At 30.0% G+C, this 57,671-nt stretch carries 51 protein-coding genes, 1 tRNA gene and 1 pseudogene (1 of these 53 running past the window's edge); 29 read left to right on the top strand and 24 right to left on the bottom strand.

The genetic code is table 11. From position 1 onward, the window contains the following. A protein-coding gene (gene cobI, locus MRZ80_RS01470; protein ID WP_292535502.1) for a precorrin-2 C(20)-methyltransferase crosses the window boundary here: on the bottom strand, window positions 1-87 show its 5' portion. Its footprint begins 618 nt before the window's first position; only the first 87 of its 705 coding nucleotides appear in the window; it begins with the start codon at window positions 85-87; the stop codon falls past the left edge of the window. Between the two features lie 283 nt (window positions 88-370). Here cobI and MRZ80_RS01465 point away from each other — a divergent pair, with 283 nt between their 5' ends. Continuing rightward, window positions 371-2,122 carry an ATP-dependent DNA helicase gene (locus MRZ80_RS01465; RefSeq protein ID WP_292535500.1) on the top strand — a complete coding sequence of 584 codons (1,752 nt, stop codon included), beginning with the start codon at window positions 371-373 and terminating at the stop codon, window positions 2,120-2,122. Window positions 2,123-2,330: 208 nt separating this feature from the next. Here MRZ80_RS01465 and MRZ80_RS01460 read toward each other — a convergent pair whose 3' ends face one another. From MRZ80_RS01460 to MRZ80_RS01430, 7 genes and pseudogenes are all read right to left on the bottom strand, one after another. Further along, complete coding sequence (locus MRZ80_RS01460; RefSeq protein WP_292535498.1) at window positions 2,331-2,765, bottom strand: hypothetical protein; 435 nt, start codon at window positions 2,763-2,765, stop codon at window positions 2,331-2,333. A gap of 163 nt (window positions 2,766-2,928) precedes the next feature. Continuing rightward, a pseudogene (locus MRZ80_RS01455) lies at window positions 2,929-3,327 on the bottom strand (hydrogenase iron-sulfur subunit); the annotation flags it as partial. A 13-nt stretch (window positions 3,328-3,340) separates the two neighbouring features. Next, window positions 3,341-4,480, bottom strand: a complete 1,140-nt coding sequence (locus tag MRZ80_RS01450; protein WP_292535496.1) for a Coenzyme F420 hydrogenase/dehydrogenase, beta subunit C-terminal domain — start codon at window positions 4,478-4,480, stop codon at window positions 3,341-3,343. After that, window positions 4,477-5,355 (bottom strand): molybdopterin-dependent oxidoreductase, encoded by an 879-nt coding sequence (locus tag MRZ80_RS01445; RefSeq protein ID WP_292535494.1) that lies wholly within the window; start codon window positions 5,353-5,355, stop codon window positions 4,477-4,479. Before MRZ80_RS01445 ends, MRZ80_RS01450 begins: the two co-directional genes overlap by 4 nt. Then, window positions 5,327-5,539, bottom strand: a complete 213-nt coding sequence (locus tag MRZ80_RS01440; protein ID WP_292535492.1) for a hypothetical protein — start codon at window positions 5,537-5,539, stop codon at window positions 5,327-5,329. Before MRZ80_RS01440 ends, MRZ80_RS01445 begins: the two co-directional genes overlap by 29 nt. A 602-nt stretch (window positions 5,540-6,141) precedes the next feature. After that, the gene (locus tag MRZ80_RS01435; protein ID WP_292535490.1) at window positions 6,142-6,546 is read right to left on the bottom strand and encodes a PH domain-containing protein; all 405 of its coding nucleotides are present in this window, start codon (window positions 6,544-6,546) and stop codon (window positions 6,142-6,144) included. 587 nt (window positions 6,547-7,133) lie between these two features. Further along, window positions 7,134-7,727, bottom strand: coding sequence for a hypothetical protein (locus tag MRZ80_RS01430; RefSeq protein ID WP_292535488.1), 594 nt, complete (start codon window positions 7,725-7,727; stop codon window positions 7,134-7,136). A 1,150-nt stretch (window positions 7,728-8,877) separates the two neighbouring features. Here MRZ80_RS01430 and MRZ80_RS01425 point away from each other — a divergent pair. After that, window positions 8,878-9,222, top strand: a complete 345-nt coding sequence (locus tag MRZ80_RS01425; protein ID WP_292535487.1) for a hypothetical protein — start codon at window positions 8,878-8,880, stop codon at window positions 9,220-9,222. A 123-nt stretch (window positions 9,223-9,345) separates the two neighbouring features. Here MRZ80_RS01425 and MRZ80_RS01420 read toward each other — a convergent pair whose 3' ends face one another. Beyond that, a complete protein-coding gene (locus tag MRZ80_RS01420; RefSeq protein ID WP_292535485.1) occupies window positions 9,346-10,512 on the bottom strand; it encodes an acetylornithine transaminase in 1,167 nt (388 codons plus the stop codon). 262 nt (window positions 10,513-10,774) lie between these two features. Between MRZ80_RS01420 and MRZ80_RS01415 the strand changes: the two genes are divergently transcribed. Continuing rightward, window positions 10,775-11,206, top strand: a complete 432-nt coding sequence (locus tag MRZ80_RS01415; RefSeq protein WP_292535483.1) for a peptidylprolyl isomerase — start codon at window positions 10,775-10,777, stop codon at window positions 11,204-11,206. Window positions 11,207-11,381: 175 nt separating this feature from the next. Here MRZ80_RS01415 and MRZ80_RS01410 read toward each other — a convergent pair whose 3' ends face one another. The 3 genes from MRZ80_RS01410 to hisF all read right to left on the bottom strand — a co-directional run bounded on the left by MRZ80_RS01410 (window position 11,382) and on the right by hisF (window position 14,208). Then, window positions 11,382-12,305 (bottom strand): DNA glycosylase, encoded by a 924-nt coding sequence (locus MRZ80_RS01410; RefSeq protein ID WP_292535482.1) that lies wholly within the window; start codon window positions 12,303-12,305, stop codon window positions 11,382-11,384. 100 nt (window positions 12,306-12,405) lie between these two features. Further along, entirely contained in the window at window positions 12,406-13,326 is a 921-nt protein-coding gene (locus MRZ80_RS01405) for a hypothetical protein (RefSeq protein WP_292535480.1), read from the bottom strand. Window positions 13,327-13,383: 57 nt separating this feature from the next. Continuing rightward, on the bottom strand, window positions 13,384-14,208 hold the full coding sequence (gene hisF / locus MRZ80_RS01400; protein WP_292535478.1) for an imidazole glycerol phosphate synthase subunit HisF: 825 nt from the start codon (window positions 14,206-14,208) through the stop codon (window positions 13,384-13,386). A gap of 311 nt (window positions 14,209-14,519) precedes the next feature. On the opposite strand from hisF, the gene MRZ80_RS01395 reads away from it, so the two are divergent. Beyond that, window positions 14,520-14,855 carry a hypothetical protein gene (locus MRZ80_RS01395; protein WP_292535476.1) on the top strand — a complete coding sequence of 112 codons (336 nt, stop codon included), beginning with the start codon at window positions 14,520-14,522 and terminating at the stop codon, window positions 14,853-14,855. 156 nt (window positions 14,856-15,011) lie between these two features. Here the strand turns inward: MRZ80_RS01395 and argF are convergent, their stop codons facing one another. Then, window positions 15,012-15,920 (bottom strand): ornithine carbamoyltransferase, encoded by a 909-nt coding sequence (gene argF, locus MRZ80_RS01390; protein WP_292535474.1) that lies wholly within the window; start codon window positions 15,918-15,920, stop codon window positions 15,012-15,014. 350 nt (window positions 15,921-16,270) lie between these two features. After that, window positions 16,271-17,587, bottom strand: coding sequence for a phosphoribosylamine--glycine ligase (gene purD / locus MRZ80_RS01385; RefSeq protein WP_292535472.1), 1,317 nt, complete (start codon window positions 17,585-17,587; stop codon window positions 16,271-16,273). Between the two features lie 329 nt (window positions 17,588-17,916). Here purD and ilvB point away from each other — a divergent pair, with 329 nt between their 5' ends. The 4 genes from ilvB (at window position 17,917) to ilvN (MRZ80_RS01365) (ending at window position 22,353) form a co-directional block, all read left to right on the top strand. Then, window positions 17,917-19,572, top strand: a complete 1,656-nt coding sequence (gene ilvB / locus MRZ80_RS01380) for a biosynthetic-type acetolactate synthase large subunit (RefSeq protein WP_292535471.1) — start codon at window positions 17,917-17,919, stop codon at window positions 19,570-19,572. Between the two features lie 14 nt (window positions 19,573-19,586). Then, window positions 19,587-20,084: an acetolactate synthase small subunit gene (gene ilvN, locus MRZ80_RS01375; protein ID WP_292535470.1), complete on the top strand. Its 498-nt coding sequence runs from the start codon at window positions 19,587-19,589 to the stop codon at window positions 20,082-20,084. Window positions 20,085-20,160: 76 nt separating this feature from the next. Beyond that, window positions 20,161-21,837 (top strand): acetolactate synthase large subunit, encoded by a 1,677-nt coding sequence (locus MRZ80_RS01370; RefSeq protein ID WP_292535469.1) that lies wholly within the window; start codon window positions 20,161-20,163, stop codon window positions 21,835-21,837. A gap of 18 nt (window positions 21,838-21,855) precedes the next feature. After that, window positions 21,856-22,353, top strand: a complete 498-nt coding sequence (gene ilvN, locus MRZ80_RS01365; protein ID WP_292535468.1) for an acetolactate synthase small subunit — start codon at window positions 21,856-21,858, stop codon at window positions 22,351-22,353. A gap of 75 nt (window positions 22,354-22,428) precedes the next feature. Here ilvN (MRZ80_RS01365) and MRZ80_RS01360 read toward each other — a convergent pair whose 3' ends face one another. Further along, window positions 22,429-23,121 carry a Dna2/Cas4 domain-containing protein gene (locus MRZ80_RS01360; protein WP_292535467.1) on the bottom strand — a complete coding sequence of 231 codons (693 nt, stop codon included), beginning with the start codon at window positions 23,119-23,121 and terminating at the stop codon, window positions 22,429-22,431. A 213-nt stretch (window positions 23,122-23,334) separates the two neighbouring features. On the opposite strand from MRZ80_RS01360, the gene ilvC reads away from it, so the two are divergent. Both ilvC and MRZ80_RS01350 read left to right on the top strand, forming a co-directional pair. Continuing rightward, a complete protein-coding gene (gene ilvC / locus MRZ80_RS01355) occupies window positions 23,335-24,327 on the top strand; it encodes a ketol-acid reductoisomerase (protein ID WP_292535465.1) in 993 nt (330 codons plus the stop codon). Between the two features lie 182 nt (window positions 24,328-24,509). Then, on the top strand, window positions 24,510-25,520 hold the full coding sequence (locus MRZ80_RS01350; RefSeq protein WP_292535463.1) for a methanogenesis marker 12 protein: 1,011 nt from the start codon (window positions 24,510-24,512) through the stop codon (window positions 25,518-25,520). A gap of 49 nt (window positions 25,521-25,569) precedes the next feature. Here the strand turns inward: MRZ80_RS01350 and surE are convergent, their stop codons facing one another. After that, window positions 25,570-26,340, bottom strand: a complete 771-nt coding sequence (gene surE, locus MRZ80_RS01345; RefSeq protein WP_292535461.1) for a 5'/3'-nucleotidase SurE — start codon at window positions 26,338-26,340, stop codon at window positions 25,570-25,572. Window positions 26,341-26,524: 184 nt separating this feature from the next. Between surE and MRZ80_RS01340 the strand changes: the two genes are divergently transcribed. Beyond that, window positions 26,525-27,412, top strand: coding sequence for a restriction endonuclease (locus MRZ80_RS01340; RefSeq protein WP_292535459.1), 888 nt, complete (start codon window positions 26,525-26,527; stop codon window positions 27,410-27,412). Window positions 27,413-27,668: 256 nt separating this feature from the next. Here the strand turns inward: MRZ80_RS01340 and MRZ80_RS01335 are convergent. After that, window positions 27,669-27,740 (bottom strand) — tRNA-Val (locus tag MRZ80_RS01335). 244 nt (window positions 27,741-27,984) lie between these two features. On the opposite strand from MRZ80_RS01335, the gene MRZ80_RS01330 reads away from it, so the two are divergent. Both MRZ80_RS01330 and MRZ80_RS01325 read left to right on the top strand, forming a co-directional pair. Further along, window positions 27,985-28,905 (top strand): branched-chain amino acid transaminase, encoded by a 921-nt coding sequence (locus MRZ80_RS01330; protein ID WP_292535457.1) that lies wholly within the window; start codon window positions 27,985-27,987, stop codon window positions 28,903-28,905. Window positions 28,906-29,126: 221 nt separating this feature from the next. Further along, complete coding sequence (locus MRZ80_RS01325) at window positions 29,127-29,954, top strand: undecaprenyl-diphosphate phosphatase (protein WP_292535835.1); 828 nt, start codon at window positions 29,127-29,129, stop codon at window positions 29,952-29,954. Between the two features lie 66 nt (window positions 29,955-30,020). On the opposite strand, the gene MRZ80_RS01320 is transcribed toward MRZ80_RS01325, so the two are convergent. Continuing rightward, on the bottom strand, window positions 30,021-31,637 hold the full coding sequence (locus tag MRZ80_RS01320) for a bifunctional N(6)-L-threonylcarbamoyladenine synthase/serine/threonine protein kinase (protein ID WP_292535455.1): 1,617 nt from the start codon (window positions 31,635-31,637) through the stop codon (window positions 30,021-30,023). Between the two features lie 161 nt (window positions 31,638-31,798). Here MRZ80_RS01320 and cobT point away from each other — a divergent pair, with 161 nt between their 5' ends. The 9 genes from cobT (at window position 31,799) to MRZ80_RS01275 (ending at window position 42,689) form a co-directional block, all read left to right on the top strand. Then, complete coding sequence (gene cobT / locus MRZ80_RS01315) at window positions 31,799-32,866, top strand: nicotinate mononucleotide-dependent phosphoribosyltransferase CobT (protein ID WP_292535453.1); 1,068 nt, start codon at window positions 31,799-31,801, stop codon at window positions 32,864-32,866. A gap of 163 nt (window positions 32,867-33,029) precedes the next feature. Further along, window positions 33,030-33,590, top strand: coding sequence for an XTP/dITP diphosphatase (locus tag MRZ80_RS01310; protein ID WP_292535451.1), 561 nt, complete (start codon window positions 33,030-33,032; stop codon window positions 33,588-33,590). 108 nt (window positions 33,591-33,698) lie between these two features. Further along, a complete protein-coding gene (locus tag MRZ80_RS01305) occupies window positions 33,699-34,100 on the top strand; it encodes a 30S ribosomal protein S15 (protein ID WP_292535449.1) in 402 nt (133 codons plus the stop codon). Further along, window positions 34,066-35,439, top strand: a complete 1,374-nt coding sequence (locus MRZ80_RS01300) for a DHH family phosphoesterase (RefSeq protein ID WP_292535447.1) — start codon at window positions 34,066-34,068, stop codon at window positions 35,437-35,439. The genes MRZ80_RS01305 and MRZ80_RS01300 overlap by 35 nt, the downstream gene beginning before the upstream one ends. A 70-nt stretch (window positions 35,440-35,509) precedes the next feature. Next, complete coding sequence (locus tag MRZ80_RS01295) at window positions 35,510-36,709, top strand: aconitase X catalytic domain-containing protein (RefSeq protein WP_292535446.1); 1,200 nt, start codon at window positions 35,510-35,512, stop codon at window positions 36,707-36,709. A 180-nt stretch (window positions 36,710-36,889) separates the two neighbouring features. Continuing rightward, window positions 36,890-39,151, top strand: coding sequence for a DEAD/DEAH box helicase (locus MRZ80_RS01290; RefSeq protein ID WP_292535444.1), 2,262 nt, complete (start codon window positions 36,890-36,892; stop codon window positions 39,149-39,151). A gap of 30 nt (window positions 39,152-39,181) precedes the next feature. Continuing rightward, a complete protein-coding gene (locus MRZ80_RS01285; RefSeq protein ID WP_292535443.1) occupies window positions 39,182-41,977 on the top strand; it encodes a DEAD/DEAH box helicase in 2,796 nt (931 codons plus the stop codon). A 14-nt stretch (window positions 41,978-41,991) separates the two neighbouring features. Beyond that, entirely contained in the window at window positions 41,992-42,129 is a 138-nt protein-coding gene (locus tag MRZ80_RS01280; RefSeq protein WP_292535442.1) for a hypothetical protein, read from the top strand. Between the two features lie 5 nt (window positions 42,130-42,134). Beyond that, window positions 42,135-42,689, top strand: a complete 555-nt coding sequence (locus MRZ80_RS01275) for a hypothetical protein (protein ID WP_292535441.1) — start codon at window positions 42,135-42,137, stop codon at window positions 42,687-42,689. Window positions 42,690-42,822: 133 nt separating this feature from the next. On the opposite strand, the gene MRZ80_RS01270 is transcribed toward MRZ80_RS01275, so the two are convergent. Beyond that, window positions 42,823-43,059 carry a hypothetical protein gene (locus tag MRZ80_RS01270; RefSeq protein WP_292535440.1) on the bottom strand — a complete coding sequence of 79 codons (237 nt, stop codon included), beginning with the start codon at window positions 43,057-43,059 and terminating at the stop codon, window positions 42,823-42,825. Here MRZ80_RS01270 and MRZ80_RS01265 point away from each other — a divergent pair. The 3 genes from MRZ80_RS01265 to pyrB all read left to right on the top strand — a co-directional run bounded on the left by MRZ80_RS01265 (window position 43,058) and on the right by pyrB (window position 45,794). Continuing rightward, on the top strand, window positions 43,058-43,774 hold the full coding sequence (locus MRZ80_RS01265) for a hypothetical protein (RefSeq protein WP_292535438.1): 717 nt from the start codon (window positions 43,058-43,060) through the stop codon (window positions 43,772-43,774). The two genes, MRZ80_RS01270 and MRZ80_RS01265, sit on opposite strands and share 2 nt — an antisense overlap. Window positions 43,775-44,087: 313 nt before the next feature. Beyond that, on the top strand, window positions 44,088-44,822 hold the full coding sequence (locus tag MRZ80_RS01260) for a tRNA (adenine-N1)-methyltransferase (RefSeq protein WP_292535436.1): 735 nt from the start codon (window positions 44,088-44,090) through the stop codon (window positions 44,820-44,822). Window positions 44,823-44,870: 48 nt separating this feature from the next. Then, on the top strand, window positions 44,871-45,794 hold the full coding sequence (pyrB, locus tag MRZ80_RS01255; protein WP_292535834.1) for an aspartate carbamoyltransferase: 924 nt from the start codon (window positions 44,871-44,873) through the stop codon (window positions 45,792-45,794). 141 nt (window positions 45,795-45,935) lie between these two features. On the opposite strand, the gene MRZ80_RS01250 is transcribed toward pyrB, so the two are convergent. Further along, a complete protein-coding gene (locus MRZ80_RS01250; protein WP_292535434.1) occupies window positions 45,936-46,547 on the bottom strand; it encodes a hypothetical protein in 612 nt (203 codons plus the stop codon). Between the two features lie 194 nt (window positions 46,548-46,741). Between MRZ80_RS01250 and MRZ80_RS01245 the strand changes: the two genes are divergently transcribed. Then, complete coding sequence (locus tag MRZ80_RS01245) at window positions 46,742-48,202, top strand: DNA-directed DNA polymerase II small subunit (protein ID WP_292535433.1); 1,461 nt, start codon at window positions 46,742-46,744, stop codon at window positions 48,200-48,202. Between the two features lie 54 nt (window positions 48,203-48,256). Next, the gene (locus tag MRZ80_RS01240; protein WP_292535431.1) at window positions 48,257-48,835 is read left to right on the top strand and encodes a class II aldolase/adducin family protein; all 579 of its coding nucleotides are present in this window, start codon (window positions 48,257-48,259) and stop codon (window positions 48,833-48,835) included. Here MRZ80_RS01240 and MRZ80_RS01235 read toward each other — a convergent pair. The 3 genes from MRZ80_RS01235 to MRZ80_RS01225 all read right to left on the bottom strand — a co-directional run bounded on the left by MRZ80_RS01235 (window position 48,825) and on the right by MRZ80_RS01225 (window position 51,305). Beyond that, entirely contained in the window at window positions 48,825-49,079 is a 255-nt protein-coding gene (locus MRZ80_RS01235; RefSeq protein WP_292535429.1) for a UPF0147 family protein, read from the bottom strand. The genes MRZ80_RS01240 and MRZ80_RS01235 overlap by 11 nt on opposite strands. A gap of 251 nt (window positions 49,080-49,330) precedes the next feature. Continuing rightward, window positions 49,331-50,323 carry a cobalt-precorrin 5A hydrolase gene (locus MRZ80_RS01230; RefSeq protein WP_292535427.1) on the bottom strand — a complete coding sequence of 331 codons (993 nt, stop codon included), beginning with the start codon at window positions 50,321-50,323 and terminating at the stop codon, window positions 49,331-49,333. 22 nt (window positions 50,324-50,345) lie between these two features. Beyond that, on the bottom strand, window positions 50,346-51,305 hold the full coding sequence (locus MRZ80_RS01225) for a cobalamin biosynthesis protein (protein WP_292535425.1): 960 nt from the start codon (window positions 51,303-51,305) through the stop codon (window positions 50,346-50,348). 1,653 nt (window positions 51,306-52,958) lie between these two features. On the opposite strand from MRZ80_RS01225, the gene MRZ80_RS01220 reads away from it, so the two are divergent. Further along, complete coding sequence (locus MRZ80_RS01220; protein WP_292535423.1) at window positions 52,959-54,113, top strand: orc1/cdc6 family replication initiation protein; 1,155 nt, start codon at window positions 52,959-52,961, stop codon at window positions 54,111-54,113. A gap of 290 nt (window positions 54,114-54,403) precedes the next feature. Beyond that, window positions 54,404-55,504: a precorrin-3B C(17)-methyltransferase gene (gene cobJ, locus MRZ80_RS01215; RefSeq protein WP_292535421.1), complete on the top strand. Its 1,101-nt coding sequence runs from the start codon at window positions 54,404-54,406 to the stop codon at window positions 55,502-55,504. Window positions 55,505-55,724: 220 nt separating this feature from the next. On the opposite strand, the gene MRZ80_RS01210 is transcribed toward cobJ, so the two are convergent. After that, window positions 55,725-57,671 (bottom strand): Ig-like domain-containing protein (locus MRZ80_RS01210; protein ID WP_292535419.1); only part of this gene is annotated, 1,947 nt, incomplete at its 5' end.

Genomic DNA, 57,671 nt, shown 5'->3' with positions numbered 1-57,671 from the left:
TTCCTTAATTAATCTTACTGCTTTCATTGTTACAAGTTCAGGATCACCAGGTCCTACACCAATTCCATATAATTTTCCAATTGCCATAAAAATTCCTCATAAATTTTAATATATATAATCTAATAATTTTGAAAAAAATAACTCATTTAAATCCATATTTTTTAAGTAAATTAAAGTAAAACTTACTTTTAAGTTATCAATACAATTTATACTAATACTATATACGTCTACATATATAATTTATAAACTCCAATTTAGACAAAAAAGAGCGAATTTTATTAAAAAAAAACATTTAAAAACAAATTGATTTGAAAATTATTCAAATCATAACAAAAACTAAAAAATGTAATGAAAAAGAAATATAGAAAACATGAATATGATATTTTGTCCAAAATGTGGAATGTTAAAAAATAAGTGTGTGTGCTCAGAAAGCCAAGAAGAAAAACACGCACCAGTAAATAGGCCAACAAAAGAAGAAAAAGAACTTCTGCAAAAACAACACCCAGATATTGATGATGAAATTATTGAAAACTTCCCATTTAAAGAAGCAAGATCTAACCAACTTGAACTTATTGAGGAAATTCTCAATGCATTTGAAGCAGAAGATAAAAAATATGTAATACTTGAAGCTGGAACAGGAACAGGGAAATCTGCAATAGCAGCAACAATTGGACAAATTCTACAACCAGCATATATTCTTACAATGACAAAACAACTACAACGACAATATGCTGATGAATTTGGATATTCACAAGTAAAGGGAAGAAATAACTTCTCATGTCTTGAAAGTGGAATGATAAACAACTGTGATATGGGAACATGCCAGGTATCACGACAAAGAGATGATTTTTCATGTCCATATGGTATAAAGATTGAAAAAACAACACAAAAAGATGTGACAGATGAAAATCCTAATGACTACTACAACACACCATTTACATTTAAATCATCAAATAGATGTCCATACTGGAATCAGAAATCAGCTGCAATAGAAGATCCAATAACACTTCTAAATTATGACTATGCATACCTTGAATTTAACTATGTTCAACACTTCCAGAAAAGAAATCTTATGATTCTTGATGAAGCACACAACATAGAAAATAAGATCATGCAAAAACTTGAACTTAACATCTATGACAGACAACTAAAAAAAGATATAAAACAGGGAATACCTAAAGAATTCCTAAAATATGATGATGTAACAGAATGGATCATCTTCCTTGAAGCAATATTTGAATCATATCATCAACTAAAAACAATCATGTATTCAAAACAGAAAGCAGACAGAATCGAGTCAACAAAAACAAGACTAAAAGAAATAATAAACAGTATCAAAGCAGACCCAGATGACTGGATTGTATCAGTTGAAAATGATCATGTATCATTTAAGCCACTGAAAGTTGAAAAATATGCAAAGAAAATGCTATTTGACTATGCAGATAAAGTACTCTTTATGAGTGCAACAATACTAGATAAAAGTCTATTCTGCAAATGGCTGGGAATTGATGAAGATGAAGTACACTACATACGATGTGACAGCCCATTTAAAAAAGAACGCAGACCAATACACATGAAACTAGTAGGAGCAATGTCAAAACGTGCACTATGGCATACAGCACCAAGAACAATACCAGTACTAAATGAAATACTACAAAAACACAAAAATGAAAAAGGACTAATACACACAAGCAGCTACAAATGCCAGAAATACATAACACAACACATCAAAGATCCAAGAATACTATCACATACCCCAAAAACACGTGATGCAGTACTACATGAATTTGAAAAATCAACCAAACCAAACGTACTAGTAAGTCCATCAATGAGTGAAGGAGTAGACCTTCCATATGAGAAATGTCAATTCCAAATTATCTACAAAGTACCATACCCATACCTGGGAGATAAACAAATCAATGAAAGAAAAAACATAGACCAACAATGGTATGGATATAAAACAGTAATGACACTCATGCAAGCATATGGACGTGGAATGAGAGCAGAAAATGACCACTGTGAAACCTACATACTAGATAAAAACATACAAACACTACTTAACAGCAAAGTATACAAACCACTCATACCAGAATTCTTCAAAGAAGCAATAGTATACGACTAAATTGGATATTGAACAATCAATATCTCTTAAACTCTTTTTTTAAATGATTAAATAAGTTAATTTATTATGTTTTCTTAGATTAATTATAACTTATAACTTAAAACTAATAACTTATAATTAAAAAGATACAATCACGTAGCATACCAGCTCAAATAAACAATGACAAGCAATAATAGAGGAAATAGAAAAAAAGAAAAGAGGATAAAAATTAATCATCCTTATCATTATAGATACCAATATCATCGAATGAATTATTTAAAATATCATCTATATTTACTGAACCATCTAAAATAAGATTTATTACATACATTGCTCTGTCTAAATTAACATCCCATATTTCACATTGTTCTTTAGTAAGAGCTTCTATATCATAACTTTCTTCAGAATATTCATCTAATTCTTCCTCAATATTGTAAGATAATATTCGAATTATGTATTTTATTTTAGCTTCTTCTCCTAGATTTTTAAAATCATCAGAAATACCTTTTCTACCTTTAAAAAATTTTTTAAATTTGAATAAAATTATATTTTTTAAAGGAGATTTAGACTTAATTTTATCAATTTCTAGAGTAATTTCCCTCATTTTAGCTTCTAATTCTTTTATTTCATTATTAATTAGTTCTTCTCTTTCTTGATAATACATGAGATCTCTTTCTAAGATAATTTTTTTTTATTAGATCTTCAGGTAAATTCATATCAACATCTGAAATATCATTTCCTGTTTTTTCTTCAAAATCTTTTAATTTTTGAAAGGTTTTTTCACTACATGTTCCATTTAATTCTTTTTCTCTATTTTTTTTTGAAGATAGATTGAGAGGACCTAATTCAGATAATGTTTTATGAAACTCTTTCATAGTTTTCTGGAATTTTGCACCTTCAGATGCAGAAATCCATTCAAATCTGAATCTTTCTTTTTCAATTCCAAATTCTTCAATAATATCTTGAGTTAGTTTTGCTCTACGAGACCATTTATAGTTTCCTGACTCATAGTGACAATCACCAATATGACATCCACCTACAAATACTCCATCAGCACCTTCTTCAAATGCTTTGAAAACCATTGAAGGATCAACTCTTCCAGAACACATCACACGTATAATTCTAACACTTGGTGGATATTGCAAACGTGAAGTTCCGGCAGTATCTGCTCCCCCATAACAACACCAATTACATAAGAAACCTACAATTTTTATATCATCAGACATCTCAAATCACCCTTTATAGTTCGCTTTTTTCTGAAGAGTATAAAGGAGGTTTAACAACATCGCTAACACCAGCTTTATAACCTGTTCTTTTAGCATATTTCTTTTGTACTTTATCAAAGACTAAAGATATTGGAATATCACTTGGACATACATCATCACACTGACCACAGTTTACACAACTAAGCCCAATATGAGAAATTCTACTTCCATGGTAGATAAGCGGACTAATAGGTAGTTCAACATCTTTTGCAAAGTAATCTTTCTTCATTTCACATCTATCAGAACACCAACATATTGGACAAATATCCCTACATGCAAAGCAGGCTATACACTGCTGCCATATATCACATCCACCAACTTTTTCATAGTTAGCTTTTTGGCTTTTCTTAGCCATTTTAATCATAATATTTTCAACTTTTGATCTGGCTTTAATTGCAGGTTCTGCTGTATCTTTAGTTTCAATAAAACCAGTACTTATTGCACCATCAACGATTTTTTCACCTAATTCATCGTTAATTTCAATAAAAGTCCATCCTTCTTCTGCTCCCCAGTTACCACAAGCAATATTTGCACCACGAGGTATTTTTACATCACATCTTTGACAGTTTTCACGACGACCAAAACCTTCTTTTTCTAAGTGATGTATTTTAACACCTTTTTCAGTACCGTCAGCCAATTCAACAATGAATTCTCCTTTATCTATTTCTTCACTTACAACATCATCAGGATCAATTTCATAGAATAATTCAATCATCTTTCTTCCACTTATCGGAGAAACAGTACCTCCACAGTTTAAACCGATTGTAATAATGTTGTCTGGATTAATTTTATGTCTTTTTATAAGTTCATCAATCGATCTCATATCACAAGCTTTTGCAGTTAATGCAATTTTCATATCAGAAAGATAAGCTCTTATTAAATCACCAGCTAATGTTGGTGCACAGTGGTAAGATCCTGCCGTATTAATTAAATCTTCAGGGTCTGTTACAAGTGTAGGAACTCCATCATAAACATCATCTCCAGGTTTAAGAGCTAAAACAGCATCAACAAGGTTGTTTTCTAATAAGTATTTGAAAATACTAGTTACAGCTCCACCACATTCTCCAGCTTTATGTATTTGTGAATCTTTAGATTTTGCTAATATATATTTCATTTTAACTCCTCTTGTATTTGATTAATTATTTCAATTCCTGTTAAAATATCATCAGCAGCTTCAATTACTGGATTAATATATTTAGTTGTTCCCATTGCATTTGTAAAGCTACCTTCACATTCAAGCCAGTTAGCCGTTGGAACGACTACTTCTGATGCTTCAACTGTATCATTTATGACTGGTGAAATACTTATCATGGTAGTTACATCGTTTGGAGATAAATTAAATTCAGTTAATATATCATCGTTAAAAATTAATAACAATCCACTATTTGTAATTAAATCAATCATTTCTTCTTTTGATTTAGCTTCAACAAATTCTAATGCTCCTTTAGAGTTACTTTTACTAAATACGGGCAGTATTTTAGAATTATATTTTCCAGCTATTGTTTTAATCTTTTCAAAATCATCAGGGGATTCGATTTTATTGAAAAGAATAACTGAATTTTCATCTAATTGATCTAGATTAAAATTATCTAAATACTCAGAAATTGATTCGACACAAGTATAATCAGAGAGTGTTTTTGTCACACAGTTTTCTAAGTCTCCAATTGCACAAATCTCAGTTCCTTTTCTATGTGCATGGATAACTCTCCTAGCTACTAAAGGATTGTCAAATATTTCCCCTATAATAAAAATAAAAGATGCATTATCAACATCATCATACGTTGCAACTTCACCATCATAATTAGTAAAATTATCTGTATATAGTGCTAAGTTGTAATTGTTTGCTTTAGCAAACTCTTTAATAGCTTCAATTTCTTCGTTGCTATTGTTTCCAGAACATATTACAGTTACTTTATCATTACTCATTGATTTGAGTCTGTTTGAAACTTCATTAATTGATTTATTTACTTCTACAGTTTTTTTTATCAATTTTTGCTTCACTTAGTTTATTTTCTGAATTTATAGCATTTTTTGAATTTAAACAGTTTTTTCCTTCATTTATAGGATCTCGTCTGTAGGGGTATGTTCCTACGACTTTTTCATCTTTAATGACCACACTAATACCACATCCTACACTACATGAAGGGCAAATGGTGTGTTTAATTTCTAACACATATATCACCACCTAGTATAAACTTCAAAACATAATCTTAATTTCATTCACGTTGTGAATTTTTTTTTCTAATTATTACTTTTTATTTAAGCAAAAGTAGAATATTTAACTTAAGCTTAAATAACCAATAGTATAACTTATTTTTAATTAAATAAGTCTTATGATTAACTAGTATGTACTAATAATAATATAAATATTGTTATTATCGAAAATAGACAAAATTTAGTTATTTTAACGAGTTAGGACTATTCTGGTTCTATTTTTAGTAATTAAAATTTATAATGATTAATTATGATAAATTAAATAATAATCACTATTTTTTAAAAAAATAATACTTTTTCAACATCAATAAAAACTTAATTTAAACAGCTAGAATAAACTAAATTAAGCCTAAATAATGGTATTTTTACAAATAATCATCTAAAAAAAATTCTAATTAAAAAATAATGAAAATTAAAGTAAAAACCAATAAAATAAATTAAATAATAATTTTTTAAAAAAAGTACATTTCTCAAGTATTCATACTAGATGATAACACAACTTTCTCTAAAGTAAGAGTAGTTAAAATAATGGGGAGATGAGGAGTTTATATGTGGTAAAACTCATAGTAAGTAGTGCTCTTTTACTAAATGTACTATTGTTTTTGCCTCTTCTGTCTGTTCTCTTGGAACTTTAAATGAAATTGGTACGTTCATAGAACCTCCATTAGCCAATACAATTGGATTGTTAGTTACACCAATTTTAATATCTACATCAAAATCCAGAGTACCTGCAGTTTCAAAGGAAATAGTTTGAATAGCATCTTTAGGGAAAAATTTAACTTCTACCTTTTTACCACTAACACCTTGTACATCTACTGTGTATATTCCATAATTAGTTAAGATGACACAATCTCTTAAAAAATGGAACGATTGGATAACTTCTTCACCTGGAGCAAGATATTCTTCCACAATTGAAACATCTCCACCAGTATCTGCATATCCCATCATTTTATTAAATAGTCCCATAATATCACCATAGTTATCTTTTTTAATTAAATGAAGTTGGCATAAATTAATCTTTGATTTTTAAAAATTGAAATTTATGTTGACTTACAATGTATATTATACTATTTGTAAAATTTACATATATATGTATTTAAATCAAAAAACAACACATCTTAGCACTATTTTTTTGGAATTTAGCAATTATTAACTAAAAAATAAGAAAATTAGATCATTTCTTTAAAAAAAGTGTTATTTTTTATTAAAATTAACAAAAAATATAAATAATATAAACAACAAATATTTTATATAATTAATTACTTATTTTAATGAAAACTTATTTTGAAATCTATTTTTTTTATGGAAATTTTTAACTTTAAAATTTAATTTTATTTTTTCAGAACAAAGTATAACAATTGTTAATATTTCATGACAAAAAAAATAATATAATAATAAAAATAATACAAAATATATTATTTATTATTACTATACCAGCGAATATATGTGGGGTCATTTCTAAATGAATAATTAATAAAATTGAACTTGAATAATTATTCAAGATGATTCTGTCACATATACTTTCACAAATAATGTATGAAATATTTTCATAATCATACTTTTTTAGTTAAAATTTCCTCTAAATTACTATCTTCTAATTCAATATTTTCAAATGAAGATGTTAAAACATCGTCAATATCAATAGATCCATTTAAAATATTTTCAACAATGAAATTTACTTGATTTAAATTAGAATTCCATCGAATACACTGTTCTTTAGCAAAATTTCTTAATTCAGGATCATATAAAGAGATATTATGTTCTAATTTTATTTTTAATTTATAAGATAAAATTTTAATTACATGTTTTATAGCTTCTTCCTCTTTATCAGTTAATTTATTTTTAAAATCATCAAAGTCATTACTTATTGCTTTTAATCTAGCTTCAGTTTTAAAGACTTTATTTTCCATATTTTTTACATATTTTTTAGAATCATTTAAAGCTTTTTTATAATGATAAAGATCTCTTTCTAAAATTGTTTGTTCATATATTTTATTTTCTGAATATAATCCAGGTAAATGCATACCAACTAATTCAATAATATCAGATATATTTTTTCCTGTTTTTTCTTTAAAAACTTTGAATCTTTTACAATTTAACTCACTATATGTTCCACTAAAACGTATTCCTCTATTTTTATTGTTCATTTTAATCTATCCTTGATTATGATGTGAATTTTTTATTTTTTGATTCAACATCATTTTATTAAAAACAGATCTTTTATTTTTATGTAACTTCAACACTTTTTATTAATATTGGATTCTAAGATTTTAATCAAGTTCAAAGAATTTTATTAACAGTTAGAATTTTAATTTTTTAATTTTAACTCTAACTTATTGAAATTAATTACTATAATTTTTACTAAAATGTAATAAAATTATATAGATTAGATATTAATTTGAATATTACATGACAATACCAATACATTCTAAAATCTAGATATGTTTCCTATTTATCTTTTATAAATTCCAAATTAACTCATAGAAGTAAGCAAAAAAAGTAGTTTCAACATTAACAATAATAGTATATAATAGAGATTACTAAACTATTATATGTAATGTAGAAGTTCTACTTTAATTACATTATACTATTTAAATAAGGAGTCTTAAGATCCGTTAAAAAAAGGCTCCTTATTTAAGATTCAACTCTGAAAATTTAACTCTAAATTCAGGGTTGCTACTTATAGTATGAACACTCTTTTTATTAATACTTACTATTATCAATACATAAATTTACCTAATAAACTACTCTTTTATTCTAAATTTCTCCAAAGATAAAATAATTAACATAAAATCTACATTTCTTTTATAAATTAACTAAAAATATAAATATTAAAAACAATAAACATATAATATAATTACTTACTTATTTTGAAGATATTTAATTTATATTAATTTTAACAAAAATAAACAACTTAATCGACGAAAATAGAGATAAAAACTAATTTTATCAGAAAATAAACAATTAAAGACTATATGCAATATTTTTTATGAAAACAAAGAAAAAATATAAATACAAAGAACAACAAAAATATATAATAATAACTAACTTATTTTAAAGAAATTTTATTTATTGATTTTTTATTTCTAAGCTGATTTTATGACTTTTTTTTATTTTTAATTTAGTTATAAGTTATAACTTATAAGTTAAAAGTTATAATAACTAAATTAGCTAAAACATCTCCTAATAAGCATATAAAGTCCATTTATAAGAATTATTTTTTGGTATTTCCTCTTAAATACAAAAGATAATATGCTTTGATGGTTATATTTATTGTATATACAGAGGTGATTTTTCATGGGAAAACATAGACAATTATATTCTGAAAATGCAAAAGAAGATCCACTTAGATTTAAGGTTAACTGGAAGTATTTTGAGGAAATTAAGGATAAGATTTATATCTTCCAACTTGAACATCCTGATGTGCTTGTTCCTTATGCTTTCTGGGGTTTCCATTCCCCATATAGTGATGATTCATTCAATAAGCAGATGAAAACTCTTATGAATACATCAGAACCTCATATGAAAACACATAAAGAGTATAGAGAATCTGAGAAATTTAGACTTCCACTTGATTATACTATTGAATTTGTGGAAAAATATCCAGAATTTGAAAAGATCATAATCTGGGATGATGAATAAAAAATAATTTAATAATAAAAAAAAATAGTTTTAAAAGAAATAATTGAAAAATAGAAAATTAATTATTTCAACTTCTCAACTTCTTCCTTTTTTTATAGATAAAAATCTTGTTCTTTGTTGTAGTTATGGTAGTATTTCATCAATTACATCTACAACTTTATCAAGTTGTTCTCTTGTAATGTTAAGAGGTGGTACTAATCTTATTACATTACCATTTGCAACATTGATTAAAACTCCTCTTTTTTGTGCTTCTGCTACAAATTCAGAACAGTCTGCATCTACTTCTACACCATTCATTAGACCGTGTCCACGTACATCTTTGATGCATGAATGTTTTTCTTTTAATGCATTGAGTTTTTCTCTGAAGTAAATACCATTTTCATGTGATTTTTTAACAAGTTCTTCTTCTTCAAAGATGTCAAGTACACATGATGCAACGCTACATGCTAGTGCTGTTCCACCAAATGTTGATGCATGATCTCCAGGTTTAAATGCTGATGCTACTTTATCACTTGCAAGCATTGCTCCCATTGGAATTCCACCTGCTATTGCTTTTGCTGATGTTGTAATATCAGGTACTACACCTGTAATTTCTGATGCAAAGAATTTACCTGTACGTCCAAATCCTGTTTGTACTTCATCAAATATGAGAAGTATTCCTTTTTCATCACATAATTGTCTTAGTTTTGGAAGATAATCTTCATCAGGTACACGTACACCACTTTCTCCCTGGATTGGTTCTACAAGCACTGCTGCTGTTTGATCTGTTATTGCATCTTCTACTTGTTTTATGTTGTTATATTCTACGTGTTTAAATCCTGCTGGTAATGGTTCGAATCCTTTCTGGTATTTAGGCTGTCCTGTTGCTGTGATTGTTGTAAGTGTTCTTCCGTGGAAGGAATCAATCATTGATATAATTTCACCTTTATGTGTGTATTTACGTGCAAGTTTTATTGCAGCTTCATTTGCTTCTGCTCCACTGTTTGCAAAAAATACTTTGTCATGTGGTGATTTTTCAACTAATCGTCTTGCATAGTCTGCCTGTTCTTGTGTGTAGTAGAGGTTTGAAACATGTATCATTTTTTCTGCTTGTTGTTTAATTACTTCTGCTACTTTTGGGTGTGTGTGTCCAATGTTGTTAACAGCTATACCAGCTACAGTGTCTATGTATTCATTTCCATCTTTATCATACACTACACTTCCATGTGCATGATCAATAACTAGGTCATAACGTCCATATGTGTTCATTACATAGTTATTTGTTGTGTCTTTTATTTCTTTAGAATTCAAAAAAATTACCTCCAATTTTTAAATTCTTCGCTTTTATCGATTTATTGCTAAAAACTTTTTTTTCTTTTAATATTTTATTTAATGGTCAAATCTCTTCCCATATTTATCATATTATAGTATTATTTATGTGATTTGCCATGATAATTAATATTTTATTTTCAATTAAGTATAAAATTTACTAAAAAACTGTAATAATATATAAAAATAAACTTATATAAACAAATATAATATTAATATAAATTTATACAGGAGAAATAATATAATGAAAAAAGCTGTTATTAAAACACAAAAAGGTGACATTACATTAGAATTATTCCCTAATGAAGCACCTGGAACTGTAGCAAACTTTGAAAAATTAGCAAAAGAAGGATTTTATGATGGACTTACATTCCACAGAGTTATTCCTGACTTTGTAATCCAAGGTGGATGTCCAAGAGGAGACGGTACAGGTGGACCTGGTTACACAATTAAATGTGAAACAGAAAACAACCCACACAAACACACAGCAGGAGCATTATCAATGGCACATGCTGGTAAAGATACAGGTGGAAGTCAATTCTTTATAACACACAGCCCACAACCACACCTTGACGGAGTTCACACAGTATTTGGACAAGTTATTGAAGGTATGGATGTTGTTTTCGCAATAAGAGCTGGCGATGTTATGGAAAAAGTTATCATAACAGATGAATAAATAAGTATTTAATTTTTATATTTATTTAAAAAAAAGTTGATAAAAAATCAATAAGATTAATATACTATTAATTATATAACTACATATTAGAATTTATGAACTATTCATTCTGAATTCCCTTCACCCCCTAAAATACATTTCTTTATTTTTATTTTAAATTAAAATTTAATTATGGCTATTTTTTAAGTTTATCTAGTAGTTTTGAGTTTCGTGCATAATTGAAAAGATATAATTGTACATATCCTGCATATTTTCCAAATTTCTCTTGTGCAAATTTCATAATCTTTTTATTTGATATTTTCGCATCATCAAAGTAGATGTGTGTTGTTATTCTATTAATCCATACATCTGTAGGATATGCTTGTGGTTTATCATATCCATATAGTAGTATGCAGTCTGCAACTTTAGGTCCTACACCAGGTAGTTGTAGTAGTTTTTTATATGCATCAGGATATGTCATGTTAAATATTTCATTATGAAAATTATCATCTTCTAGTATTTGTTTTGTTGTATTTATCATGTATGGACTTCTATATCCTACTCCATAACTTTTAAGATCTTCTTCTGCTATTTTTAGGAATGTTGTCTCATCTGGAAATTTATGGTATTTTCTATTTCCATATTCTATGTAGTTTCCATGATTTTGTCGTATTTGTTGCATTGATTTTGTCCATCTTTTTATTGAGTTGTTTGCTGATGATATTGATGATATTATACATTCAAATGGACTTTCTGCCTTAAATATTCTAAGTCCCTTGTTAAATTGTGATATTTGTGATATTTCAGGATTTTCATCTAGAAATCCATAGAAATCATCCATCTGGTAGTCTAAGTCAAATAAGTAGAATAGTTTCTGCCTTACTAATTCATCATCTACATCATATTCACGGCTAAAATATGATACCTCCAGTGTATTATTTACATTCTCTTGTTTTATTTTAACTAAAATGTCACATCCATCTACACATAATACCTCATAATATGCATCATCATACCTAGTCCATGGAACTTGTGATGTTTGACCTGTCATGAGTGTTAACTTTAAATTAAAATCTCCACTATATTCACATGAATCTATACTAAAATTATTTTCTATCAAAATATCATTACCATCCTTTAAAAGTTTATATTAAAAAATATGAAATTCACAAAAAAAAAGAAAAAAAGTTTAGGGAGAAGGGAAGATCAAATATTTTCTTTTATTCATCAGGGAAGTATGGTTCTTTGCGATTAATCCACTTAATTCCATCATTTTTTGTGATTACTGCAACATCAATAGGACCACCAACTGCTGGAATTTCAGTATTTTCACCAATAATTCCACAGGAGAACTTCTGCATAGTTTCTGTTGTCTTAATTAGAAATACTGCCATGTCAATTGCATCTTGAAGAGGTAGAAGATTCCATGAAACATTATATTCAACATTTCTTATCTGTCCAATAAGTTCTTCTTGGCTGTGTGTTTGTAGTATTTCCTGGAAAATTGGTGTATTAAGCATACGTCCATCATATCCTAGAACTAAACGTGCTACAACATCACCCTGTCCAATCCATGTACAACCATAATCATTAGGTCCACGTTTTAATTCAATAGAACCTGGAATTCTCATCTCATAAACTTCAGTTTCATTATTTTCATTATATCCACTAACCATGATATTTACAGGTTCTAAGTTATAATATCCTTCCTTTATATTTCCTTCATTATCTTGTGCTTTAAATTTAAGAGATTGACAGAATCTGGTAATAGATATAATTTCATCACCAGCCATAGCAGCCTGTGTTTTAAGTGTTTCTTCTGCTATTTCCATCTGTTTTTCTATAGGATAACGATCAAGAATATATTGATATAATCCCTGTGCAATCTCTTTTACTGTTGTTGTATCATCTGTTGTTTGTGCATATTCATTGATATAATCTGCTACATTATCATATCTACCAGGTGTTCTTTCAAAAAATGCAAGACCAGCAAGTGATGCTATTGTTTTATTGTTTATTTCAAATATCTTTGTTATGTTTGTTGAAGCTCGCATTAGCATTCCGTTTTGTGTTTGTACTTGTTTACTATCTGCTGCTACTACGATTCCTTCATATGTTGGTATGTTTACTATAAGTGTCATTGTCAATCACTAACTATTTTTTTTTTAATTTTTATATGATTATTTGAATTTAAGTTTTTATATTCTTACAGGTATATTTTTCTGTTTTAAGTATTCTTTAACTTCTCCAATAGAATATTCATGGAAGTGGAAGATACTTGCAGCAAGAGCAGCATCAGCTTTAGCTTCACTAAATGCTTCATAGATATGTTCTGGATTTCCAACTCCACCTGATGCAATAACAGGTATTGATACATTTTCACTTATTGCACGTGTAAGTTCAAGATCATATCCTGCTTTTGTTCCATCTCCATCCATACTTGTAAGAAGAATTTCACCAGCACCACGTTCTTCACATTCAATAGCCCAGTTGATTGCATCAATTGATGTAAATTCACGTCCACCATAAATACTACAGTCAAACCAGCAGTATCCTTCATCTGTTTCTACAATATTATGTTCATCAGATTCCTTTGGATCTTCCACATAGCGTCTTTTTGCATCAATTGCAATAACACATGCTTGACTTCCAACAACTTCTGATGCACGATTTATAAGTGTTGGATCTTTGATTGCTGATGTATTTGTTGAACATTTATCTGCCCCTGCTTTAAGCATACGTACATAATCATCAACTTCACGTATTCCTCCACCAACACAGATTGGTACAAATACATTTTCAACAGTTTTTTCTATAACATCTACCATTGTAGATCTACGTTCATGTGATGCTGTAATATCAAGAAGTACAATTTCATCAGCACCTTCATTGTAGTAACGTGTTGCAAGTTCTACAGGATTTCCCGCATACTTAATTTCCTTAAATTCAACTCCTTTAACTACACGTCCTTCTGGTACTTGTAAATCACAGTCAAGACATGGAATAATTCTTTTTGATAACATTCTAATTTTTCACCCTTAATATATTCAATTTTTTTATTCTATATATAAAAAAAGTAAAGCACTTTAAGATAAAAGTCTTCTATATTTTATTTTTTTATCTTTTATTTAGTAAATAGATTATTTATATTAAAGTATTTTAAAAAAAGTTTATAGAAAAAATTTAATAATCCTTAATTTATCAACAATTAATCCCTTATTTATAATAAAAAGTAAGTATATACTTGTAATTAGATGAAAAAAAGTTGTTACTTTTTCATATATTGAATATAAACATTTAAAAATAGTTTTTTCAATCTGAGAGGTGAAAAAATATGGTTAAATTAAATAAAATCACTACTATCATGGCTGTTATACTTTTTTCTTTGATGATGATGGGTATGACAGCAGCAGCAACTATGGATGGAAGTAATACTATATCAACAGACACAACTACACCACCAGATAGTATAATTAGTACTCTTGAAAGTCATGGTCTTAATCATGTTGCATCAGAAGTAGCATTTTCAACACAAAAAAGTGATTGTGATGAGGTAAGAATATGTCCATCATGTAAAAGTAGAAGTGTTATACGTGTTTGTGGAAAAGAATATCCATATTATTGCTATAAATGTCATTATAACTTTGGAAATGATGCTGCACATAAATAAATATTAAAAACTTCAAATATTTTTTCTTTTTTTTTGATTCTATTTTTATTTCTATAAAAAAAAATCTTATTTTACAATTTTTATCTTAAAAAAAAAGTTATTAAAAAAAAATAAGGGGTGAAGGTTAAGATAGTATCTAAAAGAAAGTAGTTTTTCTTATTCTTCTTTTAGTATGTGATATAATATTGCCTTTTGTGCATGTAGTCTGTTTTCTGCTTGATCCCATATTGCAGATTGTTGTGATGTCATTACTTCATCTGTAATTTCCTGGTCACGTATTGCAGGAAGACAATGCATTACTATTGCACCATCATTTGCCTGAGATAGTAGTTGAGCATTGATTTGGAAAGGTTTGAAAACTTCTTCACGTTCTTGTTGTTCTGCTTCATCACCCATACTTACCCATACATCAGTATAGAGTATATCTGCACCTTCAACTGCCTTGTTTATATCGTGTTCTACTTCTATTTTTGCACCTGTTTTTTCAGCTTCACTTACTGCTTCATTAAATATTTCCTCATCAGGTTCATATCCTTCTGGACATGCTACTGTCATATCCATTCCTACATATGCTGATGCAAGAAGAAGTGAGTTACATACATTGTTTCCATCACCAACAAATACAAGTTTACGATTGAAATCTCCTTTGTATTCTTTAATTGTAAGAAGATCTGCAAATGCTTGACATGGATGTTCTTTATCTGTAAGTCCACTAATTACGGGTATTGTTGCATATTTTGCAAGTTCTTCTACATTTGCATGGCTTTTTGCACGAATCATTATACAATCTAGGAATCTTGAAAGTACACGTGCTGTATCAGATATTGGTTCTCCACGGTTAAGTTGTAAGTCTTTACTTGAAAGATATAGTGGTGTTCCTCCAAGTTGATGCATACCTACTTCAAATGATACTCTTGTTCTTGTTGAAGATTTCTCAAAGATCATTCCAAGATATTTATCCTCTAGTGGTTTTTCATTGATTTTTCCTGATTTAAGATCTTCAGCTATGCTTAGTATTGTTTCTACATCGTCTTTTACATCAGACATTGATAATAAATGTTTCATATTCTATTACATCCTTAAAAGTTATTTTTTGTGTTAAATATAGTGTTTTTTTTATTTCCCCTTATTTTTGTGAAAAATTCCCCTTTTAAAGTTCAGATTTTTTCGCATGTCAAAGTATAAAATTATTAATTTGAAATTATAGTTTTATTTAATAAATAATATTTATATTTGTTAGTCTTCTTTTAATAAACATTTTATAATTCATTACTTAATTTTTATGAAAATTAAATGATAGTTGTTTTTATTTTAAAAAATACGATATGAAAATTATGATTTGCTAAATTAAAATGTTATAAAAAGAGAAAAAGAGAAGAGGTGTTGAAAATCTTAAATAAATCTTCCCCTTAATCTTATCCTCTTACATTTTTCATATGTTCCATTTTCTCATCAAGTAATGCTTTTGTTGCAACATCTGATCTGTGATATACTTCACCATCAATAAAGCCTATTGCTTCTTCACATGCTGCTTCTGCTTCATCTATTGTATCACGTATTGCAAGTACTGCCATTGCTCTTGAAGATGTAAGTTTTACATCATCATTTTCATCTGCATATACTGCTGCATAGAAAAGATCTGCATCTTTTTGTGCTATTGCATCACTATCTACTTCAACTATTGTATCTGCTGCTTTTGTTGCAGGATAGTTATCTGGTACTACATATTTACATACTGATGCTTTGTCCATAAATTTAACATCTTCAAGTGTTCCATCTACTATTTGTTGTGCTATTTTTGATAGATCATCATCAAGAAGACTTAATACATTCATTGATTCTGGATCTCCAAATCTTGCATTGTATTCTATTACTTTTGGTCCATCTTTTGTTATCATGAACTGTCCATATAAGATTCCTTTGTATGGTTCTTCTTGTTGTGCTATTGCATCAATTGTTTTTTGCATGATTTCTACTGATTGATCATATTCTTCTTGTGTTAAAAATGGAAGAAGAGCTCCTGTATCTGTGTATGATCCCATTCCACCTGTTATTGGTCCTTTATTTCCTTCAAATGCATGTGGATGATCTTGTGCTGCTGGCATTGGAACTAGATTTTTTCCATCTACAAATGCTTGGATTGTGTATTCTTCACCTATTAGTAATTCTTCTATTACTACTCCACTGAATCCTCCCATTTTCTGGTCAAAGATTTCTTTTACATATTCTTTTGCTTCTTCATTATCTTTGAGTTGATCACCAACGATTTTAACTCCTTTTCCACCTGTTAATCCAATAGGTTTTATTACAACAGGTTCATTAAAATCATCAATAAATGCATATGCATCATCTAGGTCATAGAATGTACCATATTTAATTGATCCTGGTATATCATATGTTTCAAATAATTCTCTCATGAATGCTTTGTTTGTTTCAATTTGTGCTGCACTTTTTACAGGCCCTACAGATTCAATACCTTCAGCTTTAAGAGTATCTACAATACCCATTTCAAGAGGTGCTTCAGGTCCAATAAATGCAATGTCAACTTCCATATCTTTTGCAAATTTAACAATAGCATCAAAGTCTGATTCATCATTTACCATATAATCTACTGATACATCACGTAGTCCAGGATTTTTACGTCCCATATATGTATAAACATCTGCATTTTCACTTAATTTTTTAGCAATAACATGTTCTCTTGCACCGCTACCAACAACTAATATCTTCATTTATTCACACTCCACAACTTTGGATTCCATAATTTATTTTTAAAATTAATAATTTTTTTCATTTTTCTATTTATAGAATAAAATATTATTCTTTCTATTATTAAATAAAGAAAAAATATTCAATTTCTATAATCTATTAATATATATGTTTATTTTATGTTCTATTTTTAATTTTATATCATAAACATGAAAAAATATGAAACTTCACAAAAAAAAAGTTAGAGACATAATATTATAGTTAAAATATAATTCTTATAAAAAACAGATGTAAATATATAATAAAATAAAACCTTAAAAATTTATAAATTTTTTTAAATTAGGTGTTAAAATTGAATGGTAGCCAACTATTAATTAAAAAACTTAAAGAAAATGGAGTAGATACAATCTTTGGATATCCAGGAGGAGTATTGCTTCCATTTTATGATGCACTATGTGAATCAGATATTGATCACATACTAGTAAGACACGAACAAGCAGCAGCTCATGCTGCAGATGGATATGCAAGAGCATCAGGAAAAGTCGGTGTGTGCTTGTCAACATCAGGACCTGGGGTGACAAATACAATTACAGGAATTGCAACAGCACACATGGACTCATCACCAATAGTGGCACTAACAGGACAAGTTGCAACAAACTTAATTGGAAAAGATGTATTTCAAGAAGTTGACACAATAGGAATAACAATGCCTATAAGTAAACACAACTACCAGCCAAGAGATGTAAATAAAATCAATGAAATCGTTGATAAATCATTCTATATTGCATCAACAGGAAGACCAGGAGCTGTAGTTATAGACTTCCCAGCAAATGTACTTAAAGAAGAAGTAGATGAAAGCATCAAGCCTAACACAGCCTTACCAGGATATAAGCCAACAATGAAAGGGCATAAAAAACAGTTAAGAAAAGCAATAGAAGCAATTAAGGAATCTAAAAAACCAGTAATACTAGCAGGTGGAGGAGTAATTCTATCAAATTCATATAATGAATTAAGAAAATTCTCAGAAATGACAAACATACCTGTTGCAACAACACTTATGGGAAAAGGAGCAATGGATGAAACACATCCATTAGCACTTGGAACAATAGGAATGCATGGACGAAACAGTGCAAATAAAACACTTGTTGAATGTGATTGTCTAATAACAATAGGATGCAGATTTTCAGATAGAAGTGTAAGTTCAATAGAAGATTTCACGCCAAATGCAACAAGAATACAAATTGATGTAGATCCAGCAGAAATTGGAAAAACAATAGAAATTGACATACCAATAGTAGGAGATGCAAAAGTAGTACTTACAGAGTTAATTGAGCAGATGGAAGTTAAAAAACCTACATGGAATGAACACATAACAAATGTAGACTATCCTGAAGACTTCACAAACTACACAGACATTCCACTAAAACCACAACGTGTAATTCAAGATTTAATGGATGCATTAGATGAAAATACAATCATCACAACAGATGTAGGACAAAACCAGATGTGGATGTCACACTACTTTAAAAGTAGAAAACCTAGAACATTCATATCCTCAGGTGGTCTTGGAACAATGGGATTTGGAATTCCAGCAGCAATAGGAGCACAGTTTGCAAAACCTGATGAAACTGTTGTTTCAATAGTAGGTGATGGAGGATTCCAGATGGTATCACAAGAACTTGCAACAATACGTGAAAATGACTTGCCTGTCATAATATGTGTTTTAAACAACAGATATCTTGGAATGGTATCACAACTTCAAAGACTCTTCAATGACCATGTATATGCAACAAAACTTACACAAACACCAGACTTTGTAAAGCTTGCAGAAGCATATAAAATTAGGGGTGAGGTAGTAACAAAACCTGGAGAACTTCAAGAAACATTAAAAGATGTTGTAAAATCACGTGAAGCTGCAGTAATTGAAATTGCAATAGATGAAGATGAACTTGTACCTATTGTACCACCAGGAGATAAGCTTGACAATATGCAGTACAACTTTAAATAGAGGTGAATAGAAAAATGACAGATCATAAACATACAATAAGTGTAATTGTAGAAAACAAGCCTGGAGTACTCCAAAGAGTATCAGGACTTTTTACAAGACGAAAATTTAACATTGACAGTATTACAGTTGGAAAAACTGATGATCCTGCAATATCAAGAATTACAATAACAACAACAGGTGATGATCATGTACTTGAACAGATCACAAAACAATTAAACAAACTTATAGAAGTTATTAAAGTACGTGAACTTTGTCCTGAAAATACAATAAAAAGAGAGCTTGCATTAATTAAAGTAAATACGCCAGATGAAAAAGCTAAATCTGAAGTAATCCAGTATACCAAAATCTTCCGTGGACAAGTTGTAGATGTAACACCAAAAACAGTTACAATACAAATAACAGGAGATGTACCAAAAATTAATGCCTTGACAGACTTAATTCGTCCATATGGAATAAAAGAAGTAGTTAAAACAGGAATAACTGCAATAACAAGAGGAGCAAAACCACTATAAAGGGGAAAATAATAAACAATTTTTTTAATAAATAAGAGAGATAACACAAAAAAAATACAGATGGAGATAAATTAAAATGAATGGAAGTGAAGCACTACTAGAAAAACTAAAACAAAATGGTACAGATACAGTCTTTGGATATCCAGGAGGATCACTCCTACCACTATATGATGCACTATATGACTCAGACCTTAAACACATCCTAGTAAGACATGAACAAGCAGCAGCACATGCTGCAGATGGATATGCAAAAGTATCAGGAAAACCAGGAGTATGTTTTGCAACATCAGGACCTGGAGCAACAAACCTACTAACAGGAATTGCAACAGCAAATATTGACTCTGTACCAGTTGTTGCAATAACAGGACAGGTAAATTCAAACTTCATAGGAACAGATGGATTCCAGGAAGTTGACACAATAGGACTTACAATGCCAATAACAAAGGCAAATTTCCAGCCAAGAAAATCAGAAAAACTACCAGAAACAATAGATGCAGCATTCCACATTGCATCAACAGGAAGAAAAGGAGTAGTTGTAGTTGATGTACCAAAAGATGTACTTGAAAATGAAGTAACAAAAGAGGACATGGAACGTCTATTTGATATTCCAGGATACAATCCTACAATAGTTGGAAATCCAAGACAAATTAAAAGAGTAATAAAAGTAATAGAAGAAAGTCAAAAACCAATAATAATTGCAGGTGGAGGAGTAATAAACTCTGATGCATCAGAAGAACTTCTTAAATTTGCAGAAGCAGCAAATATTGCTGTTGCAACAACACTCATGGGAAAAGGAGCAATTGATGAAGATCATCCACTAGCAATAGGACATCTTGGAATGCACGGACTTGAATCAACAAACAATGCAGTAGTAGACTGTGACTGTCTAATTGCAATAGGATGCAGATTCTCAGATCGTACAACAGGAAAAGTATCAGAATTTGCAAAAAATGCAGTTAAAATACAAATTGACATTGACCCTGCAGAAATAGGTAAAAACATACCAGTAGACTATCCTATTGTAGGAGATGCAAAAGAAGTACTATGTGATCTTAACAATGAAATAAGAAATCCAAACAACAATGGATGGACAGATAAAGTAGTTGCAAACAACCAAGCATACCATCCTAAGATGACATTTGATGATGGAATACTAAAACCACAAGAATGTATTAAAGAAATAATGGAAGCAATAACACCAACAACAATCGTATCAACAGATGTTGGACAAAACCAGATGTGGATGGCACACTACTTTAAAGCTAAAAATCCAAGAACATTCCTATCATCAGGAGGACTTGGAACAATGGGATATGGATTCCCAGCAGCAATAGGAGCACAAGTTGCAAAACCTGATGAAAATGTACTTGCAGTAGTTGGAGATGGAGGATTCCAGATGGTACTTCAAGAACTTGCAACAATAGAAGAATATGATCTTCCAGTTGTAACATGTATACTTGATAACAGATACCTTGGAATGGTATATCAATGGCAGGTACTCTACTACAACAACAGAATATCACAGACAAAAATGACACCAAAACCTGACTTTGTAAAACTTGCAGATTCATATGGAATAGAAGGTGTACGTATAGAACGTCCTGGTGAACTAAAAGAAGCAATAGAAACTGCATTTAAAAACAGAGAACCTACAGTAATTGATGCAATTATCGATCCATCAGAACTTCTTCCAATGGCACCACCTGGTGAGAAAATTACAAACATACTCGGTACATATAAAACTGAGGATTAAAATTGTGGGATGTTAAAGATGAATAATGAAAAACATACAATAAGTATACTTGTAGAAAATAAACCTGGAGTACTTCAAAGAGTATCAGGACTATTTACAAGACGAAAATTTAATATTGACAACATTACTGTTGGAAAAACTGATGATCCTGCAATATCAAGAATTACAATAACAACAACAGGTGATGAACAGGTAGTAGAACAGATCACAAAACAATTAAATAAACTTATAGAAGTTATTAAAGTACGTGAACTTACACCTGAAACTACAATAAAAAGAGAACTTGTATTAATTAAGGTTAGTGCAGAAGATGAAAAAGCTAAATCTGAAGTTATTCAGTATGCAGAAATCTTCCGTGGACATATTGTTGATGTAACACCTGAATCATTAACAATTGAAATTACAGGAGAACCATCAAAAATCAATGCACTTCTTGACCTAATACGTCCATATGGACTAAAAGAAGTTGTTAAAACAGGAGTAACAGCAATAAAAAGAGGACCTAATACATTATAGGGTTTAACTCTCTTTTTTACTATTTTTTTATTTTATCCACCTTTTTTTTTGTAAAACTATTTTTATGATTATTATCTAATTTTGCATCTGATTACACACATCATTAAAACGGCAAGCATTACATTTATTAGGATTTTCAGTTGAAATAAACTCATCTTTCATAGAAATAAGATTTTGCACATGTTCAACTACACCTTTAATATGCTCCCTATTTTCACTACTAAATTTATCAGACCAGAATATTTCACCTGTTGTTGATGTTCTAAGTGCAACTGTAATATCTCGATCATCTACATCCATCATATCTTCATATGCAAGAGCATATGCATATACCTGATTTTTCATTGACATATATGCCTTATCTGATGGTTTATCATCAATTATTACAATTCGATCAGGTTCAAGCCATATTTCATCGATAAATCCACGTATTCCATATTTTGGACTTATTACAAAAAATTCACGAGAAAGAACAGATTCACTTTGTGATTGTGTTATTATCTCATCAAGTGTTTTAACTTCAGCATCTTCTTTAAATTCAGCCTCTAGTTTGTTATGTTGTTTTGTTCCTGCAATCATTTGCTTTGTTGCAGATCTAGTTATTCCCTGAAACTTTTCAAGATACAGACAATATTCACAATAGCCCTGGATATTAAGCCAACTTATTGGAAAATTTGGCTTATTTTCAATTATCTGTACCTGTCTTATTGTTGGATGATTACGTATGTTTTTTGTGTCATATTGATTGTTTAATTTTAAGTTTTTCATATAAATCATATAATTTATTTTTAATGTTTAATTAAGTATTCTTTCATAGGTTTTATTTAATTTTTATATTTTAGTAAATTGTTTTATATAACTTAAAAAACATAGTATATTTTGTATACAATAAAATTTATATACAATTTAATTTGGAATATAAAATTATAATAAAAATAAATCTAGAGATTTTATTTAAACTTAAAAGGAGTACTCGATAAAATGAAACTTTATTATGATGACGATGTAAACACAAATGTTTTAGCAGATAAAACAGTAGCAGTTATTGGATATGGAAGTCAAGGAAGAGGTCAATCTCTTAACATGAAAGACAGCGGATTAAACGTTGTTATGGGATTAAGAGAAGGCGGAAACTCATGGAAAAAAGCAGAAGCTGACGGATTAACAGTAAAAACAATCGAAGAAGCAGCAAAAGAAGCAGACATCATACACATACTTATCCCTGATGAAATTCAAAAAGATGTATTTGAAAACCAAATCAAAGACAACCTCGAAGCAGGTAACACAATTTCATTCTCACACGGATACAACATCCACTTTAATCGTATAAGAGTACCTGAAGATGTAAACGTAACAATGGTAGCACCTAAAGGTCCTGGATCAAAAGTAAGACAAACATACGAAGAAGGATTCGGAATTCCTGGTCTCATAGCTATCGAACAAGATGCAACAGGAAACGCATTCGATATTGCAATAGAAATGGCAAAAGCAACAGGACTTACAAGAGCTGGAGTAGTAGAAACAACATTCAGAGAAGAAACTGAAACAGATTTATTCGGAGAACAAGCAGTTCTTTGTGGTGGATTAACAGCACTTATCAAAGCTGGATTTGAAACCCTTGTAGAAGCTGGATACAAACCAGAAATGGCATACTTTGAAACCTGTCACGAAATGAAACTTATCGTAGATTTAATCTATGAAAAAGGATTCGGAAACATGTGGCATGATGTAAGTAACACCGCAGAATTCGGTGGACTTACAAGAAGAGACAGAGTAATTACAGAAGAAGCAAAAGCTAACATGAAAGAAATTCTTAAAGAAATCCAAGACGGTACATTTGCAACAGAATTCGCTGTAGACAGTGAAAATGCATACCCAAGATTATACACACAAAGAAGAATCGAAAGTGAAGAACAAATCGAAACCGTAGGTAAACAATTAAGAATTGCTTGTGGATTACAAAAAGAAGAATAGATTAACTTCTATTTTCTCTTTTTTTTACTACTTAAAAACTTTAAACCCCAATAATTAATTAGATCTAATTTTTAAATGAAACTTAATTAAAAAATATAATTTTAAACTAAAAGAAAAAACTAATTTTTAATAAAATAAATTACTTTACTACAAAAAAAATAAACTAGGAGAATAGAATTATTATGGGATATTATGTTGGAATGGATCATAGTACAACAGCAGTGTCATTTCAGATACTAGATGAGGATGGATGTGATGCTGGATTTTTTAAACTTGCACGTGATAAACTAGCATGTGGTGATGTTACATTTTATGATGAAATAACAAAATTTATTGACATTGATGATATTAACCTTCTTTGTATGACATACTCTATGGGTGATGATCTTACAGAAATAACACCACTTGGTGATGTTAAAGAACGTGGAATAAAATCAATAAATGGTATTGGTAAACGTGTTGGTGGTGGAAGTAAAGTTTATGAGGATATTGAAAGATTAGGTATTAAAACAGTTATGCTTCCAGGTCTTCACAGAGACTGCAAATGGCTTGATGAACGTTTTAGATTAAGCTATTCACACTGTGCAAGTGCAGAGAAGGTAAGTCTTTCATACTATGCATATAAACAGACAGGATTTAAAAATATGATAATTGCAGATATTAGCTCAAATACTGTCTCTATTCTAGTTGAAGATGGTAAGATACGTGGTGCTATTGATGCATGTCTTGGTGCTATGGGTTTTATTCATGGTCCTATTGACCTTGAAATGATGCGCCAAATTGATGCTGGTCTTAAAACATCAAATGAATGCTTCTCACATGCAGGAGTGTCAAAAATTGCGGGAGTAGATTCAAAGGTTACAAAAGTTAAAGATGAAATTATATCAAAAGCAGCAAATGGTGATAAAGATGCTCTTGTTGCTATTGACTGTATGGTTATGAGTATTGTTATGGAAATCTATGGTCTTTATGGAATTAGTAAAAAGCCTGTTGATGGTATAATATTAACAGGATCTGGTGGATGTATGAGAAAGCCTATTGATATTGCAGGAATGATTAGTGATCAAATTAAGGATCTTGCAGAAGTTAAGATTATGACATCAAAAAGCTGTGCAATAGGTAGTGCATATATTGCATATGATATAGCTAAAAATAACTATGATAATATTATGGGAATTAATGTAAGAAAATAAGTAATTATAAAAAAAAGTAATTTTAAGGAGAATAGTTTAGATTTTTCATCTATTCTATCCATTTTTTAACATCAACATCTGCTGTCATATCAACAGATAGTGGTGTTATTACAGGTTGATGTAGCTGGTGTAGTGTATTTACATCTGTTCCTTCACCATCTTGTTTTAACATGTCACCTTTTATCCAGTAATAGTTATGTCCATATGGATCTTGACGTTCTTCTACAGTTGTTGAATACATACGATTTGCTAGTTTTGTCTGTATAATTTCCTCAGATTCTGGATTTGCTGGTATATTTAAGTTAAGAATATCAGCTCCTTCTGGCATTCCATGTTTTATAACGTTACGTGCTACTTTTTTTAGAATTTTCTGTGCAAAGCTGAAATCTATATCTTCAGGTCCATTTTTAAATTTAAGATCTTCTCTGTCAATTTCAAGTGATACTGCAATTGATGGTATTTTAAATGATGCTGCTTCAAATGTTGCACCTAGTGTTCCTGATGTTGTTATGGAACGTGATAGATTTTCTCCAACATTTATTCCTGATATTACAAGGTCAGGTCCACCTTCTACTATGAATTTTGATCCCATTATTAGTGAATCTGTTGGTGTTCCAGTTACAGCATAGCCGTATGAGCCATCTTTTAGTTTTGTTTTAAATACACGAAGTGGTTTCATTAGTGTTATTGCATGTCCTACTCCACTTTGTTGTGATTGTGGTGCTACTACTGTTGTTTCACCAAGATCTTCTACTGCCTGTTTTACTGCAAGTATTCCATCTGAGCTGAGTCCATCATCGTTAGTTATTAAGATTTTCATATTATTATTTTTATTATTAGGTGTTTTATTATGGTTTAGTTTTTTATTATGATTTTTTGAATAATGAATTCCCATCTAATATAAATTATAGATAATATATAATACTTAAAGAAATAAAGATATAAATCAACTTAAATGTTAAATCTTCAATTAACATTAACAAAAAGTATAATGAGGGAAAACTTTGGAAAAAGAACAATTAATTAAATTTATTGCCGCTGTTATGGATGATAGTGGATTTAATGTAACTAAAAATTACAGAGTTGCAAATCAAACTATTGATATTTATGGAACCCTTAGTACAAATGTTGGTGAAGTTGGCGTGGTTGTTGCATGTAAAAACTATGAAGAACCATGGAAGGTTGGATTAGATGTTATTAAGGATATGGAGAAAGCTGCCAGAAATCTTAGAGCATCAAAAATTATTATCTTTACCACCAGCAGTTATACTCATGGATGTGCATTATATGCTCAGAAACGTAATATTAAATTAGTTGATAGGAAAGGATTAATTAAGATTGCTAAAAATTATGCACAAAAACGTACTGTTGTATCTGAACCTACTGTTGACTATGATGATGATGGATATTATGATGATACATACACACCCCCTAGTCGTCCTGCACGTCTAGATTCACATAGTAGTAGCTCATCTCATGCTTTTGATTCTGCTCGTAGTAGAATGCCTAGTTTAAATCGTGGTGGAGGAAGCAGAAGTAAATCTAGCAGAAGATCATCAGGTAGTGGATTTAGCTTTAATAGACCTAGTGTTAATACATCTGGTGTGAGAAATGCTGCATCTAGTGTTGATCTTAGTGGAACTTTTGAGTTTTTCAAAGAACATATGATTGTTTATATGATTTTACTTATTGTTATTGCATCTGCTGTATCTTACATCTTTAGTATGATTACATCAGGTCCTTATACTGGTCTTGGTAGAATCTGTACTAGTGCTATTGTATGTTTTGGTGGTCTGGCACTTGTTAATAGAAATGTTTCAGATCTTATATTTAAAGGTGGAATAATATTTTTCATTTCAATTATTATTTCAATTGTAACTTTGACTATGTAAAATGTGGATTAGTTAATTAAATGTTTTTTCTCTGGAGAAATATTTATTTCATTCTTTTTTTTTATTTTTTTTAAAATCTTTTATTAGATAGTTTATATGATATTTAGAGTAGTTTTTATCTGTTTTTGTAAATATTTAGTTTATTATAAGTTATAAGTTATAACTTATTAGTTATAACTAAAGAGTCTATAAAAAAATGAATTTGAAACAATAATCAATATAAAATTAGAATTTAAAATAAGTTTTATAAGTATAATGGGCCGGAGGAGATTTGAACTCCTGATCCCCTCCTTGTAAGGGAGGTATCATACCCCTAGACCACCAGCCCAGTGTAAAAATAACTTTCAATTTGAGCTTAAATTAAGCTCTATTCAATAATTTATCTTAAGTTATATATAAAGGTTTCTGTTTTCTAGAAAAAATAGGAATAAAAAAATAAAATTTAGACATTGATTAAAATAAAAAACAAAAACACCAAATAAACTATAAAAAATACAATTTTTTAAAAGAATTATATATTATACAAAAAACATATATAAAAACATAATAAAAATTTAAAGGAAACAATAAAAATGGCATTCGATGAAACAGGAAAAATATGGTTTAACGGAGAATTAGTTGACTGGAAAGATGCACAAATACACGTACTATCACACGTAGTTCACTACGGAAGTAGCGTATTTGAAGGATTAAGATGTTATGATACAGAAAATGGTCCAGCAGTATTTAGACTAAAAGATCACATGAAAAGACTACACGACTCAGCTAAAGTTTACAGAATGGACATACCATACACTGTAGATGAACTCTGTGAAGCTGTAAAAGACACAATAAACATAAACAACATAAAATCATGTTACATCCGTCCTATAGCATTTAGAGGACTTAATGAACTAGGAGTTTACCCACTAAACTGTCCTGTTGAAACAGTAATTGCTGTATGGGGCTGGGGACAATACCTAGGTGAAGATGCACTCGAACAAGGAATCGATGTATGCACATCATCCTGGAGAAAAATGGCACCAGATACAATGCCAAACATTGCAAAAGCAGGATCAAACTACATGAACTCACAACTTGCAAAAATGGAAGCAACACTCAATGGATACAAAGAATGTGTACTTCTAAACTACTCAGGAAACGTTGCAGAAGGATCAGGTGAAAACATATTCCTAGTAGAAGATGAAACACTATACACACCAGATCTTGGATCATCAGTACTTAGAGGAATTACAAGAGATTCAGTAATGAAAATTGCAACAGATCTTGGATATGAAATAAAAGAAGAAACAATCTCAAGAGAAAGATTATATCTTGCTGATGAAGTATTCTTCACAGGATCAGCAGCAGAACTTTCACCTATAAGATCAATAGATCAAATAAAAATAGGAAAAGGAAAACGTGGCCCTGTAACTAAAAAAATCCAAGATGCATTCTTTGATGTATTAAATAACAAAGTTGAAGATAAATATGGATGGTTAGACTTCTTATAAGTCTAATACTACCTCTTCAACACCCAACTTTTTTTTACTTTTTTTATATTAATTACTCTAGTTATGAAATTAATTGATAAAACCTACTATTATAAAAACATATGAATAAAATAACAAAGAAAACTATTATCAATTATAAAAATTCTAGAATTTATTAAAAAAAATATTTATTTTAAATTCTTCTCTTTATAATACATAAATAAAGGAGGATAAATTAATTGATAGATCTAATTAGTGCAATTATCCTTGGAGCAGTTCAAGGAATAAGTGAATTTCTACCAATTAGTAGTTCTGCACATCTTGTATTAGTACCACACCTTCTTGGTGTTGAAACATCACTAGTATTTGATACAATACTTCACCTTGGTACACTAGTTGCAATATTTAGTGTTTTCTGGAAGGATATTGTCAATATCTTGAAGGGATTTATACTAAGTATTCTTGACCTTACAGAGTCAAAAGAAGTGTTCCTTAAAGGTATACGTGAGGTTCCAGCAAAGAGATTTGCATGGCTATTAATTGTAGCAACAATCCCTACAGGAATAATGGGAATATTATTTAAAGATGCTATTGAAACAATATTTAGAGGTACACTCTTTATTGGAGTTTTCCTTATAATTACAGGTATACTACTATACATGTCAGAAAGACATAAATCAGGTAGTATTACAGAACGTGACATGACATTTAAACAGGCAATAGCTTTAGGTGTATGTCAAGGTCTTGCTGTTTTACCTGGTATTTCAAGATCAGGTGCAACAATTTCAGCAGGATTATTTGCAGGATTAAACCGTGAATATGCTGCAAGATACAGCTTTATACTTTCAATACCAGCAGTACTTGGTGCAGGATTAATACAAATAAAAGACATTGTTACAATCGATGTATCAGCATTTGTACTTGTTGCAGGATTTTTATCATCAGTAATATTTGGATATTTATCAATCAAACTACTGCTTAAAATGATTGAAGGATGGAGTCTTGACATATTTGCATTTTACTGTTGGATAATTGGTATCATAACAATACTTGCAACTGTAATGTTCTAAGGAAAAAATAGTGAAAAAGTATAAAATGGGAGAGTAAAAAATAAAAGAAGAAATTTTAGTATCCTTTTATAGATATCTTCCTCTTTTTTCAATTTCATCAATCTTATTTTTTATTTTTACATCATCATAACCCTTAAGAACTTTATTAAATAGTTCATCTGAAATTTCTGGTTTTAATGTTTTTAATGATTTTTTAAATACAAGAAGATCTACTCCTTGATCTTCAAGAAGCTCACTATAGCGTCCAAGACCAAAGTCTATAAAGTATGGATTCATATCACAATCAATTAGTATGTTTGCTGTTGTAAGATCACCATGAATAATACCACATCTATGCATACATGCTACATCAGATCCTATTTGTATAAATAAGTCATACAATTGTGTTGAATCTGTTGTATTCATGATTATATCATTAAGTTGTACTGCATCTATTTTTTGAAGTACTAATGACTTATTTTTAAGGTCAATATCATAGATGTATGGTGTCCTGATACCAGCATTTTTTGCATCATGTATCAGTTTTGCTTCCTGTTTTAGGCGTTCTGATCTTAGCTTATCATCAATTTCATCTATACGATAATTCTTTTTAACACGATGTTTTATAATTGCATCTTTTCCATTCCAAGTAGCATCTATTATATCAGCTTCAGCACCCTTATCTATCATATCCTCTGGTAGTTTTATGTTATGTTTTGTTTCATCTTTAATCCATGTAACTTCCATCTGATCTGTTCTGAATTTTGGATTAATATAACTATTTTTTATACCACAAAGCTTTTCATCATATGCAAGAAGACCAAGACGTGCAATCATTGAACCATTATCTCCACAATACTTCATAGGAGGCATATAAAAGTCAACATAGTGTTCATCACACATCTGCTTAAGCATACTACGCAGTGTTTTATTTGCTGCAACTCCTCCACAAAGAAGAACTTCATCTTTTTTAGTATAACTTATTGCACGTTCTGTTACCTCACAAAGCATTGCAAAACATGTCTGCTGGAAACTATTACATATAACATCAAGATCAACACCTGATTTATACTTATTAATTGCACTTGTAAGAATTCCAGAAAATGATAAATCCATACCTTTTACAACGTATGGAAGCTTTACTGTTTCATCTGTATTTTGTGCATGTGATTCAACTACAGGACCTCCAGGATGTCCAAGTCCTATATCACGTGAAAACTGGTCAAGACAATTACCTATTGCAATGTCAAGTGTTTCACCAATTATTCTATAACGTCCTGCCTCATAGCTTATAATCTGTGTATTTCCACCACTTGTATATAGTGTTACAGGATCTGTTGCACCTGTTGTTAGTTTTCCAATTTCCACATGTCCAATACAATGATTTACACCGATAAGTGGAACATCTATATTTAATGCAAGACTTCTTGCTGCTGTTGCTGTTGTTCTAAGAGCAGGTCCTAGTCCTGGTCCTTTTGAAAATGATACAAGATCAATATCATTTAGTGTTAAGTTTGCCTCACATAGTGCATCTTTTATGAGTGGTATGAAATGCTGTGCATGAAATTCTGCAGCATCTCTTGGATGGATTCCTCCAACTTCTGGATATAATTGATCTCCACATGTTGCAAGAATATTTCCATCTGAATCCACAATTCCTATTCCTGTTTTTTCAGCTGTTCCTTCTATTCCTAAAGCAATCATTTTATTTTACTCTCTCCCCTATGATTATTAATAATAGTAAAAATAGATTTAATAATAATTTTTATTAAAATTTTTAGGATATAATTATATTTAAAATTAATATTATAAAAGGATAATAAAAAAAAATTCTTAACTAACAAAAAACAAGGAGAAATTATACAATGGAAAATATTAAAGTATTCGGGTCAGATGAAATGATCAAAACAATCCAACAAAAAGAAAATCCAGCATTTTTATGTGTAATGTCAAATACAGCAGTATCAAAAATACCAAAAATTACAGGTGCAGGATCACCAGAATTTACATCATACACTCCTGCTCTTGATGCTGAAGTTATACTTAAAGATATGGCATTATCACTTCCAAATATTGCATCAACAGATGCTGATGAACTTTCAGCACCATCACCAGCACTTCTTACAAAAGCAACAATTGACTTACTTAACATTCCATTTATACCAATAAATGCAGGTCTTGAAGTTACACCAAAAGTACCATATGTTGAACTTGGAGGAGTTCCAGGTGGAGATCTAAGAGAAGGAGTAGGTGTAAAAGATCCACAAATTATATTTGAAAATGCTAAAAAATATGCAGAAGTTCTATCAAAATGTGTAGATCATATTATTATTGGAGAATCAACACCTGCTGGTACAACCACAACACTTGGACTACTTGTAGCACTTGGATATGATGCTAAAAATAAGGTAAGTGGATGTATGGTTACAAATCCTCATGAACTTAAAAATAGTGTTGTAGATGCAGCTCTTGAGAAAAATAATGTTAAACCTGGAGATCTAGCTGATGATCCATTTAAAGCTGTTGAAATTGCAGGTGATCCTACAATGATTGCTATTGCAGGTCTTATGATGGGAGCAGATGTACCTGTTATTCTTGCAGGTGGAAGTCAGATGACAGCACCATGTGCAATTGTTAAAGCACTAGATGCTGACTTTAACTTTGATAATATTTGTATTGCAACAACAACATATGTTGCAAACGATGAAACAGCAAATCTTCTTGATATTGTAAATCAAATTGCTGATATTAATGTATTTGCAGCAGATCCACTACTTCAAAACTCTGATGTTGTAGGTCTTCAAAACTATGCACGTGGAAACATCAAAGAAGGTGTAGGTGCAGGTGGAGCAATATTCTATGCATACATTAAAGGTGTAACATCACCTGAATATATTAAGAAAGCTGAAGAAATTACAGAAAAACACTTCTAAAATTATATCTTCAGATTCTATTCTTCACACACCCTTTTTTTTTATTTTCTTTTTTTTTTCATGTTTTATGAACCAATACACTTGCAAAGCATCTCTTTATGTGAACAACACAAAAATAAATAAAAGCATAAGTATATTATAAAAAAGTAATATAAATATAAATATGCTAGTAACATTTATAACTGGAAATGAACATAAAGTAAAAGAGGCAAGAGGTATCTTTGAAAAATTTGGTTTTGATGTTGAGCATGAAAACCCAGGATATCCTGAAGTACAAGGCTCAATTGAGGAAGTTGCAGCATACGGAGCAAAATACGTTGCAGAACTGCTTCAAAAACCAGTTATAGTAGATGATACAGGCTTGTTTATACGTGCCTTAGGAGACTTCCCAGGAACTTATTCATCTTACGTCCAGGAAACTCTGACAAACAAGGGCATTATAAAACTAATGGAAGATGAACCCGACAGATACGCCGAATTCAGGTCATGTATTGGGTATTGTGAACCCAAATGTGAACCCAAGACTTTTTTAGGCACTGTTAGTGGAGAAATTTTATCAGAAGAAAAAGGCGACAATGGTTTTGCATACGATCCACTATTTTATGTAGAAAAATATGATAAAACATACGGCGAACTTACAACTGATGAAAAAAATGAATGTTCACATAGAAGATTATCAATGGAAAAATTTGCCAAATGGTATTCTGAAGAAAAATGTGAATAGATAATTTATAGAAAGATAGAATAACTACATATTTAAAATTCTAATTTTACATATATGCATAGGAATCTTTTTATTTAATAAAAGAAAATTTAATGGAGATATTAAAACATGGCAAACGCACCTGAATGGGTAGAACAAAACCCAGAAGAAATCGAAGAATTAATCGTAAAATTATACAAAGAAGGACAAAGTACCAGCCAAATTGGTATCACACTCAGAGACCAATACGGAATTCCTAGTACAAAATCTGTAATGGGAGCAAAAATCACAGAAATTCTTGAAAAAAATGGTACAACATTTGAATACCCAGAAGACCTTCTTAACTTAATTAAAAGAGCAATAAACATAAGAGAACACTTAGATGAAAACCCAAAAGATATCCACTCAAAAAGAGGATTAATTAAAATTGAATCTAAAATCAGAAGACTTGTAAAATACTACACCAAAAACAATGTTCTTCCAGAAGGATGGAGATATGATCCAAAAACAGCAGCACTGCTTGTTAAATAGGGCTGATGAAGCCTGTGACCTTCTCAGGTCACATATTGATCAAGGGCATGTTGTGAGAATTGTTTCTCACAACGATACCGATGGACTTACATCTGCTGGAATTTTTGCTAATGCAATTAAGAAAGCAGGTGGAAGATTCCATGTTACAATACTACCACGTCTTAGAGGTAGTAATGTTAAAGAACTTAGCAAATCCCGTTATAAACTTTTTATTTTTTCTGATATGGGAAGTGGAGAATTAAGAAATATTTCAAAACTTAAAGGTGATGTAATAGTAGCAGATCACCATCAGATACCCGAAGAGGATGCTGATTTTGAAGTAGAATCTGAAAGTAAAGAATTTGTTCACGTAAACCCACATCTTTTTGATATAGATGGAACCCGTGATGTTAGTGGTTCAGGTCTTTCATACTTATCAGTACATGATTTTAAATACTATGAACTTGCATCTTTAGCACTTGTTGGTGCATGTGGTGATATGCAACTTAAAGGTGGAGTTAGTGGTATTAATGAATTGATACGCGATGAGGCTGTTGAACGTAATGTTATTGAAGTTAAAGATGACCTTAAACTTGCCTATAGCAATACTCAGCCATTATATAAATCTATAGCATATACATACACACCTCCTCTTAGTGGACTATCTGCAGATATTGAAAAATCATCTGAGTTTCTTAGTGAAAATGGTATTTCTAAAGATAAATACCTAGCTGATCTTAGTAGTGATGAATATGAAACTCTTAAAGAGCAACTTATCTCTGTAAATAGTGATGTGTTTGGTGAGGTTTATAAGATTAATAATATAAGACGTGAACTTAGTAATGTTGAGGAGTACTCTAATCTTCTTAATAGTTGTGGTAAAAATAAGGAATATACAGCAGCTGTAGGTATTCAGCTTGGTAAATACCAGCAGATGGACTTTGCTCTTAACTTACTTGGTAAGTATGCATCTGGTATGCAAAGTGGTGTTGAATGGATTAAACGTGAAGGTAGTATTCAAAAAGATAACATTCAATACATCTACACAGAAGACAAAGAGCAGAAGAAAGTTGCAGCAGCAGTAAGTAGTATTGGTATAGAACTTGGATTTGTACCTGATAAGCCTATATTATCACTTATGCGTATGGATAACCTGGTTAAGGTTTCATCACGTACAACTGATAATATGATAGAAAAAGGTGTTAATCTTGGTGTTATTATGAACCAGGCATCACAGAACTTCAATGGTAGTGGTGGAGGTCATAATATTGCAGCTGGTGCTACAATTCCTGCAAATCAGATGGATAACTTCATTAACCTTGTTGATGAAATGGTAGCATATCAAATAAATAATAACTAGATTAGATAAATATTATCATAACTAAGAAAATTTTAAAAGAGAATTTTTAATAATTGGGAGTGTATGGATTATGCAACTTACAAAATATGAACAAGACATGTATGATGGTGAATATGGTGAAGGTAAGGCTGAATGTATGGAAATACTTATGAGTCTTGGTAAGATTTATGATGCTGAATGTATGGTTCCTATTACATCAGCACAAGTATCTGGTGTATCATATAAAACCATTGGTGATGCTGGTCTTGACTTTGTTGTTGATTTAGGAAAGAAATGTGATGTAATGCTTGAAACCATGCTTAACCCTGCTGGTGTTGACATTGAAAATTGGCAGGAGCTAGGTTTTAGTGAAGAATTTAGTAAAAAACAGGTTGATATTATAGAGGGATATGAAAGTATTGGTGTTATGAGTACATGTACATGTACCCCATATCTTGTAGGTAACAGTCCTCTTATTAATGAGCATGTTGCATGGTCTGAATCATCAGCTGTTTGTTATGTAAATAGTGCTATTGGTGCTAGAAGTAACAGAGAAGGTGGACCTAGTGCACTTCTTGCTGCTATTGTTGGAAGAACTCCATATTATGGTAATCATATTCTTGAAAATCGTCAGGCTGACATGATATTTAATGTTGACTATGACTTTAAAGATTCAATTGATTATGGTGCTCTTGGATACTTTACAGGACAGATTGTTAATGATAAAAAGCCATATTTCAGATTAAATGATAAGGTTTCACGTAACAATCTTAAATTACTTGGTGCTGCTCTTGCATCTAGTGGTGCTGTAAGTCTTTATCACATTGAAGGTGTTACACCTGAAGCTGACTATGCAAGTTGTTGTGATTCATTTGGTGAACTTGAAGTTGTAGATATTGAAGCAAGTGATATTGAAGATACTATTTTAAAGCTTAATACTACAGATAAGATGCCAGATCTTGTATGTCTTGGTTGTCCTCATGCATCAATTAGTGAAATTAAGGAAGTTGCAAATCTCATCTCTGGTCGTAAACTTAAGGCTGATCTTTGGATTTGTACATCAAAAGCAATTAAGGCTATGAGTGAACAGTGTGGATATCTTGACATTATTGAAGCTGCTGGTGGTAAGATTGTATCTGATACTTGTATGGTTGTAGCTCCTGTTGAGGATCTTAGCTATGAAGTTATTGGTGTAAATTCTGCTAAAGCTGCAAACTATGTTCCTAGTATGTGTAAGCTTGATGTAGTTTATGATAGTGTTGAAAATCTTATTGATATGATATCAGAATAGATCATATTTGATGAAATCTTGTAACTTAAAGGTGTGTTGCAAGTGTATTGTATGGGGGTAATTTACCCTTATATGATGCTTTTTTATTTTTTAGATAGTTTAGTTATAAGTTATAACTAATAAGTTATAATTTTTATTTATTAGATAGTAATTTAAGAATTTAAATTCAAAAATAAGTATATGAAAAATTGGATCGATCATCAATACTTAAAGAAAAATAAGATAGAAGGAAGAATATACCAACAAAAACTAGCAACAGATGCACTAAAAGAAAACACAATGATCATTGCACCAACAGCAATGGGAAAAACAGTAATAGCAGCACTAGTAATAGCAGAACGATTAAGGCAATATGAGGGAAGTAAAATACTATTTCTTGCACCAAGTAAACCACTAACAATACAACATGAAAACAGTTTAAATGACTTTATGAATACAACTGTTGCAAGTCTAACAGGAAATAACAGACCAAAGGAAAGAAAAAAATTATGGAATGAAAATCAGATAATCTGTGCAACACCCCAGACAATAGAATCAGACATAATCTCACAGGAATATGACTTTAGTGATGTATCACTCATAATATTTGATGAATGTCACCATGCTGTAGGATCATACTCATATGTATATCTTGCCCAGAAATACATGCAAAAAGCAGAAAATCAACTAATACTAGGTCTTACAGCAAGTCCAGGATGGGAGGAAAGTAAGATAAAAGAGGTAGCACACAACCTATACATCAACAATGTAGTAATAAAATCAGAAGATGACCCGGATGTTGCACCATATTTTAACCCAATAGAAGTTAAATGGATAAAAATAAAACTAAATGATGAACTTGAAGAGATAAAAAAACTACTAAATGAAACTCTTAAAATACGACTTAAAACACTAAAAAAACTTGGCATAATCGATTCAATTGCAAAGCCTTCAAAACGTGAAATACTAGTTGAACAAAAAAGAGTACAGCAAAAAATAGCATCAAGTGCAAGTCCACAGAAGGAATTATTTAAAGCAGTATCAATATTAACTGAAGTAATTAACATAATGCACTCACAAGAACTACTAGAAACACAGACTATTAAGACACTTAATAACTACTTCAACAAGCTTGAAAAGAAGAAAACCAAGGCATCAAAATCACTTAAAAATGACTATAAATTTAACAAAGCAGTAATGCTTACACGCCGCTATGAAGCATCAGGTATAGATCATCCAAAGATGAAACGTTTAATTGAACTAATACATCAAATACTAAAAGAAGACCCTGAAAATAAGATAATAATATTTAGTCAATTTAGAGATACAACAAAGGTAATTTATGACTACTGTTGTGATCATAAACTTAAAGCTCTCAGATTCTATGGACAAGCAAGTCGTGAGAATGAAAAAGGACTATCACAGAAAAAACAGATAGCAACAATAGAATCATTTAAAAATGAGGATTATAATATTCTTATTTCAACAAGTGTTGCAGAAGAAGGAATTGACATACCATCAGTAGACTATGTAATACTCTATGAACCTGTACCATCAGAGATACGTATGATACAAAGACGTGGACGTACAGGACGTAAACATAAAGGTGAAATGTTTATATTAATGACAAAAGGAACAATAGATGAATCATACTACTGGTCAAGTCAAAGAAAAGAAAAAGCAATGAAGTCAAACATCTACAAATCATATAGTGACAATAAATTTACACTTGACAACTACGTTGCAAAGCCAGAGGATGTGAAATCATACAATCCAACAACAACACCATCATTTGATGATATTCAAGATACAAATGAAGCATTAATCTATGTTGACTATCGTGAAAAAAACTCAAATATAATGCGTGAACTTGACAAGATAGGATGTGAAATTAAGGTACAATCAATGAGTGTTGGTGACTACCAGGTAAGTGATGATGTAATAATTGAAAGAAAAACAGTAGATGATTTTAGCAAATCAATAGTTGACAAAAGACTATATGTGCAGGCAAAAGAACTTACATCAAATGCAAGAAAACCACTCATCATAATTGAAGGAGAAAATGTATATAACAGCTTCCTTCACCCTAATGCAATAAGAGGAGCCATAGCATCACTAACAGTTGACTTTAAAATACCAATTATTCAAACAAAAGATGAAACAGACACAGCATACATGCTTAAAACAATAGCAAAACGTGAACAAAAAGATGATGAATCAAAAAAAGAAATAAGTGTACGTACAAAAACCAAGCCTGTAACACTAAAAGAACAACAACTCTTCATAACAGAAAGTCTTCCAGGAATAGGACCTGTATCTGCAAAAAGCCTGCTTAACCATTTCAAGTCAGTTAAGGCAATGCTTAATGCAACAAAGGATGAACTTAAAGAAGTTGAAGGAATAGGTGAAAAAACTGCAGCTGGAATGCTTAATGTTATTGAATCAGAATATAATGAACTATAGATGAAATGGGGGATGTTGATAAGGGATATTATGTCAGATTTTAAGTTAATTGCAAATAATTCAAATATAAAAGTTATAACAACACTTCAAAAACAACTAAATAACTGCAAGGAATTTGCTATATCTGTTGCATTTATTACAGAAAGTGGAGTTGCACCACTTCTTCAAACACTAAAACAACTAGAAAAACAAGATATTAAAGGACGTATTATTACATCAGATTACCTGTTTTTTAGTCAGCCAAAGGCTTTGCGTAAACTAAATAAATTTAGCAATATTAGCATACGTCTTTATAGTGTTGATTCAAAAGATTATGGTTTCCATACAAAGGGTTATATCTTTAAAAACTTTGATGATAAATATTCTATCCTTATTGGAAGTTCAAATCTTACACATAAGGCATTAACTGTAAATAAGGAATGGAACTTGTTATGTCAAGAAGATATGGGTGATGTTACATGTGAAATTCTTGATGAATTTAACACCTACTGGGATGAGGCAATAGATATAGAAGATTGTATTGATGCATATGAGGAGATTTATGAGAAAAATCTTGAAATACAGAAAAACAGTTGGATTAAGCCACGACCAGCCGACTTTAAGCCTAATAAGGTACAACGTGAGTTTATCAGAAGATTTAATGATATCTACTCAATGGGTGAAAGGCGTGGACTTTTCATTAGTGCAACAGGTACTGGTAAAACACTTGCATCAGCATTTGCAATAAGGGATGTAAAACCACAAAAAGTACTCTTTCTTGTTCATCGTGAACAGATTGCAAAACAGGCAATGATGTCATATATGCGTGTTTTTAAGGATAAGTCTATGGGTTTAATATCAGGTACAAATCATGACTACTATTGTGATTTTATATTTTCAACAGTACAGATGATGTCAAAGCCTGATATTTACATGAAGTATGCACCTGATGAATTTGATATTATTGTAATTGATGAAGTTCACCATGCAGGTGCAAGTTCATATCAGAAGATTATGGACTATTTTACTCCACGTTTTTATCTTGGAATGACAGCAACACCAGAGCGTAGTGATGAATTTGATATTTACACTCTTTTTGATCATAATATAATCTATGAAATACGACTTAAAGATGCAATGGAGGAGGAATTACTTTGTAATTTTAATTATTATGGAGTAACTGACAATGCTCTTGATGTTAATGATACATCAGATGAACGTGTTGAATATATTATTGAAAATATTGAATTTTATGGCTATAGTGGAAGTCGCCTGAAGGGCTTAGTATTTTGTAATTCAGTAAGTAATGCTCGTGCTTTATCTGAGAAATTTAATGAACATGGATATAAAACCACATATCTTAGTGGTTCAAATAGCCAAAGTGAACGTGAAGAGCAGATTAAACGCTTAATATCAGATGATGTAAATGGTGATATTCTTGATTATATCTTTACAGTTGATATTTTCAATGAGGGTGTTGATATTTCAGAGATTAACCAGATTGTTATGCTTCGTGAGACAAAATCAAGTATTATCTTCACACAACAGCTTGGTCGTGGACTTAGAAAATGTGATGGTAAGGAGTTTGTTGTAATTGTTGATTTTATTGGTAATTATAGGAGTAATTTTATGATTCCTATTGCCCTTAGTGGTGATGTTACATACAATAAGGATAAGCTTCGTAGATTTATGTTTGATCATAATAATATGATTGTTGGTTCATCTACTGTTAACTTTGATAGTGTGGCAAAAGAACGTATTTATTCATCTATTGATAAGGTTAAATTTAATATTAACTTCTTTAGAAATGAGTATGTAAATCTTAAAGATAAACTAGGATGTATTCCTATGCTTTCTGATTTTGATTATTATAATCAGCTTGACCCTGCACTTATTGTAGGTTATATTAAAAAGAATGTTGAGGGTAAGTGTTATCCATGTCTTGTTGAACGTCTTGACTGTGATTATCATATGGACTTTAATAGTTGTGAATTGTTATATCTTGAATTTCTTACATTGAATGTTTTTAATGCAAAGCGTGTTCATGAAGTGTTAATTCTTAAGGAAATTATAGAAAAAGGTATGGTTAATGTAGATGAGTTAATTAAATTTATTGATAAAAACTATGGCTTTAATGATAATGAAACTACAATACATCATGCAATACGTAAGCTTGATAAGTCCTATTTTAAGCCACCTGAATTTAAATATTTCAGTGATATGAACTTAATTAAAAAAGATGCTTTTGGATTTATATGCATACACCCACAATTTAAGATGATGCTAGATGAAAATCCAAGATTTAGAAATGAAATAGAAGACCTGCTAGAATTATCACTAAAATACTATGAAGATAACTTTACAAACACATACCTTGACTGTGTAAACTTCCAATTATATAAGAAATACTCAAAATGGGACATGGCATGTCTACTCAACTGGTATGAGCGAGACCCAGTCTATGGATATGTAATAAAAGAAAATCCACTAGATGGAAAAATTACATGTCCAATATGTGTAACATATGACCATTATGATCATGTAAATGAATTTAAAGATAAACAAACAATAAGCTGGGTTACAACAACACCAAGAACACTACAAAGTAAGGATATAAAAAATATCATAGAAAAAAATAATGAAATCGAGTTTCTACTTTTCATTAAGAAAAACAATGATGATGGACGTGACTTCTATTATATGGGTCCTGTAAAGCCAGTAAATCCAAAACAGGGAACACTTACAAACACAAAAGGTGATGTTAAACCTACCGTGTATTTTGATTTAAAACTTAAATACCCTGTACGTGATGACATCTATGAATACATAATAAGTGGAAATAAATAAATCACAAAACTTCAATGGAAATAGCTACAAATTCACCTATTAAAGTTCTTGGAGTTCTTGAAATTACAAATACAATCCTTGATGAAAAAGGAAATAAAGTAACAGAAGGAAGTGTTGTATATAAACTAATGGAACAACAATTGCAACTGTAAATGTAGTGGATGGTCATGCAGATTATAACTATACATTACAACCATCAGATAAAGCAGGAAACTACACATTAACAGCTCTATTTAGTGCTGATAAATATGATGATACAACAAAAGATAGTGATGTTGTCGTATTAAAAGGTGATATTGCAGATGTAATTATTCCTGATAAAACTATAGAATCACTTACTAATGTAACTGTTGATGTTCAACTTAATGATACAAATGGAAATCCTGTATATGGTAATTCTACAGTTGATGTGGTAATTGATGGTAAAGTTGTTGAAAATGTAACAATTACTGATGGTAAACTTAACATTACTATCCCTACAGATACTCAACCTGCAGGAGAACATAACATTACAATTATCATCCGTGAAAATGAAAACTATAACAATAAAACAATTGACATGAAAGTTACAATCATAAAACGTGATGTAACAATTGATATTGTTAAAAACGATACAAAAACACTTAACATGGTAAATGCAACAGTAACAGTTAAAGATGTAAATGGAAGCCTAGTAAATGGTGGAAAAGTTGGATTTAAAATCAAGGTGTAACACTTATAGATGTTGATGGTAATGAAATTAAACTTAAAGTTGTAGATGGTGTTGTAAAACTCCAATACCTACTTCCTAAAACAATTGGATATGGTAAATATAACCTTACAGCAGTTTATTCAAATGATAAATATTACAACACACAAAGATGTACAGTTGATGATCTTATAGTTATTAGAAGTGATCTTGAAAACATAACAGTAACTCCTGTTGAAATTAAAACAGGAAATAATGCTACATTTAACTTTACAGTTAAAGATGAATATGGAAATATTATACAGAAAGATACAAAAATTGTTGTAAAAGTTGATAATAAAACATACATTAATACAACAACAGTTGATGGTACTGTAAGTTTCACAGTTGACATGCAAAGAGCTGAAGCTGGAAGCTACACTATAAGTGTAATATTTGACCATAACAGTCTTTACAACCAACAAAGACGTGACATTACATTAAATGTAGTTAACCGTCGTGTAAATGTAACAATTGGAGATATTACAAATACAACTGTAATGTCAGATCTTAACATGAATATTTCAGTAGTAGAAGATGATGGAACAGCAATAAGAAATGGTACTGTTGTCTTTAAAATCAATGGTAAAACAATAGTTGATGCTGATGGTAAAGCTATTAAATTTAGTGTTGTTGATGGTGTTGCACATCTTAACTACACACTTCCACAGGCAATGGCAGCTAAAGGATACAATATCACAGCTGTATATTCAAATGTTGGATATGATCGTGCAGAGGCTACTGAAAGCTTTACACTTACAAAACGTGATATTGCAAATGTAACTATTGAAAATCTTACAACAGAAGTTAAACATAACACAACAATTAATACAACAATTTTAGATACAACAGGTATGCAACTTAAGGGTGTAAATAAAGTTTCAATAAAAGTTGATGGTAAAACACAGGTTAATGAAACAGAAATTACTGATGGAAATCTTAATTTCACACTCGATACATCATATCTTAAAGTTGGAAATCATAAAATTGATGTAATTGTAGGTCCTAATAGTTGGTATAATCAGCTTAGAACAACTATTCCACTTACAATAGAAGATGTGAAAATGTAGTATTTCACATTCTCTTTCTCCTCCTCTTTTTTTATTTTTTTTAAATAATTATTTTAAAGGTATATTGCAAGTGTATTTTGGTGGGGTATTTGCTAGTTTTTCTTTTTTTATATAATAGATTAGTTATAACTAATAAGTTATAAGTTATAACTTATAATTTTAATATAATTTATAAATAAAAAAAAGAGGAGAAGGCATCACTAGATAAACCATTCAAATTGATACAAAAACACATCAAATATTTTACCTGTAAATATATAATTTTATTACTTATCTAATCTAAATATAATAAATAATACTAAAAGGGGTTATTATGAAGATTTTAATAGATAAAAAAAACAGGAAATATATTGCACAAGATGAAGATTTTCACACAGAAAAGGGTATAATTCCAAAAGATGACATCATAAATGCTAAAGTTGGAGATGTTCTTGAAACTCATCTTGGTAAGAAATACACAGTAATTGAGCCTAATATTAACGATTATATTGACTTAATGAAGAGAAATTGTGCTATTGTACTTCCACAGGATCTTGGATTAATTGTAGCATTTTGTGGTATAGGAAATGGAAGCCACATTGTTGAATCTGGTAGTGGAGCAGGTGGAAGCTTACTATTTTTTGCAAATATAATAGGACAGCAAGGTCATATTTCAAGTTATGAAATACGTGAAGATTTCATTGAAACAATCCAGAAAAACATTGAAGGTACACACTTTAATAATATTACCTTAAATCATCAAGATGTAACTGAAGGATTTAATGAAGAGGATAACTCAACAGATCTAGTATTTCTTGATCTTCCAAAGCCTGCTGATGTAATTGAGGATGCTCATCGTATCCTTAAAACTGGTGGTTTTATTGCAGTATATACTCCATATGTTGAACAGTTCCAAGTTGTAAATAAGGTTCTTAGACGTTGTGGATTTAAAGATATTAAAATCAGAGAAGGTAATGTTCGTGAACTTGAAATTAGAAAAAATGGTACAAGACCATGTAGTAGAGTTGCAGGACATACAGGATATATTAGCTTTGGACGAAAACTATAAAAAAAATATGAATTTGGAAAAAAATAAAATGAATATAAAAGGAATGTTATTATTATGAGCTTTAATTTAGAAAATATTATATCTATACGCGATTTTAAAAAGAGTGATGTTGATTATATACTAGATCTTGCAGATGAAATGGTGCCAATTGCAAAATCACAACAGGTATGTCATAAAAAGGATGGAAAACTTCTTGGTGTAATGTTTTATGAACCATCAACAAGAACAAGACTTTCATTTGAAACTGCAATGAAAAGACTTGGTGGAGATGTAATAGGATTTAACCAAAAACAGGGAACAAGTGTGGAAAAAGGTGAAGTTCTCTATGATACAGCACAGATCATATCACAGTATGCTGATGCAATAGTACTACGTCATGACATGGCAGGTGCTGCACGTTTCATATCACAAAATGTTGATATTCCTGTTGTTAATGCTGGTGATGGTCCAGGACAACATCCAACACAAACACTTCTTGACCTCTACACAATGAAAAGTGAAATTGGTGAACTTAACAATCTTAAAATTGCAATTGTTGGTGATCTTAAATATGGTCGTACAGTACACAGTCTTGTATATGCACTTGCAATGTATAATGTAGAAATTAAGTTCATTGCACCTGATGAACTTCAAATGCCCCCTGAAATTCTTGATGATCTAAGAAAACTTAACTGTAAATATTCAATTGAAACAACACTTCTTGATAATATTGATGATGTTGATGTTATCTACATGACAAGAATTCAGAAAGAAAGATTCCCAGATCCTAAAGAATATGCAAAAGTTAAAGGTAAATATCGTCTAAAAGCTGCAAATCTTAAAGATAATGATGCAATTGTGATGCATCCTCTTCCTCGTGTTGATGAAATAAACTTTGATGTTGATAAACTTAAAAATGCAATGTATTTCAAACAGGCATTTAATGGAGTTCCTGTTCGTATGGCACTTCTTGATTCAATAATCAAAGACTAAAAAAAATAATATATTAAATCTCCACCCCATACTAATTTTTTTTTATTATAGGATTTTAGAAAATTAATTTTATAAAAAAAATAAGTTTATTTAAAAAAAAAGTTATAGAAGGAAATTAAACCTTCTAATTAAAATTAAATTTTATGCTCTTGTTTTCTTTGTAGTGTTATTTGCCATTGTTGTATTGTTGTTTGTTGTATTGTTTTGAGCATACTGTACCAGGTTATCTATTGATCCACCTGCTGTATTTGTACTATTTTGGTTGTATAATACCATTTTCTCTTTAAGTGCAATTGTTGTCGTATCAATTTCAACTTTTCCAGATGAATAAACCTCACCTGTAGCTGTTGCTGTGATACTGTATGTTTGCTCAGGTACAATAAGAATTGCTCCACCTGATGTTATCTGTGTATCTTTTGTTGCTATTGCAGTGAGAGTTACTGTTTGATTTCCATCATCACCTGATGATACCTTTGCTGTAACTGATCCCAGATTTACACTTAAATTTGTCATATTATTAAGAATTAATGCAACCTTATCATCGTTTGTAACATTAAGTGTTTCCTGTTCTGATAATGTTTTCTTACCAGTTAATGATCCAATGAAATCATTTACTTCATCTATCTGTGTTGATATAATTTCATCAACATTAACTCCATCTGAGGATATTACACTATATGATGCAAATAATCCTACTTCAAAAAATACAAAAATACCAACTATAAAGATAAGTACTTTTAATATCCTTGACACAAAAAATAACCTCCCTTATGATTTATATTGTCCCAATTAAATTTTTTTAATATAAATTATTATATTCTATTATTATATTAAGTTGATAATAATTATTATATATTATTTATAATTACTAGAAAAACTATAATATTAATATAAAATAAAAGTAAAATTTCACTATGAAAAAACAACTTACTTGTGGCTGATTTTAAATGTTAAATGATATTATTAAGAAATTCCAGAAAGCAGACATACTTGTTAACTACAATGCATACTCAGAAATACAGGGAAATGATGAGTATGACTACTTAATTGATGAACTTATTGAATATGTAGAAAATAATGGTGATAATGAATATATTATTACAACACAAACTATTCGTAACTATCAAATGAAGGAAAGACAAAGAATACATGAAGAAATTAAGGAAAATCCACAAACACGTAAAATACGTGAAAATCAGTCAATGCCATATGAGATTCTTCTTGATGTTACAAATAAGTCATATACAGATGGAGATATAAATGATCTTAACAAGTACTTCAATAGCCGTTATGAAAAGCTCAGAAAAATTATACAACAAAATCCTGAATTTAAAAGTGTTAATGATCTAAAGACAACAAAACAGGCAATTGATCAACTTCATGCTATTGGTATTGTAAATTCTATTTCAAATACTAAAAATGGGCATGTTATAATTGAAATTGAAGATCCAACAGGTGATGGTAGTGTTATTGTTCTTAAAGATGATGAAGACTTAATTGCTGAGAGTAAAAATCTTGTAAAAGATGAAGTAATAGGAATTACTGGTAGTACAAATGGTAATCTTATAAAAGCTGATGACATTGTACATCCTGGTGTTCAAAGATTTAACACAGCAGATGATAAAGAGATGGATTTCTCTATTGCATTTATATCTGATGTTCATATTGGAAGTAAACAGTTTGATTCTAATGCATTTAATAGGTTTATTAAGTGGGTTAATGGAAATGAGGGTGATGAGGATCTTGCAAACTCTCTACGTTATCTTGTTATTGGTGGTGACCTTGTTGATGGTATTGGAATCTATCCTAACCAGGAGAAAGAACTTGAAATTAAGGATATTTATGGTCAATATGAGGAGGCTGCAAGACTTCTTGGTGACATAACAGATATTCCAATCATCTTATCTCCTGGTAACCACGATGCTACACGTCTTGCAGAACCACAGCCTGCAATTACTGAGAAATATGCAAAAGATTTGTGTAATCAGAAAAATATTGAAATGGTAAGTAATCCATCTGTTGTTGACCTTGATGGTGTGAAAGTTGTAGTTTATCATGGTCGTAGTTTTGATGATATGGTTATGGCTATGAATCTTACACATGCTGATACTGATGAAATTATGAAGCTTCTCGTTGAAAAAAGACATCTTGCACCTATTTATGGTGAACGTACAGCTCTTGCTAGTGAATTTGAAGATTATATGGTTCTTGATGAGGTTCCTGATGTTATTCATACAGGGCATGTTCATATAAATTCTTATGCAAAGTATAAAGGTATTCATCTTCTTAATTCTGGTACATTCCAGAAACAAACAGAGTTCCAGAAGGTTTATAATATTGTTCCTACATGTGGTCAGGTTCCTATACTTAGTAATGGTAAGATGCGTGTTCTTGACTTTTCAAGCTAGATGACAAAAGAAATATGGTAGTTAATTAAAAAAAAATATAAGAAGGTGTATTAAATGAATAATGATATTATTGATAAAATTGTAAAAACAGCACATTATATGTATAGTAAGGATTTAACAATTGGTAAATCAGGTAATATAAGTGTAATAGATGATAGTGGAGAGTATGTTTATATTACAGCAAGTGGTACAAACTTTAAAGAACTAGTATATGAAGATGTTCTTAAAGTTAAAATTGATGATTTAAGCTATGAATCAACAGCAGGACGCATTCCATCAATGGAGACAGACTTACATATTGGTGTATATAAAAATAGATCTGATGTTGGAAGTGTTGTACATGTTCACTCACCATATGCTACAGGTTTTGCATTTAGTAAAAAAAGATTGTATCAACAGGAAGGTTTTGGTGAAATTACAGGTGAATATGTAGCTGAGGTAAATTATTATCCACCGGGAAGTAAAAAATTAGCTCAAAATACAGCTGAAGTTCTTAAAAATGAGGATGCTGCACTTCTTAAAAATCATGGTATTATTGGGGTTGGAAAAGATATTGAGGAAGCTACACTTCTATGTGAATATATAGAAGCTATAGCTAAAACACAATATATTACATCTACACTTAATCTTTAACTGATTCAAGTTCACTTAAAATGTTCCATATAAGAATTCTTGCATGGATTGGTATGTTTGGATCGTTACTTATATCATCAAGTATTGAGATTACAGAGCTAGCCTTAAGTGTTGGCTCTTCATCTTTCTGCAATAGTGCAATAGAATCTTCTGCTGCTTTTCTTATGTTTCTTGGTACGCTTGTATCATTAATTAATTGTTCTAATGTTCCAACACAACTTTCAAATATTTGATCATTATCCATAGATATCACTCCTCTTTTAAATTTCCACATTAAAATTTATTCTTTTAATCATTTTTATCTAGATAAAATAAGAATGTATATTTAAACATCTCTTATATAAAATAAATTTATTTTTAAAAAGAAAATTAATAATAATTAAATTTTAGATTCAATTTATAATATTTATGTTAATTATGTTATATATAAAATAAGTATAATAAAATAATTAAAAAAAAGTAAAAGAGGGTTGAATTTAGAGAAGTAAATATGATTTATTTATCAGATAATGATACTGCTATTGTAACTCCATTATATGCTGTTTTTTTGAAGATTAGGTGGGAGTTTTCATGATTTGCAAGTAGTGCTGTTGGTTCACATACTCCTTTTATTCCAAATTGTTTCATTACAAAGTCTGATTTTGAACATTCATTGTCTGTGAAGTTTTTTATTTCATCTTTTGTTATGATTTTTAGTGGTTTGTCATACATTGCAACTGTATCTAGTATTCCTTTTTCATTTTCTTTTACATCTACTGTTGCAAATGAATCTATTCTTTGGGGTTTTATATTAAGTATTTGGCATGCACATTTTACTGCATTTTCAACTTTAGCTTGTGCTATGTCACGTCTTGCTCCTATTCCCATCACAACATTTCTTGGTGTTAGTATTACATCATGTCCATCTACAGTTGCAACTATTGTATCTTGCATGTCATCATATGTTATATTGTATGATTTTTTTATTTCATCATCTAGGATGTATGAGTATTTATGTGGCATTTTTAACTCAACAAGTCTGTCATCTACTAATGCACGGTTTATGTAGCGTATATTTTTTGGATTTTCTAGTTTGAAGTAGTAGTTTTGTGCTATTGAGTCTATTCCTGTTTTTTTATTTACATCTGTTGATGTGGTTATTACAGCATCAGCACCAAGTAGATCTGCTATTTTGTGTGTTAGTGGATTTGCTCCTCCAAAGTGTCCACTTAACAGGCTTATTGCATGGTTTGCATTGTCATCTACCAGTACTACTGCTGGATCTGATAGTTTTGATGTGACATATGGTGCTATTGAGCGTATTATTATGCCTGATGCCATTATTGCTATTATTGCATCGTATGTATTAAAGCTCTCTGCTATTGCATCTTTTACATTTTTATGGTATTGTTTTATGTGTATTATTTGTGGATCTTGTTGTAGTTTTTGTGTTATTTTATCTGATATGTCTTTTCCTTGTTGTGTTATTGATATTATTGCTACATTCATATTTTTTCTCCTAATTTTATGATTATATTATTAGCATTGCTGCTATGAAGTATATTACCAGCATTGTTAGTATGAAAAGTACTGATGTAAGTTTTGTTATTTCTATTGCTTGTTGTATTTTATCACCAGTTAACTCTTCTGTTCCTTCTCCTAGTGTGTATACTCCTTCTTTTACTAGTGTGATATTTAGTGCTCCTGCTGTTGCTGCCATTGAATATCCACTATTTGGACTTGGTGTTTTTGTTGCATATTTTCGCATCATAGTATATGATGATTTGTAGTCATATCTTAGTAGTGCTGATGCTATTATTACATAGATTCCTGTTATTCTTGCTGGTATATAGTTTAGTACATCATCAAGTAATGCAGGGTAGCGTCCTATATCTATTAATTCTTCTGTTTGATATCCTAACATTGCATCCATTGTATTTGATACACGATATATTACACCTATTAGTATTGCTGGTATCATTCCAAATGGTATTGAAAATACTAGTACATAAAATAGTGGTGATATTATACTATCTGTTATGTTTTCTGTTAGTGTTTCAATTGCAGCTGATGCGATTCTTGCTTCTGTTAGTTGTTCTGTGTCACGACTTACTAGGTATGACATTGATTTTCGTGCTATGTTTATGTCTTTTTTTAGTTGTATTTGTATATCTTTTACTGATTGTATTAGGAATTTTATTGAAAATGTTGTTGATAGTATTATTGCGGCTATTATTATGTAGAGGTATTTGTTGATAAAGAGTGATATTATGAGCAATAGTAGTGTTAGTGTTACAAATATGAAGTTTGTTGTTATTATTGTTAGCAAGCCTGAAAATCTTGTTTTGGGAAGATAGTTTTTTAGTTTTTCTATTACATTTCCCATGTAGATTACAGGATGTATCTTATCTGGTACTTCTCCAAATATTGTGTCTATTACTACTGCCAGTACTATTATTATGACAGAGTATATTAAGCTTTCATAAATCATTATATCTTATTTATTATTTTTTAAGTAATTATAAGTTTTATGTAATTTTTGTTTGGTTTTTTTCTATTTTTATTTGATTTCCAGTTAGTTTTTATGATTTAAAAGTATTTAAAGGTATATTGCAAGTGTAACATGTGGGTATTTTTTAGTGTTTTTTATAAAAAAATACACTTGAAAGCATACCATTGCAAGTGTATATAAGAGCAATTAGACTACTTACAGCACTAGTAATGTAGTAAATAGAAGTTTTTGTTGTTGTAAAAAATTTCAAAAAATTGAAAAATAAAACATGATATTAACACTTGAAATACTTCTTTAAGTTTTAATTTTATTTAAAATTTAAAAATATTTTATAAATTGCAATATTTTCTAAAAAATAGTTTTATTTAATTGTTTTTTTATTTAACAATGTTTATTTATTTTGTATTTTATTAATCATTATTTAGTTTAGTTTAATTTAATAATTAAAGAAAAATTTTAATTTATTTTCATTGATTATTTTACATTATATCTTATTTTTTAAAATAAAGTATATACTATTTTCTATCACTTGAAATACACCTTTAAAATGTGACTTTTTTCAGATGCAATTTTTAAGAGAGAGGGGGGTATATTGCAAGTGTAACATGAAAAAGGTACACCCCCCCCTAAAAATAAAGGTGTGTTGCAAGTGTAACATTTGTAAAAATTTAGCAAAAATATGGAAAAAGAGGTGGATTTCAAATGTAAATTGAAAAATTTTATAATTTCAAAATTTTTTGAAAGTATGTTGGTAAATTTCCACTGTATCGTAAATTTGTCTAAAAAAGTAATACAATAATACTTTAAAGTATTTTAGTAATACTTATTTATATCCGCAGAAAAAAGCTCAAAAAAAATGTTTTTTCACAATTAAAGCAATTAAATTAATTAAATTTATTATTATTATTATTTATTTATTATATTATTATATTATTATTAATTATATTATATATTATAGGTATATTGTTGTTATTTATACTGTCAGAGTTGTTTTAGTGGTGTTTTACAACTGTAACTTGTTTTAATTTTGTTACACTTGAAATGGATGTTTTAAAAATGATTTTGTTGCATGACTTTTTGGTGTTTTATGCATCAGGGTAGGGGGTACCCTCTGAGCGTTACACTTGCAATACACCTCTCTCTCTTTGCCAAAACTACCCTAAAAGGAAACGTTATTTACAGTTGCAACAGATCATTTTAATTTATCAGAAATGTTAAATTTTTAAAGTAATTGAAATACTTGTTTTTTAGTTTGAAATAATTGAAACATGGCTTGCAAGTGTAAAAATAAATAATAATTTTTGTTATTTTTTAAAATTAAAATTATACACTTGAAATTAATCTAAATTATTTTTTTAAAAAGATGTACTGCAAGTGTAAATAATTAGTTAATCTTATTTTATAGTTTTATAAATTTTTAAAGCTCTATTTCAAGTGTAAATGTTTTAAATTTATTTTAAAATTAGTTCGTATATCTTTGAATTAATTTTTCTAAAACATCTAAATGTTTTTATAATATGAAAAATATAAAGAAATAGTACATATTTACACTTGAAATAATAGGATTTCAAGTGAAAGATTCCGACTAAAAAAATAATAAAGAAAACTTAAAAACAAAAAAAGAGGTATCATATGGAAAATATATTCCAAAAACTCGATGATAGAGAAACAATATTTAAAACCAAAGATTACCTAGACCATAGATTTATACCTGAAACCTTACCTCACAGAAGTGAACAAATAGAATCCATAGCAAAATACTGGGTAGAAGCACTCAATGGAATAACACCACCAGACATAACAATCTACGGAAAAACAGGAACAGGAAAAACATCAGTAGCACTATATGCAAAAAAACAATTAGAAGAAATAGCAGCAGAAAGAAATCTAAACATCAAAATAGAATACATCAGATGCACAGACTACAACACAGAATATCAACTACTAGCACGACTATGTCAACAACTAGGAAAACCAGTACCATATAGGGGATGGACAAAAGCTGAAGTAGTAAATACATTCAGAAATCTCTTCAGCAAAAACATACTAGGTGAAGATCTAATACTTATTGTAATTTTAGATGAAGTAGATGTCATACTAAAAAATGATGGAGATAACATTCTCTACACACTCACACGTACAAATAACGTGTCAATAACATCAATAAGTAACTATGTAGACTTTAAACAATTCATAAAACCTAGAGTAAGAAGTAGTCTACGTGATCGTGAAATAGTATTTCCACCATATAATGCAGAACAATTAATTGATATATTAACTGAAAGATCACATGTATCATTTAAAGATGGATCAATATCAGATGGTGTAATAGCACTCTGTTCTGCACTTGCTGCAAAAGAAGAAGGAGATGCACGTTATGCTCTTGATCTTCTAAAATCATCAGGTGAAATTGCAGATGAACGTGGAGTAAATAAAATTGAGGAAGGATTTGTAAAAGAATCAAAAGATAGAATAGAACACAATAAGGTATTTGATGTTGTAGTAACACTTCCATTACAACAACAAAAAGTACTTGAAACTATTGCATATCTAACAGAGAAAAATGAGGAAATTACATCAGGAAGACTATATGAGGTATATCAGGACTTATCAAAGAATGATTCTGTATCATATCGTAGACTTTTTGACTTTGTAAATGAACTTGAAATGCTTGGATTAATCTCTACAAAAACAGTCTCTCGTGGACGTGGACGTGGACGAACAAATATTATAACACTACAATGTGATATTGATCTAATATCTAAAGCATTAATATTTAAAGATTAAATTCTTTAAATTCTCTTTTTTTATAAAATATTTACTTATAACTTATAAGTTATAACTTATAATTTAGCCTTATCTAATTCAATTTTAAATTAAAAAACATCAATAAAAATCAATTTCACATGCCCTAATACCCTCTAAAATAAAGTATAATCGTTATTTTATCTACTAAAATAGATAAATCATGAAAATTTAATCCTTAAAAATAAATATAAAAACAAATACAATATAATTCAATCACAATATAAAAAAAAATTTATATGAAACTTTAACAATAATTAGGGGTTTTAATAATGATAAGCTTGATAGGAATAGGCTCAAAAAGAGAACACATGACATTAAAAGCTGCAGATAGAATTAAAGAAGCAGATGTAATAATAGCATATAAACCATACCTTGAACACATCGAAGACTTAATAGAAGGAAAAGAAGTACTAAGACGTGGAATGGGAGATGAAATGGAAAGAGTAGAACTTGCAATTGAAAAAGAAAAAGAAGGAAAAAAAGTTGCAATTATAAGCTCAGGAGATCCAGGAATCTATGGAATGGCAAATGTATACTTCCAAATTATTGATAAATACTCAGATTTAGAATTTGAAGTAATACCAGGTGTAACAGCAGCAACATATGCAGCAAGTGCACTAGGTGCACCATTACACGATCTTGCAATAATAAGTCTAAGTGATCTTCTAACACCACTAGAAGAAATTGAACGTAAAATCGAACATGCAGCAATAGCAGATATGGTAATAGTATTCTACAACCCAAAAAGTAAAACAAGAGTAGAACCATTTGAAAGTGCATGTAGAATATTAAATGAAAATCGTAACCCTGAAACACCAGTAGGAATTGTAAAAACAGAAGGAACAGATACAATAGTAGAAATCTGCAAACTCAAAGACCTAGAAAATCAAGATATTCACATGTCAACAACAATTATCATTGGAAACTCACTAACATACGTTAAAAAAGGTAAAATGATAACACCTAGAGGATATAAAACAAAAGCAGAACTTCCACCACAAACAGAAGAATTCTATGAAAAATTCTTTAATGGAGAAATTCGGGAAGGACAAAATACAGACTGTGAATACTTCCCATGCCATGAAAAACAAGAAAACTGTACATTCTGCTACTGTCCAATCTATCCATGTGGTGATGGAGCAACAAATGGTAAATGGATAACAGATAAAGATGTATGGAACTGTAAAGATTGTAACTGGATCCATAATGATAAAGTTGTTGATGAAATACTAGACTTTGTAAAAGAAAATATTCACTCCATGGAAGACTTTGATCGTAAGAAAAAACAATTACTTAAACTTAGACGTGCAACAATCTATAAAACAAGAAATGAAGACTATCAACGTTGCTTTGAACTTGATGATGAATAGAATTTTCTAATTTATTTTTTTTTCACCTCCCAATTTATTACTTTTTTTTGGAATTTAGTTACTATTTTTTTTAAATATTTTTATTAATTAAAGGTGCATTGCAAGTGTATAGGGGTGTGTTGCAAGTGTATAGGGGTATATTGCAAGTGTAAATATTTATAAAAAAAGAAAAAAAATAAAGGGGAGGGGAAGAAATGGGATATATTTTGATGTATAATAATTACTCCTCAATTATGAGTGGAATTTCTACACGTTTTTCATTATAGAAACTATTTTCACCAAATACAATATCAATCTTATGATCTCCAATGAAAAGATCATCAGTATCAACTGTAATATTAACAACTCCATTTTCAACTACATCATGAATAAGAGTTCTACCATCAACTTTAACTGCAATTTTTGTAGCAGCACTAACAGCTTTACCATCTTCATCACAAATAATAGTTGAAATAGTAGTATTTTCACCATATTTGGTTGTAATATTTGAAACTTTAAGATCTGCAATATCACTTTTTATAACAGTATAATTTGTAGTTTCTTCACATCTATCATATCCTTCATTTGAATATACAAGAGTCATATTATGACTACGAGCTGCTATAGTAGGTGGTAAGTTGTATGTAGCATCAATAATACCATCTTTAATTTCAAATCTAATAGCATTACCATTCTCATCAAGCTGTGTAATACCATTAATTTTAAATGTAACAGTACCATTATCAACTAATTTACCATCCACATCATCAGTAATAGTTGCATGAATAGGTATTTGACCATTAGTATGTGTAGCATTAGTATCAAGATCAATAGTTACACTACGGTTAACAATATTTAACTGGATACTATTTTCTCCTCTGAGATAAATTTGGTTTTCACCATAAATAACATCAATTGTGTAATTATTAGCTTTTAGATTTTCAACATCAAGTTCAATATTTAATACTCCATCTTTAATTGTAGTTTTAGTAAATGTCTTATTATTAATTTTAATTGTAACATTAGTTTCAGTTACAATAGTATTTCCAAACTCATCTTTAAGAGTCATATTAATAGTAGCATTCTGATGTGTTTTAATAACAATAGGATCAAATGTTTTATTTTCAATTGCATATTTAAGAATTGTTAAGTTATCATTATCTTCTGCTCTATTATAATATTTATTTGAAAATACAGCAGTTACATTATATCTTGCACCACCTATAGATGAAGGGAGTAAATATTTAATATTTGCAACACCATCATGCACAGATATACGAACTGTTTCATTATTTGCATCTTTAAGTGTTTTACCATTAATTTTAAAGATCACAACTCCATCTTTAATGATACTTCCATCTTCATCAACAATTGTTGTGTTAATGAATAAATCACTAATAGCATAAGGAGTATTTACACCAACAATATCAATTATAGCATTTCTATTTTCAACAATTACTTTTGTTTCAATTGTTTTATTGTTGTATTTTTCGTTTTCTTTTACATCTAGTGTTATGTTATGTTCTCCTGCTGGTAATGTGTCAGTTGGCACTGTAATGTTTACTTTTCCATCTACTACTGTCACATTTTCTACAGGTTTTCCATCCACTATTACTTCTACTGTTGTATTTCCTTCTATTGGGTTACCGTTTGTATCATTAAGTTGTACTTCTATTGTTGTGTTTGTCTGTGTTTTTATTGTCTGTTCTGGTATTGTTACATCTGCTATGTCATGTTTTTGGATTGTAAATGTTTTATTATCTTCTGCTGGGTTGTAGTATTCATCTTCAAATTCTGCTGTTACTTGGTATTCTCCTGCTTTGTATTCTTCAGGTAGTGTGTATGTTATGTTTGCTGTTCCTTCTTTTACATCTACTGTTGCTATTGTTGTTCCATTTATTTTAAATGTTACTTTTCCTTGGTCTACTGGTTTTCCTTCTGTATCTACTATTGTTGTGTTTATTGATAGTTGTCCACCAATTTCAACAGGATTGTTTACATCAACTATGTCAATTGTTGCATCTCTATTTTCAACAATTACTTTTGTTTCTATTGTTTTGTTGTTGTATTCTTCGTTTTCTTTTACATCTAGTGTTATATTGTGTTCTCCAGCTGGTAATGTATCAGTTGGTATTGTTATGTTTACTTTTCCATCTACTACTGTCACATTTTCCACAGGTTTTCCATC

The sequence above is a fragment of the Methanosphaera sp. genome (assembly GCF_022768985.1).
Lineage (GTDB): Archaea > Methanobacteriota > Methanobacteria > Methanobacteriales > Methanobacteriaceae > Methanosphaera.
Note: the sequence above shows the minus strand (reverse complement) of the source record. Positions and strands in the feature narration are given on the sequence as shown.

What these genes read in the sequence shown, in the direction of transcription:
- MRZ80_RS01465 (WP_292535500.1), top strand. Translation starts at nt 371, where the DNA reads ATGAATATGATATTTTGTCCAAAATGTGGAATGTTAAAAAATAAGTGT.
- MRZ80_RS01460 (WP_292535498.1), bottom strand. Translation starts at nt 2,765, where the DNA reads ATGTATTATCAAGAAAGAGAAGAACTAATTAATAATGAAATAAAAGAA.
- MRZ80_RS01450 (WP_292535496.1), bottom strand. Translation starts at nt 4,480, where the DNA reads ATGAAATATATATTAGCAAAATCTAAAGATTCACAAATACATAAAGCT.
- MRZ80_RS01435 (WP_292535490.1), bottom strand. Translation starts at nt 6,546, where the DNA reads ATGGGACTATTTAATAAAATGATGGGATATGCAGATACTGGTGGAGAT.
- MRZ80_RS01430 (WP_292535488.1), bottom strand. Translation starts at nt 7,727, where the DNA reads ATGAACAATAAAAATAGAGGAATACGTTTTAGTGGAACATATAGTGAG.
- MRZ80_RS01425 (WP_292535487.1), top strand. Translation starts at nt 8,878, where the DNA reads ATGGGAAAACATAGACAATTATATTCTGAAAATGCAAAAGAAGATCCA.
- MRZ80_RS01415 (WP_292535483.1), top strand. Translation starts at nt 10,775, where the DNA reads ATGAAAAAAGCTGTTATTAAAACACAAAAAGGTGACATTACATTAGAA.
- MRZ80_RS01405 (WP_292535480.1), bottom strand. Translation starts at nt 13,326, where the DNA reads ATGACACTTATAGTAAACATACCAACATATGAAGGAATCGTAGTAGCA.
- hisF (WP_292535478.1), bottom strand. Translation starts at nt 14,208, where the DNA reads ATGTTATCAAAAAGAATTATTCCATGTCTTGACTGTGATTTACAAGTA.
- MRZ80_RS01395 (WP_292535476.1), top strand. Translation starts at nt 14,520, where the DNA reads ATGGTTAAATTAAATAAAATCACTACTATCATGGCTGTTATACTTTTT.
- argF (WP_292535474.1), bottom strand. Translation starts at nt 15,920, where the DNA reads ATGAAACATTTATTATCAATGTCTGATGTAAAAGACGATGTAGAAACA.
- purD (WP_292535472.1), bottom strand. Translation starts at nt 17,587, where the DNA reads ATGAAGATATTAGTTGTTGGTAGCGGTGCAAGAGAACATGTTATTGCT.
- ilvN (WP_292535470.1), top strand. Translation starts at nt 19,587, where the DNA reads ATGACAGATCATAAACATACAATAAGTGTAATTGTAGAAAACAAGCCT.
- MRZ80_RS01370 (WP_292535469.1), top strand. Translation starts at nt 20,161, where the DNA reads ATGAATGGAAGTGAAGCACTACTAGAAAAACTAAAACAAAATGGTACA.
- ilvN (WP_292535468.1), top strand. Translation starts at nt 21,856, where the DNA reads ATGAATAATGAAAAACATACAATAAGTATACTTGTAGAAAATAAACCT.
- MRZ80_RS01360 (WP_292535467.1), bottom strand. Translation starts at nt 23,121, where the DNA reads ATGAAAAACTTAAAATTAAACAATCAATATGACACAAAAAACATACGT.
- ilvC (WP_292535465.1), top strand. Translation starts at nt 23,335, where the DNA reads ATGAAACTTTATTATGATGACGATGTAAACACAAATGTTTTAGCAGAT.
- MRZ80_RS01350 (WP_292535463.1), top strand. Translation starts at nt 24,510, where the DNA reads ATGGGATATTATGTTGGAATGGATCATAGTACAACAGCAGTGTCATTT.
- surE (WP_292535461.1), bottom strand. Translation starts at nt 26,340, where the DNA reads ATGAAAATCTTAATAACTAACGATGATGGACTCAGCTCAGATGGAATA.
- MRZ80_RS01330 (WP_292535457.1), top strand. Translation starts at nt 27,985, where the DNA reads ATGGCATTCGATGAAACAGGAAAAATATGGTTTAACGGAGAATTAGTT.
- MRZ80_RS01320 (WP_292535455.1), bottom strand. Translation starts at nt 31,637, where the DNA reads ATGATTGCTTTAGGAATAGAAGGAACAGCTGAAAAAACAGGAATAGGA.
- cobT (WP_292535453.1), top strand. Translation starts at nt 31,799, where the DNA reads ATGGAAAATATTAAAGTATTCGGGTCAGATGAAATGATCAAAACAATC.
- MRZ80_RS01310 (WP_292535451.1), top strand. Translation starts at nt 33,030, where the DNA reads ATGCTAGTAACATTTATAACTGGAAATGAACATAAAGTAAAAGAGGCA.
- MRZ80_RS01305 (WP_292535449.1), top strand. Translation starts at nt 33,699, where the DNA reads ATGGCAAACGCACCTGAATGGGTAGAACAAAACCCAGAAGAAATCGAA.
- MRZ80_RS01300 (WP_292535447.1), top strand. Translation starts at nt 34,066, where the DNA reads ATGATCCAAAAACAGCAGCACTGCTTGTTAAATAGGGCTGATGAAGCC.
- MRZ80_RS01295 (WP_292535446.1), top strand. Translation starts at nt 35,510, where the DNA reads ATGCAACTTACAAAATATGAACAAGACATGTATGATGGTGAATATGGT.
- MRZ80_RS01290 (WP_292535444.1), top strand. Translation starts at nt 36,890, where the DNA reads ATGAAAAATTGGATCGATCATCAATACTTAAAGAAAAATAAGATAGAA.
- MRZ80_RS01285 (WP_292535443.1), top strand. Translation starts at nt 39,182, where the DNA reads ATGTCAGATTTTAAGTTAATTGCAAATAATTCAAATATAAAAGTTATA.
- MRZ80_RS01280 (WP_292535442.1), top strand. Translation starts at nt 41,992, where the DNA reads ATGGAAATAGCTACAAATTCACCTATTAAAGTTCTTGGAGTTCTTGAA.
- MRZ80_RS01265 (WP_292535438.1), top strand. Translation starts at nt 43,058, where the DNA reads ATGCAAAGAGCTGAAGCTGGAAGCTACACTATAAGTGTAATATTTGAC.
- MRZ80_RS01270 (WP_292535440.1), bottom strand. Translation starts at nt 43,059, where the DNA reads ATGTCAACTGTGAAACTTACAGTACCATCAACTGTTGTTGTATTAATG.
- MRZ80_RS01260 (WP_292535436.1), top strand. Translation starts at nt 44,088, where the DNA reads ATGAAGATTTTAATAGATAAAAAAAACAGGAAATATATTGCACAAGAT.
- MRZ80_RS01245 (WP_292535433.1), top strand. Translation starts at nt 46,742, where the DNA reads ATGTTAAATGATATTATTAAGAAATTCCAGAAAGCAGACATACTTGTT.
- MRZ80_RS01240 (WP_292535431.1), top strand. Translation starts at nt 48,257, where the DNA reads ATGAATAATGATATTATTGATAAAATTGTAAAAACAGCACATTATATG.
- MRZ80_RS01235 (WP_292535429.1), bottom strand. Translation starts at nt 49,079, where the DNA reads ATGGATAATGATCAAATATTTGAAAGTTGTGTTGGAACATTAGAACAA.
- MRZ80_RS01230 (WP_292535427.1), bottom strand. Translation starts at nt 50,323, where the DNA reads ATGAATGTAGCAATAATATCAATAACACAACAAGGAAAAGACATATCA.
- MRZ80_RS01225 (WP_292535425.1), bottom strand. Translation starts at nt 51,305, where the DNA reads ATGATTTATGAAAGCTTAATATACTCTGTCATAATAATAGTACTGGCA.
- MRZ80_RS01220 (WP_292535423.1), top strand. Translation starts at nt 52,959, where the DNA reads ATGGAAAATATATTCCAAAAACTCGATGATAGAGAAACAATATTTAAA.
- cobJ (WP_292535421.1), top strand. Translation starts at nt 54,404, where the DNA reads ATGATAAGCTTGATAGGAATAGGCTCAAAAAGAGAACACATGACATTA.